This window comes from Sphingobacterium humi (assembly GCF_009768885.1).
GTDB lineage: Bacteria > Bacteroidota > Bacteroidia > Sphingobacteriales > Sphingobacteriaceae > Sphingobacterium > Sphingobacterium humi.
Genome location: NZ_WSQA01000003.1, coordinates 346,027 through 403,697 on the forward strand (window position 1 = coordinate 346,027; position 57,671 = coordinate 403,697).

Genomic DNA, 57,671 nt, shown 5'->3' on the forward strand with positions numbered 1-57,671 from the left:
TTAAAATGTCCGGCTTTAATGGCTTCCCCATAGCTTTGGGTTGCATTTTTTTTGATAGCAAACCAGTCGTTCGCATTATGCAACATCCGATGGACATTGTGCGGGTTGAGGTTTGTCCATTCGCTCAGGACAATCGGAATCTCGGGAATATCGTCGATGCCTTTGCGAATTCCCGGATCCTGTTCCCTTTTTTTCAGGATCATCGCGCCGTACATCCCGATCTGCTCTTGCATGCCCGAGTGGCTATGATACCAATGCGTACCGTGTTGTATAATCGGAAAGCGATAGACATAGGTACTTTTAGGTGCTATAGGCATTTGGGTCAGGAAGGGTACTCCATCCTCCGGGTTAGGGAGAAAGAGGCCATGCCAATGCAGCGAGGTCGATTCATTCAGCTCATTATGCACATGGATTTCCGCTGTATCCCCTTGGGTAAAGGTGAGTGTCGGCATCGGAATCATGCCATTGACCGCGACGGCACGCTTGGCTTTCCCGCCATAATGCACCAGCGTATCCCGAACATAAAGGTCATAACGCTTCACTTCCTGAGCAAGTACAGCTTGCGCTAGCAAGGTCAGGAAACCCAGCAATAGATAGGTTTTTATTTTTTTCATACGTCTCCTTACGATTTAAATAGCTAATCGGCAGGATTAGTTTTGAATTTTTTCCTTTAGTTCGCCACAGTTCATCATCTTCGATCCGAAATACGGATTCTTTATCGCTTCTTCTTTGCTTAACCAATAGGCCCCTGAATTGCCATTCGCCATGGGGCAATGCAACACATATAAAGGCTGTTGGATTTGCGCCGATTTGGCCAAACTGATAAACTGCTTCGACAGTGCGGTAAAGGATTGGCGTTGTTTTTCCAGGTCTTTGCTGTTGGCCATAGCCTTGGCATCCTTTATTAAGCCTTTATATACCTGCATCCAAACCTGATGTTCTTTCTCGCCAAGCTTAGCCATTTCCACCTTTTCCAACTGCTGTTGTAGGGTTTTCGCATGGTTAGCTGCGGCTGTAGCATCGGAGGCAGTCAGGGCATTTTTCACTTGGATATAAGCTTCGAAGCTTGCATCCAATGGCTTGCTTTCACTATTATGGCCACTAGCGGCATGTTTCGCATGGCCCTCGGTAGCTTGACCCTGCGGATGATGCACGGTTTCTTTGCTAGCTGTTTCATGATCGCGATCGTACAGACAGCATTCATGCAGCTTGGTATACACATCATCGGGCGCTCTAAAGCCTTGGTTATCATAGCCGGCCTGGGCTATTTTCTTTAAGATAGCCTCTTCGGAAGTCTTCGTCGGATCATATTGAAAGGTAATCTGCTTGGAATCAGCGTCCCAATTCGCATTGCTCGCCTTAGCAGCAATGGCGGCTTTTTCTATGGTTTTTTTGCACATGCCACAATTACCATTTACGATGGCGCTGCTGTTTTGGATGGTTTTATTTTGCGCCTGACCTGAAAGTGCCAAGCATAGGCTTAGGATACCTAAGCTACTTTTTAGAATATTCATTGCTTAAAATTTTAAAATAATAGATGTATTGGAAAGGGTACTTCCCAACATGAGTTCCATGTTTTGCTGTTCCTGAAGGGATTAGCTTATTTTAGGCGGGATGAATATACTGGAGTAGCCGCTCGGGATAATAAAGGCCGGCATGCTTTGCTCATCTATGTCGATTTGGTAGCTGGGGCTACTGAAATCAAAATAGAAAGTATGTAAAAGCATGGTCGATAGCATCGGCGCAATGCAGCAGCAAGGCCCATGTCCGGCACAGCCAGACTGTTCGGCTTCCTGATGTTGTGGATGTTCCGATTGCGATTGCTGATCCTGACAGCAAGCATGCTGTTCCTGATCTTTCCCTTCGCTATCGGCAAGATGACAATGTGTAGTTTTAGTATCCTCCTTTTCATGCTGACATGCCGAAGCCGCCGATGGAAGCACCATCGTCAATAGCAAGCCGCAGAAAAGGATAAATTGTTTCATTTGTTATAGCTAACAGTTATATCATTAAATAGTTTGGGAAGCTTGCGATTCTTTTTTCGGTGCCATCCGGATAAACAGTTCGGAGCCTGCTCGTGGCGGGATGCTGTTATAGCAAGTTTCCATGCGTAGGATATCGAAGTCTTCTTGAAATAACGCTTGATATTCTGCGGCACTTCCCCCAAACGGCGGGCCGGCTTTTTCAAATTCCACCTGAAACAACAGGCCTGCCAGCACACCTTCCGTACTCAACAGTTCCTTCATTTTCTTTACGTAGGCAGGGCGTAAGGTCGGATCGATGGCACAGAAGAAGGTCTGTTCCAGAATTAGGTCGAAGGTACCTTCTAACTGGAAGAAATCGCCTTGAATAACTTTCACCTGCGGCAACTCCTTAAATTTCTGCTGGGCGCGTTCTACCGCCAAGGGCGCAATATCGATAATGTAAATGTCTTGAAATCCTTTTTCTACCAGGTAGGCCGCCTCATAGGCATTGCCACAGCCCGGAATCAGAATCCGAAGCTGCTTATCTTCGAGGCCATCGATATACTGTGTCAATGCTGGCGAAGCATAGCCGATATCCCATCCGGTTTGATTATTTTCCCAGCGTTCATTCCAAAAGCTTTCCGGTGCTGTTCTTAATGCAGCTAACGATTTATCTTTTTCCATGGTAGATTTTACTGCAGGCAATATAAGATTATAAACGTAAAATTAAGTCTTCGCATTGTCAAGCTAGCGATATAGGCGTGCGTTTGTCTAAGATTCCTCCGTTCCTTTTGCGTCTTCCGGCTGGTTAGGGATATAAATATAGCAGCCGGCTTCGGAGGGATGATCGAGCACCATACTATCTGGATCTTGTTTCCACAGCAATTGGATAATCATAAAATCTCCGGCAGCGGCCATGGTAAAGAAGATAGCGAAAAGTAACATCCCGATGCTACCTGTAGCAATAGCAATAATACCTGGTAATAAACCCAAGAGTAGGGCAGGCATCATGGCCCCAAGTATATAAGCTCTTAACTTTAGGGGTTCTTTGCAATGGCAGTAAGGAGTTAGCATTTTTTTAAGAATACCATATTTAATTGCTTTATGCCCCCCTTTTGCAAAGAATGACCAGGTAATACCATGAATTAATTCATGCAGGACAATACCTCCCACAAAAAGAACAATTGGCAGCAGGCCATAACCGGACACTAAACTCTCAAAAACACTGGTTAAGAATTGCTTAATGCTTGAGCCCGAGAAATCATCTAGCCATAGCAACAGAAAAGGTGCAATATAGAAGAGGGAAACGGGTAAAAACAGGGAGCATCCCAATGAATTTGCTTTTACAAGGTCTATTGTTAGTTTCTTTTTCGTGTAGTTGTTCAATTCCATATTTTAATATACTAAGAATTCTTTGCATTAAGCTATGCCTATTTTTCTTCAAGGTATACCATGTAAACCATATCCAATCCTTCGGCCCAATAATCACGATGAATCTCCCTGATTACAAATCCTTTTTTCTGGTAAAAGTCGCAGGCCACCTGCGAAGTACGGACCACGATTTCGGAAATATCCGGTTTTTGTTGGATGCGAATTAAGCGTTCAGCCAATAGCGCCGAGCCAATACCCTTCCCATGCTGCTCACGGTCCACAAAGTCCCAACTGAGGTATGCCTTTCCCTTTTCCTTGGTATAATTGATGCCCCCCGCAGCTATTAGCTTTCCTTCGCTGATGCAAACCAAGTAATCCTCGCGTTCGTGGCTTAGGTAATGCAATAGATCTTGGGTTTCTTCCGCCGCGAAATACTGCGGAATGTTACTTTTGAAAATGGCTAATACCTCCGCTAGGTCCGTTTCCTGATAACTTCTGATCGTTAGTGTCAAGTTTTTAGACATGGGCTATTCCGCAAATTTCTCAAACGTACGCCAATATTTATCCTTGAAAATATCGTATTCAATTTGAAACTGCTGGGCATATTTCCGGGTTATGGCATCCATCACCCTAGAAGGTTTTCTGAACTCATGGCAGGCAAAGCTCACTTCCCGGAGGCCGTTTCCTGTTTCCCGAACCACCAGGATGTAGCCATCTTCCTCAGGCAGCTTTTCCATCAGGTCGTTCTCCAGTTGTTCCAAGCGTTCGTATTCTTCCTGACTGGGGAAGCCATCTTCCGGGCGGGGTTGGTAATGCACCATGACCAGCAATATCCAGGGGTGAGAGGCTTTATAGTCCCAATGCAATATGCTGTTGTTTACAATGGCATATAGGGGTGTGCCATCGTCTACACTGCCTTCGAAGGAGGCGAAACTATCCTCGGCACTATTGTGTCTCACGTCGTGATAGCGTTCTACGAATTCTTTCTCACGCCAGGTGAGGTAAGCTTCTAATTTATCGATGGAAATCAATTCCGGCAGGTCTGTTGCCGGTCCACACACACTGAGGTTATCAATCATGGTGATGGATTTGTATTCCCCCAGCACATTGTCTAAATAGATGCAAACGCCGTTATAGATTTCATGATGTCGGTTTTCATCGTAATGATCATACACCATCACCAAGTCTATTTGGTCGGGGTAGGCACTATGTTCAATGGGGTAGAAGTTGATGTTTTCTTTGTTATACAGCATATCGCCCATACGAATCTCGAAGGAGTCTATATCGGAGGCTTGCTTTAGGGCTGTAAATTTCCAATTTGGTAAGTTAGGCGCTGCGGCAATTAAATCTTCAATAAAGGCGATATTTTTAACGACGGCATCAGGGGTCAAGATCAATTCGGCGATTTTAGTTTTCTTTTCCATGCCTACGAGAAAGAAAATACGCTCGTTTAGTTTGGCCAGTTTTTCCGATAGGAAAATGAAAAAATCCTCTTCAATACGATCACCCTGTTGAATAGCTTTATAAAACCGCGCTTCCTCCTGTACGAACCATTCCCAAAAATCCTTAATTGTTTTTACGTCTTTCTTAGGGGAGTTGCTGCTTTTAAAAATCTTATTGAATATGCTCATACTGTTGGTTTAATGCCGGAGTTCTCTAAACAAATTTAATAGAATTTTGCGTTCTAAGCCTATAGTTTTGAGGTTATTATCCGTTTTTTATGGGAAAGGAAAGGTTATTGAGGGGCTAACCTTGGGATACGCGCATGAAAAAAGGGCCTTTGCACGCAAAGGCCCTTTCTGTATCGTTTCTTTATGCTAGAGGCGCAGGAGCTTCCTCTTCGAATAAAGGTAATTCTTTAATGATGTTGTACCAGGAAATTACTTTTTTAATATCCGAGGTATATACTCTAGACTCATCGTGTCCAGGTGCTACTTCACGGAAGAAATCACGCAGGGTGTTGCCGTCGGCTTTCACATCAACGGTGTTGCCGCCATTGGCTTTAATTGCTTCGAATACATCCAATAAACGGATTTCTTCTTCTTCACCATAAATGGTAATATCTTCCAATGTTGCCATTTTAGTGGTCGATAAATTAACAACGGTTTTGATTTTCGCTTTATCCAAAGATTCTAGAATAAAGCCACCTTTGTTCTGACCTACTAATTTAAACAATCCTGGTTTTCCTGTTACGGATACTAATCCTCTTAAATTCATATGTTCGTTATGCTTAATCTTCAATAACTTCTATCCCTAAGATGCGGTCGCCTTGGCGGATATCATCTACGATATCTACGTTTTCAATCACTTTCCCGAAGCAAGTGTGGTTTCTGTCTAGGTGTGCGGTATTGTTACGGCTGTGGCAAATAAAGAATTGTGAGCCTCCGGTATTGCGTCCAGCATGCGCCATCGACAATACACCACGGTCATGATGTTGGTTGTTGCCATCCAATTCACAGTCGATTTTATATCCTGGGCCACCTGTACCTGGCATGCCAGATGCGCCTTCGCGTGTATTCGGGCATCCGCCTTGGATTACGAAATCAGGAATAACACGGTGGAACGTTAATCCATCGTAGTATCCAGATTTTGCCAATTTAATAAAGTTTGCTACTGTATTTGGAGCATCTTCTGTGTAGAACTGCACAGTCATGTCACCTTTTTCCGTTTTGATAATTGCTTTACTCATAAATTCTATTTATTAGAAATAAGATACAAAGATAAGGTTTCTCCCTAAAATAGGAAGTTGTCTGGATAAGTTGTTCACATTCAGGCGTTTTTATATGGGCTATATTTTGTATATTTAAGCAGAATCCTTTGTTAATCAAGAAGATACCCTATGCGGGAGAAAATGGTCATTCGGGAATGGTCAGCTGCCGATCGGCCGCGGGAGAAGCTGATGCAGCAAGGCCGCCGCGCGGTAAGCGATGCCGAATTGTTAGCCATTGTCGTCGGATCAGGAAGCAGCCATGAAAGTGCTGTAAGCCTCTGCCAGCGCTTGCTGGCCAGTGTAAAACATAGCCTCTTGGCCCTCTCGCGATTAGAAGTGCAAGATTTATGCAAGTTTAAGGGCATAGGCCCGGCCAAGGCCATCAGCATTATTGCAGCTTTGGAACTTGGCCGTCGTCGGCAGGAGGCGGCAGCCGAAGAAAAACCACAATTGAATTCCAGCAAAAAGGTGTATGAGTATTTCAGGCAGCAATTGCAAGATTTGAGCCATGAAGAGTTCTGGTGTCTTTACCTAAACCCGGCCTGCAAGGTGCTCGATGAGCAGGTTATCGGGCGTGGCGGCAATGATTTTACACCGGTTGATGTGCGCCTGATTCTGCGCCATGCCTTGTTGAACAAAGCAAATTCCATTATCCTCGTCCACAATCACCCTTCCGGCACCCTAAGCCCCAGCCAGGCCGATAAAGTCTTGACCAAGAAAATTGTGCTTGCCGCACAAACCATGGATATCCATATCCACGACCATTTGATATTCACCGATCAATCTTATTTTTCCTTTCGCGATGAAGGACTGCTGTAAGGATACGTTCTTATCCTATATCAATGCAGGAGTAAACAGATTGCCCAATCTTTGTGTTATAAATAAAAGGAAAGAAAGATGGCAAAATATAATTATCACCCGGCAGCTTCGCGAGGCGTAGCAAACCACGGTTGGTTACAATCGAAACATACCTTCAGCTTTGGCGGCTATATGGATGCTGAACGCATGAACTTTGGCGCCCTGCGCGTTCTTAATGATGATCAAGTAGCGCCAGGCATGGGCTTTGGCAAACATCCGCACAGCAATATGGAAATTATCTCCATTCCTTTACAAGGCGAATTGGCGCATAACGATAGCATGGGGAATGGATCGGTTATAAAACAAGGTGATATTCAGGTGATGAGTGCCGGAACCGGCATTGAGCATAGCGAGTTTAACCATTCGGAAACAGAACCGGTAAAGTTCTTACAGATCTGGGTTATCCCCGACAAGCAAAATGTAGAACCCCGCTATGATCAGCAGGCCATAGACATGGATAAGGCGCATAACAACTTCTTGCAGATTCTGTCGCCGGATGCTTCCGATGAAGGTGTTTGGATACATCAGCAGGCTTGGTTTCATTTGGCGAAGTTTGACGCTGATTATACCCGTGAATATGTGTTGAAAAACCCGGAACATGGCTTGTATGTTTTCGTGCTAAGTGGGGATGTGCAGGTGGGCAATCAAACCCTGCATAGCCGTGATGGCTTAGGCATCATGGGCGAAAAGCACCTTGCTATAAAAGCCTTAAGTAAGGCCGAATTCTTATTAATGGAAGTGCCGGTTGTGTTTTCATAACCTGCATCGCAATATAGGCCTTTGGCCAAAAAAAATAGAGACCTGTTTCGGCAGGTCTCTATTTTTATGTTTGTTTTAGTAGGTTAATTCATCAAATTTCCAACCGGCAATTTCGGCTACCGTTCTAGGAATATCGACATTATCCATTTTGTGGCTGAATTTCTCTGCACCAACGCCAATAGCGAAGATAGGAATATAGGCTGCCGAGTGGCTTCCTGATGCCCAGCTTAAAGAAGACGCTTTATTTAACGCATTGATGCTTAAGGAAGCAATTTTATCAATGGTTGCGTATAAGCTTTTGCTGGTTTCGTTCTGATGGTTGATGAAGCTCTTTTCATAAGCGGCTTTAATTTCCGCTTCATCGGCTTTCACCTTAGTCCATAAGCCTGTTTCTGTGCTGATTAAGTTTTTCACGTCTTCCCAAGTCGCATTCGGCGAGTTTTTACGAAGCTCATTAATTTTTGCTGAAAGCTCTTCTTGCGAAATCTTTTGGGAAGCAATTTGTCCCAAGCGTAAAGTCGATCCGCCATTGCCAACGCCTAAACCACCTGTTTCATGGTCTGCCGTCACAATAATCAGGGTTTCTTTCGGGTGTTTTTTATAGAATTCATAGGCTTTTTCTACCGCTTTGTTGAAGTCTAATACCTCGTGGATGGCCGAAGCACCATCATTTGCATGACATGCCCAGTCAATTTTTCCACCCTCCACCATTAAAAAGAAGCCTTGTTTGCCTTGGCTTAAGGTTTTAATAGCGGCCTCTGTAATATTCGCTAAGTTCATATCGCCTTGTTTCTGGTCGATTGCAAATTTTAAAGAGCTTGCTGGCGTGCCTTTATCGTTCATCAGGATTAATTTATTTTGTCCTTTTTTCACCTGATTGAAATCTTTCATGCCGTAAAGTAGGGTATAACCTGCTTTTTCCAATTGTGGATAAAGCGGTGCTACGGTTTCTTTCTTGGCGTTGGTTTCCGGTTTTAAGAAACCTGAACCCCCGAAGAAGTCGAAATTCGATTTAATGATATCCTGACCGATTTCATAATACATGTTGCGGTCTTTTTGGTTGGCATAGAAAGAAGCAGGTGTGGCGTGGTCAATGCTCACACTGGTGGTGATGCCCACTTTCATTCCTTTTTCTTTCGCCATGTAGGCAATACTTTTGTAGGATTTAACACCAGCGCTGTCCATCCCGATCACGCCATTCTTAGTTTTAAAGCCTACAGCTAAGGCTGTACCTCCTGCTCCCGAGTCGGTCACTCCATGAGAAAGGGAATGGGAAGTGGCATGGCTAGCCACCGGAAAGGTGCTGAATACCATAGGTACGGTCGTGTTTTTCTGTTGCTGGCTTGCCAAGAATACTTCGGCAGCATGCACCTGATTTAAACCCATACCATCACCAATTAAGTAAAAAATATACTTTGGGTTATTTTGTCCAAAACTTAATCCGACGCATAATACCAATGCGAGTGCGAAGCTGATACTTCTTTTAATCATGTGTATTGAATTTGGTTAATTACAAAAATACGGTAAGGATGTTAATATAATATTAATTTAAATGAAGAGCGAAAGCAAACAAAAATTTTACATAGCTGTTATTGTGTTATATCAATTTTAAACAATATGGAAAACAGTTTATTGACAACCGCACGGTCGTATTTTAACGATCAGGTTTTTGAGCATATCGCTACGCAGGAGGGTGCATCCTCCGATCAAGTTCGTCAGGGTTTGGATGCCGTTATTCCATCCTTATTCTTAGGGCTACAAGGAAAATCCTCTACGGAGCAGAGCGGTATTTTTGATGTGTTAAAACAACATTTCTCGCAAGTCGACTTTTCAAATATTAGTTCTTTATGGTCTAATGCCAGTATTGAAGGTGGCGAATCGGAAAAAAGCAACCATTTGCTAGGTTCCATTTTTGGGGGCGGTTTAGACCAAGTGATCAGCTCGATCTCCGGATTTCTACATACGAATTCAGGGATGGTGAGCAAGCTTTTTAAATCGGCATTGCCTGCCGTTGTTGGTGCCTTGACTTCCAATGGAACCAACTGGGACCAAAACCGGATTTCCAGCTTACTCGATCAGAATAAATCCGATTTCCTGGCGGCATTGCCATCGGGATTGAATTTAGGAGCCTTGGGCTCGTCGCTATTGGCAGATCCAGATATCGTGACCGGCCGACCTGTACATCCGGTAGAGCCGAGTGAGCCAGTTATCGATCCGGTTAAGGATGTGGTTGTGGACGATCCGATTATTCCTATTCCACCAAGAGCAAGCCATGTAGAGCCGGAACGCCCCGTAGCAACCATACGCGATGAGGAACCAAAACGTGGCGCCGGGTTATGGTGGCTGCTAATTCCAATCCTTTTACTGCTTTTATGGTTCTTGTTCGGGAAAGGCTGTAGCCGCGAAGACAGTACGACCACAACCGATACCATGACTACCAGCGTAGTACCGGTTGATACCATGCAGGATACTACGATTGATACCGCGCCAGTACGTGAGAGTATCATGGTGACTTTGCCTGATAACAGCACCCTAAATGCCTACAAAGGTGGTATTGAAGATCAGTTGGTAACCTTCTTAAACAGCGATTACAAAGCCCTATCGGATGAAGAGCTGAAAAATAGATGGTTTGATTTCGATAATTTGAATTTTGAAACCGGAACAGCAACCATTACGCCGGAAAGTCAGACCCAGTTGAATAATTTAGTTGCGATCTTAAAGGTGTTTCCGGATGTGAAAGTGAAAATTGGTGGTTATACCGATAAAACCGGAAACGAAGACTTGAACAAAAAATTATCAACCGACCGCGCCAATGCGGTGAAAGCGGAACTCGATAAATTAGGCGTAGGCGATCGTGTTGCCGAAACAGAAGGCTATGGTTCTTCTTTAGCAAAATTCGATGCGTCGGCTCCAGAATCTGATCGCATTAAAGATAGAAGAGTATCTATCTCGGTGAGAAAATAATAAAGAATCTATTTCTAATTAAGTTTTTCGGCATGCCAAACGTTTTACGTTATCGCGCATGCCGATTTTTTTTATCCTTGCCTATTTCCTGCTATTGCTTACTTTTGTGGCATGCTGACTGCCGCACAAAAAAATATGATACAAGGGGATTTTGAAAAATTCCTGCAACACCTCAAGCAAAATAAGCTAAGCCTATCTTTCGATAGTTATGGCGATTATGCCGTGTCTGTATTGAACTTTTATGTCGGTAGCTCCTTACTTAAGCCTGCCGATAAACGAGAGGCCGCCCAATTCCTGACCCAGCTGTTTAATGCCGGCTTCCAGAACCGCATTTCCCAAGCCGATATCCAAGAAATCGCCGAAAGCATAGCCCAAGACCCAACCCTGGAATATCAGTTCCTGCAACCTATTTTTTCTTAAGAACATCCCTACGCTATTCTCCCCAGCAACCTAGCCTAAAACCGCTTTGGAAACACCCAATTTTTGCCTTTTTGCAAAAGCCATATTCAACCCATCCACAGCCCAATCACAACCCTTTGCAAAAGGGTTTGAAAGGGGAGTGAAAGGGGAGAGAAAGGCTTTTAGATGGGAGATATGAGATAGGAGAGTACTGTCATCGTTCTGTCATCGTGAGCGGAGTCGAACGACTGGTACGTCAGTGCAATAATTTGTGTGTAAAATGGTTGTTTACAGTTTTTTACATTGTGTCAAAAAAAATACCCCCATATCTTAGCTTCAATAGTTCAGCATCAGATATGAGGGCTAACCACCTTGTAAACTCTTTTTTCTATTCCTGTATCGTCCAAACAAGCTTAGACGTATCATAACCATGCGCCAGTGCATAGGCCACATAAGCTTCTTTTCTTTCTTTCGATAGCGTTTTATTGCGAGAAAGAATCCACATATAATCGAGGTTGTCGCCAAAGATCAAGGCATCCTGGTAGTTTTCATCCAATTGTACAATATTGTATCCGGCGTAAAAAGGCCCAAAGAAGGAAACCAGAAGGGCGCCTTGGTTAGGGCTGTCTGCAAACTTTGCTTTCCCGATAGACTGTTTATGTTTTTCTGTATCTATTTTAACGCCTTGGTTGTTTACTTTTACCATGCCGTCCTCCCGCATGCTGTAGGTTGCTGTTACATTTTTCAGGTTCTTTTCCCAGCGGAAATCAAGGCGTGCAATTTCATACCAGGTGCCCAAATACTGCGCGATGTCAAAGGGTTCAACCACCGCCACCTTCGAGCGTACCGGCCGCAACAGATTATAGGCTACGGAACCCAGGGCAACAACAGATAGTGCAATTAATGATTTCTTTTTATCCATGTTTAAATTTACAAAGAAAACAATCTGTAGACCTAAAAGTTTAAATAGATTCTTAGTTTTGCAAAAAAAGCAGCATTGTACTCGAGGGAAGAAGCAAAAAAAATTAAAGAAACTTTTTGGACCAGCTTTGGCCAATATATGCAACCCGTGCCGGGGGCAGATGGCGGCAAGGTGAATTGGGTGAACTATAAAACCGGCATTCGCTACCTTTATTTCCGCATGGATGCCGACAATAAAAAAGCCAGCGTAGCCATTGAAATCGCCCATCCGGATGCCGGCATTCGGGCTTTGCTATTCGAGCAATTTCAGCAGTATCGCATGTTGTTGGAAAATGAACTGGGGGAGGAATGGATTTGGCATGCCGAAAGCCAGGACGATTATGGCAAGGAAACAGCCCGAATCTATGTAGAGCTTGCTGGCGTTTCTGTTTTTAAACAAAGCGATTGGCCTAGCTTGATTAGCTTCTTTAAACCCAGGATCATGGCTTTGGATAGCTTCTGGTCGGATGCGCAATATGGATTTGAACTCTTTAAATAAAAAAATACACAGATGAAAGCAGTCGTAAAATTTCTGTTGGTCTTAGGCTTAATTGCCAGCAATCAAGCGGTCTTTGCTTGGGGTATGACCGGACACCGGGTTATTTCGGAAATCGCCGAACAGCACCTTTCCAAAAAAGCCAAGCGTGGCATTAAGGCCCTAATTGGCGGTCAGAAAATTGCTTACTGGTCGAATTGGGCCGATTTTATCAAATCCTCTTCAGATCCTGCCCTGCTTGAAACAGGTTCTTGGCACTTCTTGAATACCGCCGGTAACCTAAGTTTTGACGCTTTCAACGAGGCCTTACAGCAATCGCCGGATAAGAATTTATACAAAGCCTATGCGCGTGTAAAAGCACAATTGGCGGATAAGAATTTGCCGGATGAGCAGCGCCGTCAAGCTTTGTACTTTGTGGTGCACCTGTTGGGTGATGCACATCAGCCTATGCACGTGAGTCGTGCGGAAGACTTGGGGGGCAATAAAATTGATGTTACGTTCTTTGGCAGACCAAGCAATATACACCGTGTTTGGGATAGCGACCTCGTGGATAATGAGAAGTATTCCTTTACCGAATATGCAGCGGTATTGGATTATGACCGTTCCTTTTACAAGCAATACACCCAATCGACCTTTGAAGAGTGGTTGTATGAATCGCATGTATTGGCCAATCGCATTTATGACGATGTAGCCAAGCAGAATAAGCTTTCATACGATTATATATTCCGCTACAAAGATCCGATGGAGCAATGTTTGTTGAAAGCCGGTTTACGCCTGGCCAAGGAATTGAATGAAATATTCGGCTAATTTACCGTCCAGTTGAAATAGCTTCCATGCGCTAAGAAGCGATCTTGGCTATAGCTGAACCTAAGGTCTATATAGTCGTTGGCACAGCTGCTGAAATCGCTGCAGCAAAAATGTCGGTCTATTTGGAAGTGCAATCGAAACTTGCCCGTTTCGGTTTGCGGGTCGAATGTAAATTGGCTGATGCGCAAATCTGCCGCTTGTGGGCTGCCATCCTTATCGGTTAATTGCTCGAAAATATAGCCTTTAAAATGTTGTATGGCACTTTCCGGCAACAACTGTATGAGTTGTTGCGGATCGGCCAACACCTGCTGCCAAGCGGCTGCGGAAAGTGGGCTATCCCAATTAAAATCTTGTTTATCCATAGTCAAATTGTTTTAAAAGCTGATCGATGTCCGGGAAATATTCCCCGATTAAGGCGGGCTCATCGGCATCTTCTAGCAGTGGCAGAAGGGCCGAGAACACGAAATAATCAATAGTACGCATCGATAAATCCATTAACTGTTTATTGAAGCAAATGTTTTTTGTATCTGCATTACTCAGGTAAGGACTTGCTTTTAACAGTCGGAAACTGATTTCGTTGGCCAGCACCTGCAATTGCTCTTCCCAATGGCCTACACGCTGGCGGATATGTTGTTCGAACAGCTGTAAACGCAGTTGTTTGGCAAACTTCGCGTCTTGGATATCGGTATTGTTTTTGGCACTGCAATACACCAAATCGCCTTTGATATAAGGGCTGAACGCTTCGTTGCGTGTTATTTTTACGGCATATTTTCGGTCGAAGAGCTCGATGCGAAAAAACTCCAACATCGAACTTGCTTGGGGCTGGAGTTGATGGGGTTGTTGAAACTGACGGATATAGGCGGCAACCTCATCGAGGCTGTTTTGGGCATGGGCATAAACGATTGGAATTTCGTTGGCAGGGTTGGAAAATCGAATACCTTTCTTTTCTGTCGTAATTAATTGATATTCTTTGTCGTCGACTTTTATTAACATATAAGTACAAAATAACGGATTTCCTTTGAATATATGTGCAAACAGCGATTATATAAGAATAGTTACTTTACGTTTATTTTTAGAATAGTTATGTTTGCATAAGAGTTTAGGATATTCCTAGCTCGAGATTAAATGTTGATTATGAAACAATATGTATTAATAGCTGCATTGATGGCTAGTGCGAGTATGGGTATGGCCCAAGAGCACCAAGCGATCAATGTGTCCTACATGGACAAATCCGTTCGTCCGCAAGACGATTTCTACAATTATGTCAATGGGAACTGGATGAAAACAGCCGTGATTCCTTCGGATAAACCAACCTGGGGATCCTTTAACCAATTGGCAGAGAACACCGATGTTAACAGTTTGAAAGTGCTGAAAGAATCCTTAAACCAGCAGTATGCTAAGGGTTCCGATGGACAGAAAATTGCTGATTTATACCGCTCTTATGTTGATTTTGATGCGCGTAATAAACTGGGGTTAGCACCTATTCAACAACGTTTGAAAGATATAGATGCCATTCAGAACCTCAACCAATTGTATGCTTACTTTGTGAAGTATGCTGAAGTTGGTGGTAACCCCTTCTTTGGTGCTTATGTGTCTGCACATATGAAAAACAGCAACATGAACGCCGTTTATTTAGCTGGCGGTGGATTAGGCCTGGGCCGTTCTTACTACCAAAAAGTAGATGAAAAGAATACCGAAACTTTAGGGAACTACCAAAGCTACATCAATACCCTTTACAGCAAGGTAGGGCAGAAAACCAGAGATTTAAAAGGGCCTAAAATTGTGGCCTTCGAAAAGGATATCGCTTCCAAACTGAAGACCGTAGAAGAGTCGAGAGACGCACAAAAGCGCTATAACCCGGTTGCAGTAAAGGACCTTAATAAAATGGTGAAAAACATGGATGTTGCGAAATACATTCGTGGTTTAGGTTTTAAAGCGGATACGGTGATTATTGGTGAGTTGAAATACTTCCAAGGATTAGATCAGTTGGTGAACCAAGAGAATTTGTCGGTTATTAAAGAGTATTTGAAATTCCATGTGATGGACGATGCTACTGGTTACCTGACGTCGGAATTGGACGAGTTATCTTTTGATTTCTACGGCCGTAAATTACGTGGACAGAAAGAGCAACGTGCGTTAGACAAACGTGGTTTAGGCTTTGTAAACGGTAATGTTGGTGAGTTATTGGGTAAATTATATGTGAAAGAATACTTCCCGGAAGAAGCAAAAGCAACCTGTAACGAAATGGTGCAATACCTCATTCGTTCTTTCGATCAGCATATTAAAGACTTAGCATGGATGTCGCCGGCAACCAAGGAGAAAGCCTTAGAGAAGTTGTCGAAATTCAATGTGAAGATTGGTTATCCGGATAAGTGGAGAGATTACTCCAGCTTGGAAATCGGTTCTTCTTTAATTGAAAACATGCAGAACATTCAGCGTTGGAGCTTCCGTGAGAACTTGGCGAAACAAGGAAAACCTGTAGACAAGTCGGAGTGGGGTATGAGCCCGCAAACGGTAAATGCCTACTACAACCCATTATACAATGAGATTGTATTCCCGGCAGCTATCCTTCAACCTCCATTCTACGACTATAAAGCAGATGCTGCTGTAAACTTCGGTGGTATCGGTGCGGTAATCGGGCATGAGCTATCCCATGGTTTTGATGACTCAGGATCGCAATACGATGGTAATGGAAACTTAAACAACTGGTGGACAGATGAGGATCGTGCGAAATTTGAAAAAGCTGCCGATGCCTTAGTTGCGCAGTTTGAATCGTATGAACCAGTACCGGGTGTATTTGTAAACGGTCGTTTTACCTTAGGTGAAAACATTGGTGACTTAGGTGGTTCTTCTGTGGCTTTCGATGCTTTGCAAATGTATTTGAAAGACAAAGGTAATCCTGGATTAATCGATGGATTTACGCAAGAACAACGTTTCTTCTTGTCATGGGCTACCATCTGGCGCACGAAAACAACAGATGAGTATGTGGTGAACCAAGTGAAAACAGATCCACACTCGCCAGGACAATACCGTGCTTTTGGCCCTATTATCAACTTAGATGCCTTCCATAATGCATTTGATACCAAGCCAGGCGATAAGATGTATGTTCCGAAAGAGAAAAGAATTGTGATCTGGTAAGATCATGAATAGCAATAAGAAAAGCCCGGCATGCCGGGCTTTTCTGTTATAGGTTAGGAGGCCAACTTAGGCGGTGGTATCTTCTGTAGAAGCATCTGGTGCATTTTCCTGCACCGATTTAATACCATTTGCTCTGCCGGCTTCACTTGCATACATCTCACTGGTGCCAATAATCTGCCCGTTTCCAGCTTTTAGGTTGAAGTAAAACTTCCCGTTTTTGGCGGTCAATTTATCAAACTTAGCGCTATCGGGGGCATTCTTTTTTACTGAGGCAATCCCGTTTTCACATGCAGCTTTGGTGGTATAACCTTCCGAGGTTAAGATAACCTGACCATTTACTGCTTTTAAATTAAATTGAAATTCTCCGTTTTTTCTAGTAGATATTACAAACTTTCCCATAGTTTAAATTTTTAGAATTGTTACACTAATCTACTAAATTTCAATTAGGAAATCCATAATTCCTAAAAATCTTATCCTTTGATTTCGCCATCTACATAATACCATTGGGAATTTAGCTGTTTAAACGCTGATTTTTCATGATGTACATGCAAATCTCCGCTGCGGTCTATGTAATAGGCTTTAAACTCAACCCGGCTTACACTGGCCTGTATAATCTGCAATTCCTGCCATTGGTTTTCCTTAGCCCAGGCAGCGATGGCTGCTTTCTGCTGATAACGACGGGTTTGCGGATGGAAAGTGTCGTATAGGAAGTCGATGTGTTGCAGGCAAAAGGCCGTATAGCGAGCGCGCATCAGTTGCTCGGCCGATGCTGCAGCCTTCGGATTTTCGTGAATGCGATTGCAACAATCTTGATATGATTCCCCGGAACCACAGGGACACAGTTGTTTCATAAGTTTTTTTATAAGAAATTTAGAAGGATAACCAACATAATGATGAACCTTGCTGTGCAAAGATACTTATCATCCTACTGTCATAGATAGGATAGTATGGTTTTTGTTACAAACTATTCTAACCAAAACATCGTTATACTTGTAATATAGTACGCCTGAAAATGACGACAATAAAAAACGAACTAATAGGAACCTGGACCTTATTATCATATATTGAAATTCCCACGAATGGTGCTGATAGCACATTCCCGATGGGGCAAAATCCAACCGGCTTGTTGATGTATGGCGCTGATGGCCATATGTCGGTACAGATTTCCAATTCCAATCGGCCAAAGTTCAGCTCGAACGATCGTTACTTGGCCGAAGAAGAGGAAATGCTGGCCTGTATTAAAGGATTTATAGCCTTTTCTGCCTCTTACCATATCGACAATAAAAACGCCATTGTAAAGTATCATATCAATACCTCATCCTTTCCGAATTGGGAAGGTGCTATTCAAGAACGTAAGGTAGACTTTGAAGGCGATATTCTCTATTTAAAGTCTGTAGAGCCTATTCTATCCGGCGGCGGTTATGTACATAGCTATATGACCTGGCGTAGGGTGGAGAAGGAGGAGCTGCTATCGCGGCGCGCACGATTCTTGGAACTGCAAAGTAGCAAGCGAAACCTGAGCTCTATGGAGGACTTAGACTAAACTGTCGGATAGGTGCAATTTTTCTGTGACAGGCTGCACTGTTTTTTTTAAAAAAGCGTACCTTTGTGCCATCAATTCAAGCTATGAGTGACGCTATAAAACACGAGTGCGGAATAGCACTTATTCGATTGTTAAAACCCCTTTCTTATTATCAGGAAAAATACGGAACGCCCTACTACGGCATCAACAAGTTGTACCTCCTTATGGAGAAACAACATAACCGTGGTCAGGATGGTGCCGGTATTGCGACGATTAAGTTCGACGTAAAACCAGGCAACCGCTATATTTCCCGCTACAGAGCAATGGGTTCTTCTGCTGTGGCGGAGATTTTTGAATACGTTCAAAAGAAATTCGCTGCAGTACAAAAAGCTTTTCCTGAGGAGGCCAAAGATACCCAATGGCTCAAGGAAAATGTAAGCTTTACAGGCGAGGTACTATTAGGTCACCTTCGTTACGGTACGCATGGTAAAAATTCCATCGAGAGTTGCCACCCTTTTCTGCGCCAGAATAACTGGATGTCGAGAAACTTGGTGGTGGCCGGAAACTTCAACATGACCAACGTAGATGAGCTGTTGCAGCAACTTTACGACCTTGGTCAGCACCCGAAAGAACAAGCCGACACCGTAACAGTATTAGAGAAAATTGGTCACTTCCTGGATGAGGAAAATCAGAAGCTCTTCGATCATTTTAAGAAAGAAGGCTATTCTAATATTGAGATTTCTGCACAGATTGCCAAGAACATCGATGTATCTAAAATCTTGACCCGTTCGGCGAAAACTTGGGATGGTGGTTATACCATCGCTGGTATCTTCGGACATGGAGATGCTTTCGTGATGCGCGACCCTGCAGGTATCCGCCCGGCCTTCTATTACCAAGATGAGGAGGTATTAGTGGTGGCATCAGAACGCCCGGTAATCCAAACAGCGTTTAATATTCCATTACAAGCGGTAAAAGAAATTAAACCTGGCCATGCCCTGATTGCGAAAAAAGACGGTACGGTTTCGGAAGAAATGTTCAGACAACCGGTAGAACAGAAATCCTGTTCTTTCGAGCGTATCTATTTCTCCAGAGGATCGGATGCCGATATCTACCAAGAACGTAAATCATTAGGTCGCTTATTATGCCCTCAGGTATTGAAGAGCATTGATAGCGATATTAAAAATACCGTATTCTCCTTTATTCCGAATACCGCCGAAGTTTCTTACTACGGTATGATGGAAGGGATTAACGAGCATGTGCGTAAGGTGCAGAAAGATTGCTTGTTAAAACGTGCGGATAAGATTTCTGACGAGGAACTGGAAGAGGTGCTGAGCATGTCGCCACGTTTTGAGAAATTAAACGTGAAGGATGCGAAGTTACGTACGTTTATTACGCAGGACGCTGACCGCCAGGATATGGTGCAGCACGTGTATGACACTACCTACGGTATTGTAAATGATCATGAAGATACTATTGTGGCTATCGACGACTCCATTGTTCGCGGTACGACCCTAAAACAAAGTATCCTGACTATTCTGGATCGCTTGCATCCGAAGAAGATCGTGATTGTATCTTCGGCACCGCAGATCCGTTATCCGGATTGTTATGGTATCGATATGTCGCGTATGGGTGAGTTCGTGGCTTTCGAAGCGGCTATCTCCCTATTACGTAAAAAAGGATTAGCGCATATTATCGATGAGGTCTACCAGAAATGTTTAGCCTCAACCACGATGCCTAAAGATAAAATCGAAAACTATGTGAAAGCAATCTATGAGCCGTTTACCGATGAGGAGATCTCTCAGGAAATTGCCCGTATTGTTAAGCCACATAGCTTAAAAGCAGAATTGGAAGTGATATTCCAAACCTTGGACAACTTACATATCGCTTGTCCTAATCATAAAGGCGATTGGTACTTCTCTGGTAACTACCCAACTCCGGGTGGTAACAAAGTTGTAAACCGCGCATTCATGAACTGGATGGAAGGTAAAAACGTGAGAGCTTACTTCAGTAGCTAAGCGTTAAGGATAAAAGAAAAGGCGGTGCAAGATGATTGCACCGCCTTTTTTATGGGCTAGGATTCCGAAAGGAATCCGATTAGTTCAATACGGCTTTCTGCTCTGTTTTCGGAGCTTCCTGATGTTCCGCAATCATGGTTGGATTAGGGAGCATAGGTTTCAATTTAATGACTTTGCTAGACGCTAGGTAATCCTTATTGCCGGCGTAAATAAACATCATCGTACCGTTTTTAATGGTATTGATAATAGGTTTATTAAGCTCTCTTGGCAAGGCAGGGCATCCGTAGCTACGACCTAGACGTCCGGTAGAACGGATGATGTCTTGGCTGCAGTAGTCGGCACCATGCATTACAATGGCACGGGCCAAAGCCTGATCGTTTATTCCTTCTTCCAATCCATTCAGACGTAAGGAATAACCATTACCACCTTGATAGGTTCCAGCCGTGCTGTAAAAGCCTAAGGAACTTTGAAAAGAGCCATGCTTGTTTGAGAAGGCTGTGGCAAATTTCTCGCCGCTATTTCTTCCATGTGAAACAATGGTATGGTATAGCAACTTCTTGTTCTTCAGATCGATAACATACATCCGTTTATCGGTGGATGGAAGCGTAAAATCTATAATGGTGATGATATCCTTGTTCTTGAAGTTTAGCGCGCTATAGCCTTGCATGGCCTGCTCGAAAGCCTCATATTTAAGGATAGTCGATAGGTGAAGTTCTTCGTAAAGACTTCGGGTTGGATCGATATGTTCTTTCTCGATTGTCTTGACTTCTTTGTGGGATAGTTGTGCATTGCTGCTGTTTAGGTCGATAGGTAACACCGAAGTGGCTACCGCCCACAAAGAAAGAAACATTAGTTTATTCATAAGCAATTCCCTCGTTTACAAATACAAAACTAATAAAAATGTGACAATCAAAGTGTTAAAAATCCTTTAATCGATCACCACAACGAGCGAACTCATGGTTTTTGACCAATCATAAACAAATTTAGCATGAGATGACGCGTTCCTGACACACATATGCGAACGTGGAGTAGTGCCTAATGACCAGCTGTATTCAATAATCTTTCCCTTAGGATTGTTCACCGGAACCCCATGAATATAGGCTCCATTGGTAAATCTGCTGGCATATGGGGCATATCCTTCGATGGTTGAAGTGCCATCTTTCACATAGAACATCTTGGCTTTTTTCTCCTGAATGACGAACATCCCGACAGGGGTTTCCATCGCATGCGGAGGCTTATGCTGACCCGATGTAGCCGGGTTCATACTGCGTATTTTCCACTCATTTTCACCGGTACGCTCTACAGTACAAATATTCTGGTTTGTAACATCTACAAACACAACATGGTTAATATTCATGGTATCGCCGATGGTTTTTACATAGCGCTTTGGCACAAACCAAGTCCCATCGAAGGATATTCCAGATACTTCAACCATATCCAAGGTGTCGCTGCTTTTTAAGCGCACTAAAGAGCCATCGCGACCGTAGATGCTAGGTTTCTCGCTATCCTGAGTACGATATAAGGGTGCCGATTGGTACTTCTCGGTACCTAAGCTATCCGATACACGCTTATAGGCATTACGTACGAAGTTCTCTACTACCGGAGCTTCGCGATTACGATTCTTATAGTTCTGCAATACGGCATAGGTGTTGGGCTCGCGCTGAAAGTTCTCGATGTAGGCTAGTTTTTCTTTAATCTTATCGAATTGGAAATGACGGGTGGTATCCTTATAAGGATAGGTTTCCTCCAGGTCGTATTTCTCAAAGCTAATTTCTTTATCCAGTTTGATATCTGCGGCGGTTCGCGGTCTAGCTTTCTCGGCTTCTTCCGCTTTTTTAACCTTTTCCAACGAGTCTAATCGACGTTGTTCAGCAGGATCAATAGTTTTTGGTGATGAATTCTTACAAGCAGCCAGTCCTAAAAAGGCCATAAAGAATAGCAAGAAAAAGTTATTTCTCATTCGGTATTAATAGTTTTTTTGGATTTCAAAAATTGCTCAAAGATATAAAATACTTTGTTTCAATCTTTAAACTACTAAAAATCGTTCCATTATTCAGTTTATCACGAAAAAGTTAATTTTGTGGGTATGATTGAGGATCCTTATTTACCTATTGCGGTTGCTGTGATAATCAGTGCCGACGATCGTTTATTGATTGTTCAGAAACAATCCTCTAGCTATTATCAATTGCCGGGAGGGAAGATGGATGGCGAGGAGCAAGCCATCGAAGCCTTAAAGCGGGAGCTGGCAGAAGAGCTAAATTTAACCATAGCCGATCATCAGATTCACTTTGCGGGTATCCATGAGGCGAAAGCAGTGAACGAGGCGGGTCGGATTGTGCAGGGACATGTCTTCATCGTGACATTGGCTGCATCACAAGAGCAGGTTCAGGCGCATGCAGAACTGCGGGAAGTACATTGGCTGGCCAAAGCGGAAATACAGGATTACAAATTAGCCAACTTATTGCGGGAATTCGCCTTGCCTATCTGGCTAAATAAGTAAGGGCTGCCCGAAGGCAACCCTAAACTTGTTTGATTTACTACTATCTATGATTTACTAACCTGTTATCTTAGAAGTGGAATTGAACACCCAAAGTAGGTGCTAAAGAGTTAACATCTAAACCGTATTGGTTGGTGGTAACTTTATTATCCACTAATTTATCTTCACGAGTGCTGTTGTTGTAATACAAACCTCTTACTTTTAATTCAATACCAATGTTGCTGGTTGGGAAGTAAGCAATACCTGGTGCTAATTCAACGCCGTAGTTTGCGGTGGTACCAGTTTTTGTATCGTCTGTTTTGCTAGTTCCCCATGACATAGGTACAGTTAACTGACCGAAGAATTTTACAGGGCCTTCGTTTTTGCTATACATTCTTCCGTATGGAGCTAATACAAATGCTGAATTTGTAGATTCGGTATTAGAACTATTCTCTTTTTTATCCCACTTGTATCCAACTCCTGTACCTACTGCAATGTTATCTGCTACGAAGTATCCTACTTGAGGAACGATACTGAAGCCGTTTGATTTTACGTCTGAATCTTTAACTGTTTCTCCGGCGAATCCTACTTGACCACCTAAGATGAATTTTCCTTGTTCTGTTTGAGCGTTAGCGGCAAATGAAATAGCTGTAGCAGCTGTTAATGTAAGTAATAATTTTTTCATATCTTAATAATGTTTAAATACTGACTTTCTTGTCATATGTAGTCAGTTGTTCAAACCCTGTGCCAAACCTCCATCCATCTTAGTTTCCAATTGTCAGCGAATTATCAGGTATTCCTAAGGTCTTAAGAATTAGTGGATTAATTTAAACGTTATTTTTATTTCTTCCTTTTTAATGACATTAAATAAACAATAGGGCGAATTATTGAAAACTGCCATTGTCTGACTTTTGTTTAAAATAAGTCAGTGTGTCAGGCTAACTGTACAAGGTGACATGACAGATTGTTCCTTTTCTATGTGGTCGCGTTCTTATTTCTGCTGAAAATCCGTTATTTTCGTTCTACACTTTCGGAATTCCTGCTCCTATGATTCAAGCGCAAGCAAAACTTTCTCCCACAGTACTCTGGTTAATGTCTATAATTTCGGCTGTTGTAGTCGCAAACAATTATTACAACCAGCCTTTACTGGCAGAGATTGCTATGGTCTTTCAGGTATCGGAAGGGGAGGTGAGTCGAATTACGGTATTAACGCAGTTAGGCTATGCATTCGGGTTACTGATGATTATCCCTTTAGGTGATAAGTTTCCCCGAAAGCGCCTTATCTTAATCGATTTGCTCTTTGTGCTGGCCGCTTTAATATGGATGGCCCTTGCTCAATCCTTCTGGATGCTCTTTGTTGCTAGTTTCCTGATCGGTTGCAGCTCCGTGATTCCGCAATTGTTTATCCCCATGGCGGCTGATTTATCCAGTCCGGAGAATCGATCGAAAAACCTAGGCCTTATTATGTCGGGGTTGTTATTAGGCATCTTGCTATCCCGATTTGTTGGGGGCATCGTCGGGGATTTATGGGGCTGGCGAAGCATCTATTGGATTGCCGCTGGACTGATGGTATGCTCCTGGTTGGCGATCTATCGCCTCTTCCCGGAGATAAAACCCAATTTCAAGGGGAATTACCTTTCATTGATGCAGTCTGTTTGGCATCTGGCGAAATCACAGCCTGTCCTTCAACTGGCCGCTTTCCGCGGCGCGATGGGTTTTGCTGCCCTCTGCACGATTTTCACCACGCTAGCCTTTCACCTGGAGCAGCCACCTTTTGAGGTTGGGCCTACGGTGGCAGGAAGTTTTGGCTTGGTCGGTGCTGCCGGCGCGCTGGCCGCCGCATTCGTTGGGCAATTGACACGGCGCTTGTCCGTTCAGCGTATCATCAGCCTTTCCTTGGCCATCATTCTCCTCAGTTGGATCTTTACCTACTTCGGTGGTGAAACCTACCTAGGCCTTATTATAGGGATTATCCTCATCGATTTGGGATTGCAATCATCCCATATTATGAACCAGAGCGATTATTTCTCGATTAAAACGACGGCCACCAGTCGATTGAATACCGTATATATGGTAAGTTATTTTATCGGGGGATCTTTCGGGTCGTGGTCGGCAGCGGAGGCTTGGGAATACGGCGGTTGGCCCGCGGTCTGTGCGGTAGGATTTCTGTATAGCTTGTTAGCGCTGTTAGCTCATTTGCTCTTTGCGAAAAAGCTAGGAACAGCAAAAGAAAAGGCCGCTTCTGGAGCTGCTTAGCCCAAGCCAAGTTCAGAAGCGACCTGCAAGGTCTTCAACGTCCTAATCGAGTTTGGACTGATTTAAGCGCAATGAATTCACAATTACGGATACCGAACTTAAGCTCATGGCTGCCGCGGCAATCATCGGCGACATCAAAATACCAAACATCGGGTAAAGCAATCCGGCAGCAACCGGAATACCAATAACGTTATATAAGAAGGCAAAGGCCAGGTTCTGTTTAATATTGCGCAGCATCATCTTACTTAACTTATAAGCTTTATGCACGCCTTTCAAATCCCCTTTCACCAAGGTTATTTCCGCACTTTGAATGGCCACATCGGTACCTGTGCCCATGGCAATCCCGATATCCGCTTGGGTTAAGGCCGGGGCATCGTTAATACCATCGCCCACCATAATCACCTTTTTCCCGCTTTCTTGCATCTTCTTGATGCCCTTTAATTTATCTTCAGGTAAGAGGGAGGCCTGCACATGGTCAATACCCGCTTCTTTGGCGACAATCTCCGCTGTATTTTTATTATCTCCGGTGAACATATGCACCTCGATTCCTTCTTCTTTGAATTTCTTGATGGCTTCGATGCTGCTTTCTTTCAGGGCATCAAAGGCAGCAACCAAGCCGGCGTACTGTCCATCGATGGCCAATACCGAAACCGAATTCCCTTTTTTCTGTAGGTCTTCAATCTGTTGTTCCGCTGCAGGATCTATCGCAATTTTTTGCTCCTGCATTAAGCGTGGGGTTCCCAGCAATACATGCATGTGGAAAATCTTGCCGCGAACACCTTTTCCGGCGATGTTCTCAAACTGCGTCACATCCAGGAAAGCTTGATCTTCCGCCTTCAGCTTATCGATCATGGCTTGCGCCAGGGGGTGCGTCGAATTTTTATTCACCGATGCTGCAATCTGCAAGATATCATTTTCCTGAAACTTAGGGTTCCCCGATACCACTTCCGAAACACTAGGTTTCCCTGAGGTAATTGTACCTGTTTTATCCACGATTAGCACGTCGGCTTTTTCCAATTTCTCCAACGCCTCCGAGTTCTTTATCAGGATCCCATTTTTCGCACCCTTACCAATCCCCACCATCACCGACATCGGCGTGGCCAAACCCAAAGCACAAGGACAGGCGACAATCAGCACGGCCAGCATACTGGAGAAGGCCATCGCTAAATGGTTAGGAGCGGAGGTAACCGACCAAAGGATAAACGTAATAATCGCGACCACAATAACCGTCGGGACAAATATTTTAGAAATCTTATCGGTCAGTTTTTGAATCGGCGGTTGACTACGGCTGGCATCATTCACCAATTGAATAATCTGCGCCAACAGGGTTTCACTGCCCACCTTATCCGCTTTCATCAGAATCTCATGGTTCCCATTGATGGTTCCACCGATTACCCGATCATCCGGAGCTTTTTCCGCAGGAATTGGCTCTCCGGTAATCATAGACTCATCCACCGAAGTATGACCTTCCTGCACGATACCATCCACCGGGATTTTATCGCCGGCCCGAACGCGTAGGATATTCCCGATTTGCACATCATGAATGGCAATCTTCTTATCTTTGCCGCCTTCAACCAAAATGGCTTCCGCCGGGCTCAGTTTTATCAGTTCCTTAATGGCCGAATTGGTCTTCGAGTGCGCTTTGGCTTCCATCACCTGACCCAATAATACCAAGGTCAAGATCACGGTTACCGATTCAAAATAGAGATGCACCTCCCCATGATGGCCTTTCAGTTCTGCTGGGAACAGCTGCGGGAAAAAGAAAGCCAATAAGCTAAATACGAAGGCAGCGGCGGCACCCAAACCAATTAAGCTGAACATATTTAAGTTCCAGGTTTTAAAGGAGGTCCAGGCGCGCTCAAAAAACATCCAACAGGTATAGAATACCACCGGAAGGGTCAATAACAATTGAATCCAGGCATTCACCTGATAGGGGATCACTTGGCTGACGGGCTGCCCGGGCAGCATATCGCCCATCGACAGGATAAATACCGGAACCGTACAGGCTACTGATATCCAGAACTTCCGCAATAAGGATTTATAATGCTCATCATCTTCCTCGGTCACCTGGTTCGGCACCAAGTCCATCCCACAGATGGGGCAGTTTCCCGGATGGTCTTGCTTAATCTCCGGATGCATCGGACAGGTATACTCCACCTTGATGCTGGTGTCAGGAATTTTTTCCAGGTTCATGCCACAAACAGGGCAGGAGCCAAATTTATCATAAACCTTATCGCCTTCGCACATCATCGGGCAATAGTACTTGCCGGCGTTTTGCGCATTGGCAACCGGTTTAGCATTCGCATGATGATGATGCTCATGCGCCCCTTTTTTTTGTACTTTCTCAACGGGCTGCAAATACATATGACACACCGGACAACGCCCCGGCTCATGGTATATCTTATCTTCGCCTTCGCAGAACATCGGACAGACATACTGCCCACTTGGGGAGATTTCCTGTTCTATAGCCTTTGGTGCGGCTGCCGCTAAGTCATCGGTAATATGGTAATGGTCGCCAAGCTCGGTTAATTTTTCTTGCAAGGTGGTTAGGGGCAATTCTTCCTGCGTATGGAGCTCGGCTTCGCCGGTTTCCAGTTTCACGCTGGCCTGTACCCCCGGAATTTCGTTCAGCTTTTTCTCTACATTGGTTCTGCAACCATTGCAAGTCATGCCGCTAACTTTATATGTTTTTGTGCTGTGCATAGCATTCTCCTTTAATTTATTAACAAAGGTCGCTATAAAAGGATTGCCCGGCTTTACATAATTTCCAGTTAATCTTATATAATTATGAGATTTACGGGGAAAAGGAAGCCAAAGCTTAGATCATCGGGAAGAGGGAAGATTTGCTGCTCGCGTTGGCCTGTAGTTTCAGGTCTTGGAAAAAACGCTGGTTCAATTGGCTTTCTTCCATCAGGAAAGGAATAAAAATAGCGCCTTCGGCCAGGCCCAATTCATAATAGCCATATAGCATGCCTTGGTTCTTTTGCACGGCTTTCACCGCTTTCAAACTCTTCAGGTCGCTATCCAGCTTAAAATGAACCTGATTTCCACTCAACCATTCCACCCATACATCCTTGGATTGTGGGTTGTACCAAATGCGTTGGTTCTTCGCATATTTCATATGGTTGTTCAGTAGGAACAGTTGGCCAATCAGGTAAAAGCTAATCGGAAGTAAGAAGAATAGGATCTTGATTTTTATTGCTAATAATACAGTGATGACGAGTAAAACCGCGCCGATTCCTGCACTATACATGGTCGATTTAATCGCCTTGCCCGCCACCTGTGCCGGCAGGTCTATTAAATAATAACCCTGCTTATTGCTGCGTTGAACGCCGGTAGACGTTTTGCTGCGCATCATAATGCGGCGCGACAAAAAGTAAAGCAACACCGCTAAGAGAATAACAATAAGCAGGATTTTATTCATGATTAATATTGTTCAGATTCGTTCGGATAGGTTCCAGCTTTCACATCAGCCACATAGCTGCTGGCCGCTTTCGTAATCTCCTCGTATAGGTTTAAGTACTGACGTAAAAATTTAGGCTTAAACTCTTTCGTTAATCCTAACATATCGTTCACCACCAATACCTGACCGTCGCAGCCATTTCCGGCACCAATGCCGATGGTTGGGATGTCTAAAGATTTGGAAACCTCGGTTGCCAGATGCGCCGGAATCTTTTCCAACACAATAGCAAAACAACCCGCCTCTTGCAGGGCTAAGGCATCGCTTTTTAATTTTGCTGCTTCAGCATCCTCCTTCGCACGCACACCAAAGTCGCCGAATTTATAAATAGATTGAGGCGTTAAGCCCAAGTGTCCACAAACCGGAATACCCGATTGGACAATTTTTTTGATGTTATCGATAATTTCCTCGCCACCTTCCAACTTCAGGGCATGGGCACCCGATTCTTTCATCATCCGAACGGCCGCTTTATAGGCCTCTTCGGTTGCGCCTTGGTAAGTTCCAAAAGGCAAATCGGCCAATACCATGGCTCTTTTTGCCGCACGGGCTACCGCCGAAGCGTGGTAAATCATGTTGTCCAGCGTAATAGGAAGCGTGGTTTCAAAACCTGCAAATACATTGGCAGCCGAGTCACCCACCAATAATACCTCTACGCCGGCTTCATCCAACACTTTCGCTGTGGAATAGTCATAGGAAGTCAGCATAGAAATTTTTTCCCCACGGGTCTTCATATCACGAAGGGCAGATGTTGTAATACGTTTGATCACTTTATGTACAGACATAGTGTTAAGATTGATTTGCAAAATTAGTTATTTTTAATCGAAATCAACTTGAATCTTAACCACTTGGCTAAAGGAGCCTGTATGCTAGAAAATTAGGCTATAATTTCCTACTTTTGCAGGATGGACAGCAAAGAACAGAGTCAGTTTAAATTCCCGAAATTTCAAGAGTTAATTATTCATGAAGATGACAACCTGATTGTTATCAATAAGCCCCCTTTTATTGCTTCTTTAGATGCACGTGAGGGCGGGGAGGTTAATATCCTTCGCTTGGCGAAGAAATACCACCCGGATGCGCAGGTATGCCATCGCTTGGATAAGGATACCTCCGGGGTATTGCTGATTGCTAAAAACCCGGAAACCTACCGGGCCATGTCCATAGAATTCGAGAAACGCCGGGTTAACAAAATATACCATGCCATCATAGGCGGTACGCATATCTTTGAAAACCTCCTGGTGGATCTGCCTATTTTAAATCAGGGAAATAAGAATGTAACCATCGATCGTTATAATGGTAAACCTTCGGAAACCATCTTCAACAGTATCCGTTATTTTAAAAATTATACCCTGGTGGAATGTAAGCCAATTACCGGTCGGATGCACCAGATCCGCATTCACTTGGCTACGCAGCATGCCGCTATCGTAGGCGATAGTATGTATCGCGGAAAACCCGTGTTTTTATCGCAGATTAAAAAACGCGGCTATACCCTTTCCAAAGATCAGGAAGAACAACCTATTATGAAACGCTTTGCCTTGCATTCGCGTTCGGTAAGCTTCAACCTGAACGGGCAGGAGTTTGCCTTCGAGGCCGAATACCCGAAAGATTTTGCAACCTTATTGAAACAATTGGAAAAATTTGATGCTTAATTCTTTTTTCCAAGTCTAATTCCCTTTTGTCCCATACCACTCAGCAATAATAAGAAATGAATAAACAAACACTTATCGAGCAGATTAAAAGCAAAAAGAGTTTTTTATGTGTAGGCTTAGATACGGATTTAACTAAGATTCCTGAGCACCTCCTTGCCGAGGAAGATCCGATTTTCGCATTCAACAAAGCGATTATTGAAGCAACGGAAGATCTTTGTGTGGCCTACAAACCGAATATTGCTTTTTACGAGTGTTATGGTATTAAAGGTTGGGAAGCCCTGCGCAAAACCAGTGAGATTCTTCCCAAATCTTGTTTCTCCATTGCCGATGCCAAACGTGGCGACATCGGTAATACCTCAAAAATGTATGCCCAGGCTTTCTTTAATCCGGAAGTGTCGGGTCTAGATTTCGACTCCATTACCATTGCCCCATACATGGGCGAAGATTCTGTAACGCCGTTTCTTGACTTCCCCGGCAAATGGGCCATCGTATTAGCCCTAACCTCCAACCAGGGCAGCTTAGATTTTCAAAACTTCAGCAATGCGCAAGGAAAGCAGCTGTTTGAAGAGGTGTTGGATAAGGTGAAAACCTGGGGCAGCGATGAAAACCTGATGTACGTGGTAGGGGCAACCCGTGGGGAGGCCTTCTTAAAAATCCGTGAGCATGCTCCCGACCATTTCTTATTGGTACCGGGGGTAGGTGCGCAAGGAGGTTCTTTAGCCGATGTATGCCAATATGGAATGAATAAAGACTGTGGACTCTTGGTGAATAGTACCCGTGGCATTATCTATGCATCCAAAGGAACCGACTTTGCCGAGCGTGCGCGTGCTGAAGCCTTGAAATTGCAACAGGAGATGCAAGCCCAGCTGGAATTGCACGGAATCATCTAATTCTCGCTTAATTTCTTACTTTTTGTTAAATTATCCTTTTTTGGCATAATAATTTAGGTGCTTGCAGGGACAATGATGACTATGAGAAAAGTACGTAATTTCCTGCGCTTTGCCGCAGTATCCCTAACAGGTCTATGCATGGCCTCCTGTAGTTCCGTTTATTTACCTAATGTACCCGCCACTCCTATGTTTAGCAATGCAGGCGAAGGTTATTTAGGCGCACATGTAAACGTGAAGGGAAACCTGAGCGGAACGGCCGGCATCGCTTTTACCGATAACCTGGCCATCATTGCCAACGGTTCCTACATCAATAGCAAAACCGATAATCAAGATTTTAAACAACAGCTGGTTGAAGGTGGCCTCGGCTATTATACCGTTATGGGCGCGCAGAAACGTAGCGTCTTGGAGTTTTATGCAGGCTACGGAATCGGCTCAACCCTGGATATCGACAAGCGTGCTTCCACCACAGGCAGCGACCCGGTGGAAACCCGCGACTTAGATTTTAACAAAATCTTTGTGCAGGCCAACTTCTCCTCCACACGAAAAAATAAACTACGCCTTTTTGGAAAGCAGCGCACTTTAAACTACGGTACGGCCATTCGCCTGTCGCGCATCAAGATGGATCGCTTTGACCTGAATCATGCCCCGGCCGCCCTGGAAGAAAACCTGTTTATCGAACCGGTATTTTTCACGCGCATGGAGCTTAATAAAGGTCTTCAATTGCAATATACCAATGGTTGGAACATTGGCTTAATGAGTAACGACTACCTAAAGGCCGGCAACGCTGTGTTTACCTTAGGTATTATCTATAACTTTGGAAAAAAGAAATAACAACATGAAAAAAATAGTAGGTGTATTTTGCTTGGTAACGGTATTGTTTTTATCAAGCTGTCAGGTGAATAAAAAGGCACAAATGCAGGCCTTAGCCGATTGTGAATACGACGTAGAGTCGGTAGAACAGGTGAAATTCAATGGAAAGAAATTGGATGCCTATAAAGGCGCCGACGGAAACTACAATATTTCCTCCCTGGCCGGTATCGCTGTAGCCCTATTCAGTAAGGAACTTCCCCTAGAAGGAAAAATAAACCTTAAAATAACCAACCCTGAGGCGAAACGTGCCGCCATCAACTCGTTCAAATACATGATCGAGATTCAAGGCTCGCCGCTATTCGAAGGAACAGTAGATCAAAACGTAGACCTTTCCCAAGGGCAAAGTGCCATCGTGCCTTTAACCTTTAAAGCCAATATTTTCAATAAAGCCAAAGAAAACGGCTTCGACAGATTCTTTGATGAGCTATTCAATAAGAAATCCGAAGGATTTTTAGTGCTGAAGATAAAGCCGTCGTTTAAAATAGCAGGTCAGAATATTTATTATCCGTCTTATATTACGATTGATAAAAACTTTGCTTCGAAGCTTTTTAAGTTGTTTAAGTAAGAGGTTAGTTGGGTTAGATTTTTTTTGTACGTGCTGTCATGGTGAGCGGAGTCGAACCACGAACCACGAACGACTGGTACGTCAATACAATCAATGTGTGTTATTGGTTTGAAAGTCAACTGTTTGCTTCGGAATGTTGTTGATAGTAATGCATGTATTAAATAACAAAACAAAGAACAATAAAAACGGGCAGATGGAAATCACTGCCCGTTTTTTTATTATCGGTTGATACATGCTTCCCAGCTACCCATAATTACCTACCATTCTTTCTTTTTTATCTGCCTTTTCACCTCCCTTTACAAAGGGGGTTGATACGGGTGTGAAAGGGGTGTGAAAGGGGAGTGCAAGGGGAGTAAACAAAAGGAAGGCGACCTGTGTTTTATACTGATGGGCCAGTAGTTTGTCCTTTATTTTCGCGAGGACATATATCAATGTTTTGTTCTTGTAAATTATTGTTAATTAATTTGGTAGGTTTTGCTGATTGCATTGACGTACCAGTCGTTCGTGGTTCGACTCCGCTCACCATGACAAATTGATGACAAAGCGATAGCTACACGGTAATAATACGACAACCAACCCTTACCGATTAAACGTATATCCCACCGTCCATTCGATGAAGTCTGCTTTGCCCATATGCGCTTTAATAGATACTCCAGCGTTGATGTTTTTGTACACATAATACCGGCCGCCTGCGCGAAGGAAAAACTTCTTGATTTCCCCATTGAAGCGTTGGTTATGGATGTAATAGCCGACGTTGCCATTCAACACTAGGCGTTCATTTAAGATATGGGCCAGGTAAAAGGAGGGACCTCCGGATAGCTTGGAAGAAAGCTTTCCTGTTCTGTCGCCGGCAATTTCGCGTTCATTCCCCGAAGCGGAGTAAAATAGGTCGAAGCCACCGCCTAAGCGCCATTTATAGGAAACATGTCGGCTGGCATAGGCCGATATGGTTGTTTTGAAGAAGCGACGATCCCAATCATCACGCAGCTGTTTAAAGCCGACGCCATAATTGATGTGATACAGGATTTTTTTGCTGTATGGCTTCAATACCGAATCGCGGTTGATCTTGATGTCCGGGTTGAACTGGTAGGCCGCAGATAGGGTGACAGGCACCAGGTTTACCCCTTTGTTGGGTAGGGCCAGGGCGCCGTTGGAGAAATGGTGGAAGGCTAGGCCGGCGCCTAATTTCCAATGCGGAGTAAGGCTGTATTGTGCACGGATGCCCAAGTCGATAAATACATTGTTCTTGGAGCCGATAACCAGGTTTAAGGGGTTTTCATGCTCGTTGTAGGGTTTAAAGTTTCCCGATAAGCCCAGGCCGATGCGGTAGTCATAGCTCCATTTAGAGTCCTCTTTTGGGGCGATGGGGGTTTGCACAAAACCGTACACGGCGAAGGGACTGCCAATAATATCCGAGTGAAAGGTGCTGGAATAAATTCCGATACCATAGATTGGGTAGTTATAGATCTGGTAATATTGATCTTTTTTTGCCCGTTGTTTCCAACCGATTTTTAAGTTGATGCCGTTGTAATAGGCGCCGTCGTAGGTGGTTTCTTTCAGGCCTTTTTGTTGCATGATGCCACCATTTTCTGTTTCTATTTCCAGGATTAATGGACTTCTTTTAAACTGTTTGGCTAAGCTGTCGATTTGTGCCGACGCAAGGAAGGGGAGCGCGCTAAGGAAGAGTGTAATTAACGTTTTAGTCACTGTGCAAAAAGATTTGGACTTTTTTATTCGAGCCACAAAAATAGTAATAACTTTGGGGCAACAAGCGTAGCCTTGTCATTTTAACATCATTTGGGTTAAAAAATCGTTACAAGTGTCAAATTTCATCCTCATTATCTTCTGTTTGTTTGCCGGAGTGCTCAGTCGCAAGATGAATTGGGTGGCCAAGGATGGGTACAAGGCCTTAAATGCTTGGGTCTTGTATTTTGGATTACCAGCCATCTCTTTCCGGTACTTACCGAAATTAAGCTGGGATAATAGCCTGCTTTTTACGATGCTATGCCCGATTCTTGTGTTGGGCGGTGCGATGCTCTTTTTCTATTTTTTGGAAAAGAAAATGGGGCTTTCCAAGCGCAGCTCGCATACCTTGATGTTGGTTGCCGGCCTAAGCAATACTTCTTTTGTGGGCTTTCCCTTGATTACCGCTTATTTCGGAAGCCAGGCCTTACCCATTGGGATTGTCAGCGATCAGATGACTTTCTTTCTATTGTCTTCCGTGGGGGTGCTCATTGCGACAAAGGGAAGCCTGAAGAAAAACAAAAACGTCGGGTTTGCTTTTATTGCCAAACGCATATTTACCTTTCCGCCATTAATTGGCTGTTTGCTGGCTTTACTTTCGGCGCCTTTTGTTGATTTGAGCCCGCTGGATGATTTCTTCCACCTGATTGCCAATACCGTTTCACCCATCGCTTTATTTTCTATCGGTTTGCAATTGAACTTTGGCCTGGTGAAAAGTGAAATTCCCAACCTCAGCTATGCCATGATTTATAAGTTAATTCTGGCGCCAGCCTTTGTCTTTCTGCTGGCCTATGCCTTGGGCTACCGCGGTGAAATTATTGAAGTTTCTATTTTTGAAATGGCCATGCCCAGCCTAGTGGCTACCAGTATTGTGATTAACCAATTCAAATTAAACAGCAAGTTAGGAAATAGCGCAATCGGTTTAACTATTCCAATAAGTTTAATTAGCACATTTATTTGGTATCAAATTTTGAATTTTTTCCTAGTGTAACTGAAATGTTATTAATTTAGCTTTGCTTTTGTTTATCTTTATCCAATTTAGTAGAGATACTTTAACAATTTTAAATTATTATAAGCTTAGTATAATCCAGTTATGAGGAAACTATTATTCCTTGCCTTATTAGCGGCTTCACAAAGCACTTATGCACAGCAAGGACATGCACGTTATGTACAGCAAATCAACGGTACCAATTTAGAGTTTAGCATGGAGGCTATTCCAGGAGGGGAGTTTATGATGGGGAGTTCAAAATCAAGCAATGCTGACGAAAAACCTGTTCATAAAGTTAAGATTTCTCCCTTTTGGATGGGAACGTATGAAGTAACCTGGAATTTATTTGAACCTTTTCTATATAAAGATTTTGAAGTAACCAAGTCTACCGATGGCAAAGTGCCTGCAAATGTAGATGCCGTAACACGCCCTACAAAGCCGTATTTAGACATGACTTTTGGTTATGGTAAAGATGGGCAGCCCGCTTTGGCCATGACCCATTATAATGCCATTCAATTCTGTAAATGGTTGTATGTGCGCACAGGCGTATTCTACCGCTTGCCTACCGAGGCCGAGTGGGAGTATGCATGCCGGGCCGGATCAAATACAGAGTATTTCTTCGGAGATGATGCCGCACAACTTGGGGAATATGCTTCCTTTAAAGACAACAGCGGTGGCAAAACCGTGAAAGTAGGCACGAAAAAGCCGAACCCATGGGGCTTGTTTGATATGTTGGGTAACGTGTCGGAATGGACATACGACCAATACAAGGAAGATTTTTATGCCCAATTTGAAGGAAAAACAGCGGACAATCCGGTAAATGTACCGACAACGCTTTACCCACATGTGGTTCGTGGTGGTTCCTTCGAGAGCGAAGCCAAGGATTTGCGCTCTGCGGCACGTGGTGCCTCAGATCCGGTATGGAAACAATTAGACCCACAGATTCCAAAATCAAACTGGTGGTTTCCGGAAGCACCTTTCGTAGGTATGCGTTTAGTACGTCCGGCAGTTCAGCCGAGTCATGATGAAATTATGGCTTACTACGACAAAGCGCCGTTGAAAGACTTTTAAGAGAATCAATTTTAAACTTATCATATTATTCGAAAATGGAAAACTTAAATCGCCGAGGATTTATTAAAACATCTTCCACCGTGATGGGGGCAGCCGCCCTAAGCACCGGTGCGGTAGGTAAAGTGTTCGCTGCGGGCAGCGACGTTATTAAAATTGCATTAATTGGATGTGGTGGTCGTGGAACGGGTGCTGCCTTTGATGCATTTGCCTCGGGGCAGAATATTCAGCTGGTGGCGATGGCGGATGCCTTCAAAGACAACTTGGATAAAACCTATACTAATTTAAAGGAAAAGTTTGGGGATAAGATCAACGTACCGGACAGCCGTAAATACGTTGGTTTTGATGCCTATAAAGCGGCTATTGCGGATGCTGACGTGGTGTTATTGACCACGCCTCCGGGTTTCCGTCCTCTACACTTTGCGGAAGCTATTCGTGCCGGCAAGCACGTATTTATGGAAAAAGCGGTAGCAACCGATATTCCAGGTGTTCGCAGTGTGTTGGAAACCGCCAAAGAAGCGAAACGTAAGAAATTGAATGTGGTGGTAGGCTTGCAACGCCGTTACCAAACCAATTACCGCGAAGCGATTAAGCGCATTCACGATGGTGCCATCGGTGATGTGGTATCCGGACAGGTGTATTGGAACAGTGGCGGGGTATGGGTTCGTCCGCGGAAACCAGGGCAAACAGAAATGGAATACCAAATGCGTAACTGGTATTACTTCAACTGGCTATGTGGTGACCATATTGTAGAGCAACACGTGCATAATATTGATATTGCAAACTGGGTGAAACAAAAATATCCGGTTTCTATTCAAGGTACAGGCTCTCGTGCCCACCGTACCGGAAAAGACTATGGCGAGATCTATGATAACTTTGCCATTGAATTAACTTACGATGATGGTTCGGTTGTATATAGCCAATGTCGTCACTTCGAAGGGATTTCTAACCGTGTAGATGAAACTTTCCAGGCTTCCAAAGGCCGTGCCTACCTATCGGCTAGTAACCAAGCGGTATTATGGGATGCGAATGGCAAGGAAATCTACCGTCACGATCCTAAGGGCAATCCAAACCCTTACCAACAAGAACATAAAGAATTGTTTGAAGCCATCGCCAAAGGCGAATACAAATTTGATAATGCGGAATATGGTGCCTATAGCAGCTTAGCCGGTATTATCGGACGTATTGCCGTGTACACCGGTAAGGTGATTAAATGGGACGAGGCTATGAAATCAAATATCGACTTAATGCCAGAGCGCTACGCTTGGGATGCTATGCCTAAAGTGGTGCCTAATGCCGACGGGACTTATCCTGTGGCTTACCCTGGACATGATGTGGATAAATATATCTAGGCTAGTGCTTAAATGGCTTCATTTAATCGGCCTAATGGGAATTGGTTGTTGTGCTTTTGCGCAACAACCAATTTCTAATTTACAGCGGTACATGATTGAAGGCTATGCGCAGGGGACAACCTATGCCATAACTTACTATGCGGCGCAAGAAATGGTCAGCAAGGCGCAAGCCGATAGCCTGTTCGCCGTGATAGACCAGTCCATGTCGCTGTATAAGCCTGATTCTAAGATCAGCCAGTTTAACGACCCGAATTGCTCGTCTATAGAGATGGATGCGCATATGGCCAAGGTGTTGAAGAAATCGTTTCAAATCAATAAGCAATCCAAAGGTATATTTGATATTACCGTAAAGCCATTGGTATCCCTTTGGGGTTTCGGCCCGGAAAACCTGACAGCGATTCCGGATTCCGCAACCATCAAGGAAACCTTGACCTATGTGGGTATGGATAAGCTGAAGCTGAGGGGCAGGAAACTCGTGAAAAAGGATAATCGCGTATCTATTGACCTGAATGGAATTGCCCAAGGCTATACCGTAGATGTAGTGCACGATTTTTTATTGAAGAGAAAAGTGCCGGCTTTTATTGTGGAAGTAGGTGGGGAGATTAAAACCCACGGCTATAAGCCGAATCAGGAGCTCTTTAAGGTACTGATTCAACGACCTGCCGTAGCGAGGGAGCAACACAATTATATTGTGGCCCTGCATAACAAGGCTGTGACCACTTCGGGGAGCTATGAGAAATTTAGAACGGTAAAGAATTACCGTTTCTCACACCATATGGATGCCAAAACGGGCTATCCATTAAAGTCAAATATCATCTCGGTAACCGTGATTGCAGACCATGCCATGGAAGCCGACGGACTGGATAATGTATTCATGGCTATGCAGCCCGAAGATGCGGTTGCATTTGCGAATACCAAAAATAAAATTGATATTTATTTGTTGTATTTGGATCAAGGGCTGGTAAAAGAAGCCTATTCCGCTGGGTTTGCCAAGTACATCATAACCGATTAGTGTCATTTGTACGCTAAGACTAACAAACTTAATCCTACATGAAAAGATCAGAATTCTTGAAAAACAGTTCTTTATTTGCTGCTGGCAGCTTATTGAGTGGAACAGCGATGGCCGCAAGCGCTGCAGAAAAAGAACAATCTAAAGCTGCAAATCAACCTTTTAAATTAGATTATGCTCCCCATCAAGGGATGTTCAGCGCAACGGCTGGTAAAAACTTCCTGGATGAAATAAAATATATGCATGAGTTAGGCTTCCGTAGTATTGAAGATAACGGCATGCCGAGTCGCTCGGTAGATGAGCAAAAGAAAATTGGCGAGCTACTGGCTAAACTTGGTATGCGCATGGGTGTATTTGTGGTGCCCAAAGGAGGCAACGGCGCGAATAGCCTAGCGGCAGGGAATCCGGATTTCGTGGATATCTTTTTAAAAGGCTGTCGCGACTCGGTAGAAATCGCGAAACGCTGTCATGCAAAATGGGTAACGGTAGTTCCCGGCGATTATGCCCGTAAGTTGCCGATTGGAGTACAAACGGCCAATGTGGTGGAAGCCCTGAAAAGAGGTGCTGAAATTTTTGAACCGCACGGCATTACCATGGTGCTTGAGCCTTTAAGTGATACCCCCGATCTCTTCCTGCGCTTCTCCGACCAAACCTATGAAATCTGTAAAGCTGTAAACAGCCCTTCCTGTAAAATCTTATACGACGCCTACCACCAACAAAAGAACGAAGGAAACTTAATTAACTTAATGAACCTATGTTGGAGTGAAATTGCCTACATCCAAGTGGGGGATAACCCGGGCCGTAAGGAGCCGACAACAGGGGAGGTGAATTACAAAAATGTGTTCAAATGGCTGCATGAAAAGGGATATAAGGGCATTGTAGGGATGGAGCATGGCATGTCGAAATCAGGCAAAGAAGGCGAAGTAACTTTGGTGAAAGCCTATCGTGAAGTAGACTCATTTTAGTGTGCTAAACCATTTTAGTTAATGAAACAAATTTGTGATTGTATTTCATTAACAAGTAATAATTTTTATATTTAAATCCATAAAATCTATATAAGCCTATTCGAATGTCATCATCAATTAAATTTAAATTATCCTTCATGATGTTCCTGGAGTTCTTTATTTGGGGCTCTTGGTTTGTCACCTTAGGTACCTTTTTAGGTAGCACACTAAATTCTACAGGCTTAGAAATTGCCAATGTCTTCTCTACCCAATCTTGGGGCGCTATTGTGGCTCCTTTTATCGTGGGTATGATTGCCGACCGCTATTTTAATGCGGAGCGCATCCTGGGTATCCTGCACCTGATTGGTGCTGTGTTGATGTTCCAGTTGTACAATAGCCATTCCATTGGGGAATTCTTCCCTTATGTATTGGGCTATATGTTGTTGTATATGCCAACCCTGTCTTTGGTGAATTCCGTTTCCTTCCGTCAGTTGAAAAACCCGGAGAAGGAGTTTTCCAATATCCGGATTTGGGGAACCATCGGCTGGATTGTAGCCGGATTATCGATCTCCTACCTTTTCAAATGGGATGCCGAGCAAAGTATTAAAGAGGGCTTGCTACGCAATACCTTCTTAATGGCGGCTATTGGCTCGGTTATATTGGGTCTATTTAGTTTCTTCTTGCCGAAAACGCCTCCTGTGAAAGTGGAAGCCGGCGAAAAGCAAAGCTTCGCGAAAATATTAGGGCTGGATGCCATTAAGTTGCTGAAAGATCGGAACTTCTTGGTTTTCTTTGTGTCTTCCATATTAATCTGTATTCCATTAGCGTTCTATTATCAATACGCGAATCCGTTTCTGGCAGAAGTAGGTTTAAGCAATCCGACTGGGAAGATGACCATTGGTCAAATCTCGGAGGCATTATGTCTGTTATTGTTACCGATATTCTTTACACGCTTCGGCTTTAAGAATACGATCTTGCTAGGGATGTTGGCTTGGGTATTGCGCTATGTGTTTTTTGCCTATGGCAACGCGGGCGAAGCAACGTATATGCTGTTGTTGGGAATTGCCCTACACGGTATCTGTTACGACTTTTTCTTCGTGTCCGGTCAGATTTACACCGACTCGAAAGCAGGTAAAGAGAATAAAAATGCGGCACAGGGCTTGATCACCTTCGCGACCTATGGCGTTGGGCAGCTGATCGGATTCTGGGTGGCCGGATTTGTAAGTGATACATATAACCATATTAAAACGACCGACGTGGCGGCGTTCTGGCACCAGTTGTGGATTGTGCCAGCAATTATCGCTTTAGTCGTGTTCTTTATTTTCCTTTTCTTCTTTAAGAAGGAGAATATCGTCAATCAATCAGAAACTAATTAAATAATAGAGTAATGGTAGAAAATAATATTTATGATGCCATTGTTATCGGATCTGGTATTAGCGGTGGATGGGCTGCTAAAGAACTAACCGAAAAAGGTCTGAAAACAATCATGTTAGAGCGTGGTCGCAATGTCGAGCACGTGAAAGATTACCATGCAAATAAGGATGTTTGGGAATATCCACACCGTGGAGGAAGAACCAAGCAGATGGAAGCTGACTACCCTGTTTTGAAGCGTGATTACCCCCTTAATGAAAAGAACTTAGATTTTTGGGTGAACGAAAAGGAGAGTCCCTATGTGGAGAAAAAAAGATTCGACTGGTTTAGAGGATATCATGTGGGTGGCCGTTCTTTAATGTGGGGCCGCCAGAGTTACCGTTTTGGTGATTTGGACTTTGAAGCTAACGCTAAGGATGGTCATGGTGTAGACTGGCCTATCCGTTATGCCGATATCGCACCTTGGTATTCTTATGCAGAGAAATGGGCTGGAATCTCCGGAAACCGCGATGGACTGGATGTTCTTCCGGATGGTGATTTTATGCCGGCTATGCCTTTCAATATCGTTGAAAAGGATTTGGCCGAGCGTTTGAAAAAACAATTCGGCGGCAGCCGCCATTTTATTATGGGGCGTACCGCAAATATTACCCAACCGCATACCGGCCGTATTAATTGCCAGTATCAAAATCAATGTTGGTTAGGTTGTAACTTCGGGGGCTACTTCAGTACGCAATCCTCGACATTGCCGCCTGCCATGAAAACAGGAAACTTAACCTTGCGTCCGTTTTCTATCGTAACGAAGATTATCTACGATAAGGATACGAAGAAAGCCAAAGGGGTAGAGATTGTTGATGCGGAAACAAACAAGACGTATGAATTCTTCGCGAAAGTGATCTTCGTATGTGCTTCGGCCTTCAACTCGACCTGGGTGTTGATGAACTCAGCAACCGATGTTTGGGAAGGTGGTTTAGGCAGTAGCTCGGGCGAATTAGGCCATAACGCAATGGATCACCACTTCCGTTTGGGAGCAAGTGGTCGCGTAGAAGGCTATGACGATAAGTATGTCTTCGGCCGTAGACCTACAGGCTTGTATGTGCCGCGTTTTGTGAATATCGCTAGTGATACTAAACAACGTGATTATGTGCGTGGCTTCGGCTACCAAGGAGGTGCTTCGCGTGGTCGTTGGTCTGGCGAAATTGCAGAGATGGCCGTAGGGGGCGAATGGAAAGACGCCTTATGTGAACCAGGAAACTGGAGCATCGGCTTTACCGCTTTCGGAGAAATATTACCGTACCATGAGAACCGTATCTTCTTGGACAAAGACGTGAAGGATAAATGGGGATTGCCGGTATTGGCCATGGATATGGAAATTAAAGACAACGAAAACAAAATGCGTAAGGACATGACCGAAGAGATGAAAGCCATGCTGGAATCTATCGGGGTGAAAGATGTAGGTACTTACGATGGTGGTTATAATTTCGGGATGGGTATCCACGAAATGGGAACCGCTCGCATGGGCTTAGATCCGAAAACTTCCGTATTGAACAAACATAACCAGGTGTGGGATGCAACCAACGTTTATGTAACGGATGGCGCATGTATGACTTCCGCGGGTTGTGTGAATCCTTCGTTAACTTACATGGCATTAACAGCGAGAGCCGTAGACCATGCCGTTAGCGAATTGAAAAAAGGAAATATTTAACATTCGACTAAAACCAAACGATTATGAGTGAGCATAATTCGAGGAGAACATTCCTAAAGCATGCAGCCGTAGCTGCTGCCGGCTTTAGCATCGTTCCGCGCCACGTGTTGGGCGGAACGGGATTTGTGGCTCCGAGTGATAAATTACAAGTAGCAGGTATTGGGGTTGGGGGAAAAGGAGAAAGCGATATCAAAGCCTTCCACGATAGTGGAAAAGCGAATATTGCCTTCCTATGTGATGTGGATGATCGCCGTGCTGCCAATTCGGTGAAGCGTTTCCCGAAGGCTAAGTATTATAAGGATTACCGGGAGATGCTCGATAAAGAGCATAAGCATATCGATGCTGTCTCAGTGTCGGGTCCTGACCATAACCATGCCATCCATGCCTTGGCAGCGATGCAGCTTGGCAAGCACGTGTATGTGCAGAAACCGTTGACCCACGATATCTGGGAAGCACGCGTTTTAACGCATGCAGCAAAGAAATATAAGGTGGTTACCCAAATGGGGAACCAAGGTGCCTCCAACGATGGCCCGCGTCAAATCAGAGAATGGTATGAGGCTGGCTTAATCGGCGATGTGCATACCGTATATTGCTGGACAGACCGCCCGGTATGGCCTCAAGGTATTCCTTGGCCTGCACAGAAAGCTGAGGTGCCGAAGGAATTAGATTGGGACCTTTGGTTGGGTACTGCGCCACAAAAGGATTATATCGAGAAACTAGTGCCTTTCAACTGGCGTGGCTGGTGGGATTATGGTACTGGCGCCCTTGGCGATATGGGATGTCACTTATTGGAAGTGCCATTTAGTGTATTAGGCTTGAACTACCTGCAAGATGTGCAAGCATCTGTTGGGTCGGTGTATGTGGATGAGTTTAAACGTGGGTATTTCCCGGAAAGCTGTCCGCCATCAAGTCATGCTACCATGACCTTCCCGAAAGGAAGCCGCACCAGCGGTCCGGTAACTCTGCATTGGATGGACGGTGGTATTCAGCCGGCACGTCCGGAGGAGCTGGAGCCGAATGAAATCTTCGGTGATGGTGGAAACGGTATCCTGATGGTCGGTACGAAAGGTAAAGTACTGGCAGATACCTATGGCGATAGAGCACGCTTGTTGCCAACCACAAGAAAAGAAAACGTAGCGATGAAATACGCACGTGTTCCGGGTGGTGCTTCAGGTCACTATGCGCAATGGGTGGAAGCTTGTATTGCCGGCTATGGTAAAAAAGAAGTCAGTGCACCTTTTGAAATATCAGGACCATTGACGGAGGCTTTATTGATGGCCAACTTGGCAATCCGTGGAGCCGATTTAAAAATCGATGGTAAATATCCAGGACGTAACTTAAAGCTGCTTTGGGATAACGACAATATGAAAGTAACCAACTTTGATATCGTGAACCAATTCGTGAAGCGTCAATACCGTCCGGGATGGGAAATTAATTATTCATTTTAATAAGGTATAAGAAGATGATGAATAGAAGAGAAGCATTAAAACGTGTGGCCTTTATCATGGGTGGTACGGTTATTGGCTCCAGCCTTTTCTTAGAAGGTTGTAAGCGCAAGGCTACCAAAGATGTGGCTGCTTTGTTTGAGGCAGAAACAACAGATTATTTAGGAGAGTTAGCCGAGGCTATCCTTCCAAAAACTTCAACACCAGGCGCAAAAGAAGCAGGTGTTGGTGCGTTTATTCCGGTAATGATCCGCGATTGTTACGACGAGAAAGATCAAAAAGCTTTCGTTGAAGGCTTAATTGGCGTTGAAGATCGCGCGAAAAAAGAATTCAAAAAAGGATTTTTGGAACTAACGCCTGAGGAGAAACTTCAGTTTGTAAACAACTACGATAAGGAAGCTAAAGAATACCAAGGCAATAAAAAAGAAGAGGATGCAAACCACTTCTTCACCATGTTGAAACAATTGACCTTAACTGGCTTCTTTACCTCTGAAGTAGGTATGAAACAAGCATTACGCTATGTGAAAATCCCTGGAAAATTTGATGGAAACTATCCATACAAAAAAGGGGATAAAGCATGGGCTATCTAATAAAAAAGGCTCTCTTGGAAAAGAGAGCCTTTTTTTAAGCTTGTTTATTGGCAACATGCATCAGGAAGTGAATCTTCTCATTCCTACTGATGTTGTAGGTATCACTGCCATGGGCACCAACGCCCTTATGGATACTGACTTGATTGCCGTAGGTGAGCTCCCGGAGGAAGTTCATTTCGATTTCCGTGATCTGTTGACTCAAGACGTATTTCGGATCGAGGGCGTCGAAACACCAGTCCATGTATTTTACATTATTGGCATGTCCGGCGATGTCTAAGTCGGATAATACGACCTGATAATCTTTAAGCTTTTGGAAGTCGCAGAGCCCGTCGATGCGTTGTACGGGTCTGGGTGTGCTATGCATATCCGGAAGGATCACGGCATGTTCGGTACTCACGGCTAGGGCTTCAGCCTTGCGGGCTTCCACGTTAAATACGGCCCATAAGCTACTGGCAGTGGCGACAACATGCTCGCCAAGGATAACTTCGAAATTACGGGTAGAACGGGATCCGCTGAAGTCCTGGATCCAGGTACGGATGGTCAGGGTTTGTTCAAAGCGGGGTAGGCGTTTAATCTGGATTAGCATGCGGCTGAGTACCCAAGACTGTTTATGTTTCAGCATGGTGCGTGCACCGAAGCCTAAGATCACCGCGTGTTCGCTGGCTGTAATCTGTAATATATTGTTAAGTTCGCTGTATTTTAATTGTCCGTTTGCATAACATTGGGTAAAGTTCAATGTCCATTCTTTCTCAAAGTATCCTGCCATGAATTTCAAATTACATGCGAATGTAACTAATTTATTAATGTAAAATAAAATGTTGGCTTTGTATATATAAATAACTAAATTGACGTTAACCTAATAAACCCCGAATTGTATGAGCATGATAGGAACATTAATAGAAAAGGAACAGGTTGCTAATTTGAAGATAATACCGGCTGAGGTCGATAACTCCGCGAAATTTATGTCTATTTTGCAGAGTGCCCTACGCTTAGGCAATGAATTTAAGTCGAAAACAGCCCTCGTTTTTAATACCGATGAAGGCCCCATGCGGATTGAAACTACCGTATGGTCCCTAACGGAAAAGTATATTCAAATCAAACACGGGATCTTAATTCCCTTGCGATCCCTGATCGCAGTAGAATATTAACGAAAGAGGCGCATAGCCTCTTTTTTATTCGTGCAGCTTCTTGGCTGCACATTAAGCTAAGTTTGAAAATAGTTTCTCCGATGAAAGTATGTTTAGTTTTAAAATTTACAGGCAATCTGTAACATTTTAGTTAAACTATAGACTAATAGTCAAACTTAGATATTTTATGAAACATCAACTGCTAACTATGGTGATTGTACTGATGAGCATGCTGACTGCGCAGGCTCAAGTAACAGGTGATTGGAAAGGTAAATTAGAAGTCCAGGGCAATGCTTTGGATATGACTTTCCACATCACGAAAGATGGCGAGAACTACAAATCGACCCTAGATATCCCGGCTCAAGGAGCCAGCGGATTACCCATGACGGAAACCAAATTCGAGAACAACATCCTGACGATTTCTTTTGCGCAAGCAGGCTTTTCTTTTGCTGGCGAGTTGAAAGGCAGCGAGGTAATCGGGAAGTTCAAACAAGGCGGAATGGAATTCCCACTTACCCTATCCAAAGGGAAAGCGAGCAAGCCCGGCGATACGACCTTAGTATCGAGTAAAGCCGATCTGGAGAAATTAATAGCCTTCGATAAGGGAAATTACGCCTACAAGGTGGAAGATTACTTTGCGAAGCCCAACTCTTCTGCCTTCCAACTGTCGCCGAACGGCAAGTACATCTCTTATCGCGAAAAGGATGCCAATAACAAGCGTCATGTCATGATTAAGGAAGTAGCTACCGGCAAGGTTGTACGTGCTATTGAGGAGAAGGATGAGTTAATCCGAGCGATGGGCTGGGTAAATGATGAACGCCTGGTGTATATTATGGACCAAGGTGGCAATGAAAACTACCACCTTTATGCAGTAAATATCGATGGCAAGAACAATATCGACTTAACGCCTTTTGAAGATGTGCAAGCAAATATCCTGAACATGATGAAAGAAGTGAAAGATCATATCATCATTTCTATGAATAAGGATAATAAGCAAGTGTTTGAACCTTACAAGGTAAATATACATACCGGGGAATTGGAAAAACTATTCACCAATACCGACCCGGCCAATGCCATTGTCGATTACGATTTCGATAAGGAAGGCAAGCTACGTGGCTATTCCAAAATGCATAATGGAATCAATACGCAGTATTTCTATAAAGCCAATGGTAAATCGGATTTCGAGCTTTTCGGAACCGGTAAATGGGATGATACCTTCTCGATTCTATCCTTTAACTATGCCTCCAAAAATCCCGATGAAGCTTATGTGCTTACCAACTTAGATTCGGATAAGGCGCGTATTATCCTCTACGATTTCGGGACAAAGAAAATATTAAAGGAAATCTATTCCAATGCAGAATACGATGCTACCATTCTAGGCATCTCACGCAAGCGCAATTGGGAGATTGACTATGTAGGCTTTGAAGGCGCACGCGTGGAGATAAAACCCGTAAGTGCTACCTTCAAAAAACTATATCAAAAGTTCAGTAAAGAATTCCCGGGCTACGAGTATTCCATTGTTGGGAAAACCGACGAGGAAGATCAATACCTAGTGATGGTACAAAGCGATAAGCTATACGGACGCTATTATCACTTAGATGCCAAAAGCGGCAAGACCACCTTGTTATACGATTTAATGCCGCAATTGAAAGAAGGGGATATGGCAGAAATGCGCCCGATAACTTATAAATCCAGAGATGGCTTAACCATCCATGGTTATATCACCTTGCCGAAAGAAGCTTTAGCAGGCAAGAAAGTGCCCTTGATCGTGAATCCGCATGGCGGTCCGCAAGGTGTTCGGGATAGCTGGGGTTTTAATCCAGAAGCCCAACTCTTTGCTAGCCGTGGCTACGCCACTTTGCAAGTCAACTTCCGTGTATCCGGAGGCTATGGTAAGGAATTCCTTCGTGCCGGATTTAAACAGGTTGGCCGTAAAGCCATGGACGATGTGGAAGATGGTGTCCAATACGTAATTGATCAAGGCTGGGCCGATAAGGATAATATCGCGATCTATGGTGCTAGTCACGGTGGTTATGCCGTATTGCGCGGATTGACCAAAACTCCAGACCTCTATAAAGCCGGCGTAGACTATGTAGGCGTATCCAATATCTTCACCCTATTAAACTCCATTCCAGAATACTGGAAGCCTTATAAAGAGATGTTATACCAAATTTGGTACAACCTAGAGGATACAGAAGAGGCGGCCATTGCTAAAGAAGTATCGCCATTGTTCCATGTCGATAAAATCAAAGCGCCTTTATTTGTGGTGCAGGGAGCCAATGATCCACGAGTAAAAATTGCCGAAGCCGATCAAATCGTATCTGCATTACGTGCGAAGGGCGTGGATGTGCCCTACATGGTTAAATACGATGAAGGCCATGGTTTCCATAAAGAAGAAAACCAGATTGAATTCTACAAAGCCATGCTGGGCTTCTTCCGTAAACATTTAAATTAATTATTGTTAAATAGTTGTAAAGCCCCTAAATTTAGGGGCTTTACTTTTTTGTACCTACGTTATGCATATCCTCAATCCGCAACAATTACAAGAAGTCGATGTACTGACCATGCAACGCCAGCAGATCCGTTCTTGGGATTTGATGGAACGCGCCGCAAAAGCCGCCTTAAAACAAATTATTGCCGATCATCCTGCCATGTTAGGAGAGCCGATTACTATACTATGTGGGAAGGGAAATAATGGAGGCGATGGGCTAGTTATGGCCCGCTTGCTGTTGGAAATGGGGCAAAAGCCTAGCGTATGGTTGCAACATGCATCCCAGTACTCGGTCGATAACCAAGAGAACCAAGGATTATTACCCATTGGCTACCTGAAAACCTTTCACCTGCACACGAACTTTGAATTCCCCAAGCAAGGCCTGCTGATCGATTGCTTATTCGGATACGGCTTAAGCAAAGCCCTCACATCCGATTGGCAGCCTATCATCGAGCAGATCAATGCCTTTGAGGGCAGGGTAGTGTCCATCGATATGCCTAGCGGATTAGCCTGCGAGGGCCATCTACCTGCCGGATCACCCATCGTGGAAGCCGACTGCGTGTATACCTTTCAAATGCCCAAGCTGAACCTGGTATTGCCCGATTACGGCTATTATGCCAAGTCTTTTAAAATCATCTCCATCGATCTCGATGAGGCTGCCATCGCGGAAAGCAGCAGTAGCAGCTTCTACAGCGATGCCGATAGCATGGCCACACTCCGAAAGCCACGTTTAAAATACAGCCATAAAGGCACGTTTGGACATGCCTTATTATTAGGCGGAAGCTACGGGAAAATGGGCGCCATGGTATTGGCCAGCAAGGCCGCGATTCGGACAGGCTGCGGTCTGTTAACAGCCGCCGTGCCGATAGCAGGAGTATCCATTCTGCAATGCACGGTTCCTGAAGCCATGGTACTCGCAGATACGAACGAACAAGCTTTGCAGGATTTCAACTTTCCAACTGCTTATTCCGCGATAGGGATAGGCGTAGGCATGGGAACCAGCGTGGAAAGCCAACAAGGATTTTCCATCTTCCTGCGGTCTTTACCTGCCGAAAGCAAATTAGTGCTGGATGCCGATGCCTTAAACTGTTTGGCCAAACACTCACAATTACTCGCGCATTTGCCCAAGGAAAGTATTTTAAGTCCACATCCAAAGGAGTTAAGCCGCCTATTAGGCACCTGGCAGCATGATTACGATAAAATAACCAAGGCCAAAGCTTTCTGCCAGCAATATGAGGTGTATCTCTTAATTAAGGGTGCTAATAGCCTTTTGGTCTGCCCGGATGGCGAATTGCACTTCAATGCTACCGGAAACCCCGGCATGGCCACAGGCGGCGCTGGAGATGTGCTTACCGGCATCTTAACCAGTCTGCGCGCCCAAGGATATCCCGCAAAGGAGGCGGCCCTGTTAGGCATGTACATCCACGGGCTGGCGGCCGATCTAGCGGTTGAAGAGTTAGGCGAAGAAAGCCTCATCGCCAGTGATATCAGCAATTATATAGGGAAGGCCTTTATGCGTTTGACCCAAGGCGGGTTTTAAATATCCATGCCCTTTTGTTCTTCCACCTCAAAAACGCTGTCAATTTTCCAGCAGCTTTTGTCTTTGGAAGCTTTTACGGCCAGCTGATCGCAACGTTCGTTCAGGGGGTGCCCCGCATGTCCTTTTACCCATACCAGTTTCACGCGGTGCAATTTGTAAAGCTGCATCAAACGCATCCATAGGTCTTTGTTCTTTTTGCCTTGAAAGCCTTTTTGAATCCAGCCATATACCCACTTTTTATCAATGGCATCGATGACATATTTGGAGTCGGAGAAGATCGTGACTTGCTGATTGAGGTTCTTTAGCGCTTCCAGGCCTACAATCACCGCCAATAATTCCATGCGGTTATTGGTTGTTTTGCGGAAGCCTCCCGAGAATTCTTTTTCGATTAATTTCCCTTGAAATTCGGGGTTGCTCCCTTGGTATATGGTTCTTAAAATTGTTCCATACCCGCCAGGTCCCGGGTTTCCACTTGATGCGCCGTCCGTATAAAGTTCAATCATATGGGCAAAATTAAACTAATTTCCCGAATTTGAAGCAGGTTGCTCGGCTAAGTATTTTTCCAGCAAATAATGTTTTAAGGCCGAGGTCAAGATAACGATCAGTAAGCCAATGAAACAACCCAAACCTGTAGAGAGGGCTCTATAAATAGGCGTATAGGCTATTTGGGTGTGGTGAGGCTCAATCATAATAATCAATAAAGCCACAATGGCCACACGCGCCATGTTCATGATGTTAAAAAGCCTACAGGTTATAATGGTCAACACAATACCGAAAACTATTGAATAAACCGACTGGGGGAGCAGCCATACGCAAATCATGGCCACACTGGAACCGATAAAGTTAGATTTGAATCGTTCGATGGATAATCGTTTGGAATCTTTTTCTTCCGGCGAGATCACCAGGATAATGGAAAGTAAGGCCCAGAACAGCTCGAGTTCCTTAAATCGGTTGTACAAGAGGAAACCGATCAAAAACCCTAAAAGGCATCGAAATATATAAATGGGCAAAGCAGATGAAAGAACTTTGCGGATAAAGGGCTTGCTCACAGGGAATACTTTCATTGGCGCAAAAATAAGGCTTTCCACAGACATAAAAAAAGCCTTTCGGTAATCCGAAAGGCTTTCTCAAAAGGCTAAAATCCTATCTTTACATCGGCCCGTAAGAGAGTCTTTGCATTCTTCACCTTCGAATCCAAGAGGGCTAATTTAATCACCTCCTTCATGTCGGTTACATAGTGGAAATTTAAATCCTTAATATAATCTTCTTTAATTTCTAATATATCCTTCTGGTTGGCTTTACAAAGAATAATATCTTTAATATTCGCGCGCTTAGCTGCCAATATTTTCTCTTTGATACCACCCACCGGAAGCACCTTGCCACGTAGGGTAATTTCACCGGTCATCGCCAGCTTTTCTCTCACCTTGCGTTGGGTAAATAAGGAAGCTAAAGCCGTAAGCATGGTGATTCCTGCAGAAGGGCCATCTTTCGGTGTAGCACCAGCCGGCACGTGAATATTTACATCCCACTGATCGAAGATGCGGTAATCGATATTGAAATCTTCGGCATGCGAGCGTAGGTAAGCCATGGCAATGGCTGCCGACTCTTTCATCACTTCACCCAAGTTACCGGTCAGGCTTAATTTCCCTTTACCCGGGCTTAAGCTCGACTCAATAAACAAGATATCGCCACCCACTGAGGTCCAGGCCAATCCGGTTACTACGCCGGCAATTTCGTTGTTCTCATACAAGTCCTTATCGAAAATTGGCGCGCCCAGTATTTCCTCAATCGTTGCCGCATTCAGGTTGCTGTCGTAGGCTTTCTCCATCACGATGCGTGTTGCCACACCCCGTACCACAGAACCTATTTTCTTTTCTAAACCACGTACGCCGGATTCACGCGTATATTCCTCGATAATCTTTTCGATCATCTTCGGTTTTAAGCTGATATCTTTTGCCGGTACGCCGTGCATTTCACGTTGCTTTGGCAATAAGTGTTTCTTCGCAATTTCAATCTTCTCTTCAATGGTATAGCCGTTCACCTCAATAATCTCCATCCGGTCTAATAAAGCCGGCTGAATACCGCTTAAGGAGTTTGCTGTCGCAATGAACATCACCTTCGAAAGGTCGTACTCCATTTCTACATAATGATCGTAGAAGTGGGTGTTTTGTTCCGGATCCAAAACCTCCAATAAGGCCGAAGAAGGATCGCCTTTAAAATCAGAACCAATCTTATCGATTTCATCCAATACGAACACCGGATTCGAGGCGCCTGCTTTTTTCAACGACTGGATAATACGGCCCGGCATCGCACCGATGTAAGTTTTACGGTGACCACGGATTTCCGCTTCGTCCCGAATACCGCCCAAGGCCATCCGTGTATACTTGCGTCCTAAAGCCCGAGCGATCGATTTCCCCAAGGAAGTTTTACCAACTCCCGGAGGCCCTACCAAACAGAGGATTGGCGCTTTCATATCGTTCTTAAGCTTCAATACCGCCAAGTATTCTATAATCCGTTGTTTCACCTTTTCCAAGCCATAATGATCTTTGTCCAATACCTTCTCGGCACGCTTCAAATCAAAATTGTCTTTGGTATATTCACCCCACGGTAAATCCAATAACAGCTCCAGGTAATTCAGTTGTACGGAATAATCTGCCGCTGCCGGATTGATACGGGCTAATTTTTCAGTTTCTTTATTAAAGTGCTTGCTTACATCTTCAGGCCATTTCTTCGACTTAGCCCGTTTTTTAAGCTCTTCCAATTCCAGGTCGGGGGTGCTGCCCCCCAATTCTTCCTGAATGGTTTTCAGCTGTTGGCTTAAGAAGTAATCGCGCTGTTGCTTATCTAAATCGACACGAACCTTATTCTGGATCTGGTTTTTCAGCTCCAACATTTGAATTTCTGTCGTTAGGTATTCCAACAATTGTTTTGCACGCTTCACAAAATCGCGGTTTTCCAACAGGTCTTGTTTATCTTCCAATTCCAGGGAAAGATTCGAGGCGATAAAATTCACCAGGAAAGTCGGGCTTTCAATGTTCTTGATCGCAATACCGGCTTCACTTGGTAAGTTCGGCGATAGCTGAATAATCTGTAAGGCCAATTCCTTCACCGAAGAAATCAAGGCTTTAAATTCCTTGCTGTTTGTTTTCGGCTTGTCTTCCGGGTATTTCTCTACCGTTGCGGTCATATAAGGCTCGCTTTGCAGCATTTCTTTTAGCTTAAAGCGTTGTTTTCCTTGAATAATCACCGTGGTATTCCCGTCGGGCATTTGCAAAACTTTGATGATATGGGCCACCGTACCTACTTTATGCAATTGCTCGAAGGTAGGGTCTTCCACGGTCATATCTTTTTGGGATACCACACCAATGGTACGGTCTCCTTTATAGGCGTCTTTTACTAATTTTATAGATTTATCTCGACCTACCGTAATGGGAATCACCACCCCTGGAAAAAGTACCGTATTGCGTAAGGGTAGGATAGGAAGGATCTCCGGAATTTCCGCATCACGCATCTCATCCTCGTCTTGTTGGCTCAATAGGGGGAAGAATTCCGTTTCCTCGTTTATGATAGGTAAAGTTTGGTCAAAATTGAAGGCGTTAAATTTGCTCATAGTCTCCTTTATCGTTTAGCCGACATCTTGTCAGATGATTTGGGCCAAATGTTGTTGTATTTGTTTGTACCCGTATAGTGCAAGCGCAATGCCAATATGAATTTTTGGTATTATTTATGCTTATGAAGAGGTAATCCTGTTAAAACGTCAGTGTTTAGGGTCTTGACGCCGACCGTAATAGGGGCAAAGGTAAGTCAATTATTTAGTGAAATGTGGAAATGTTTATAAATATTGATTGCGCCCTTAAACTATTTAACAGATTTTTACTCTATGCAGTAGGATACTGCAATTTATCGAACGAAAAACAATTGGAAATGAATAGTTATAAAATGAATACACAAATGAAGTCTTTAAAAATCGGATTAGCGACAGTAGCATTAGCACTTTGTACAGTAGCTGTACAAGCGCAGGAAAAACAACATAGTGACCCGAATGTACGTGCAGGAGAGAAAGCACTATTGGATGGAGATTTTAAAACTGCTGCAACGCAATTTGAAAAAGCACTTCCAACCTCTGGCTCCGATCCTGATGTCGTGTATTTATTGGGATATTCGCAGTTTCAAAACGGCGAATACAAAAAAGCAATCGCTTCTTTCAATAAAGTAATTAGCTTAGATGCCAAAAATGTGCATGCCTATTACTACAAAGCAAAAGCAAATAACAACATTGCGGTTGACCGTAAATTAAAATTGAAAGAAACAGATCGTGAAGCTTTATTAAAATCAGCCGTAGCTGACTATACCAAAGCTATCGCCATCAATGCTAACGATGCTAAATTATACCAAAACCGCGCTATTGCTTACCGCGATTTAGGAATCTTAACAGGAACGTCTTCCTCTTCAAATTACAACAAAGCAACAGCAACGGATGCTTATAACAAAGCCGTAACTGATTATGAGAAAGTATTAAGCTATGATGCTTCCCGTAAGGATATTCAAACGGAAGTGAAAAAAGCGAAAGTATACCGCGATAATTTGAAATAACAATTAGCGCATGAAAGATAAAAGCCCCCGGGAGATTGATTTCTTCACGGGGGCTTCTTTTTTTCCTATAGCGGATGCTTGCTTTCTATTATTTTCTTGTACTCACTGGGCGAGTAGCCTGTTAGTTTCTTGAACTGCGTGCTGAGGTGCGCCGTACTGCTATATTGCAGCTTGTAGGCAATCTCGCTAAGCGATAAATCGTAATGTAGCAGTTCCTTCACCTTTTCCACCCGTAAATGGATGAGGTATTTTTCTATGGGCTCGCCTTGAACTTCCGAAAACATATTGCTGAGGTAGGCATAATCCAGGTTGAACCGATCCATCAAAAATTGTGAGGTTTTCAAGGGATTTTCTTCCTCCCGGCTCAGCAAGTCCATTAAAGCCAGTTTAATGTCTTCCACGAGTTGCGTCTTGCGGTCTATCAAAATCTCGAAACCAATATCCTGCAATTCTTGGTCTAAAGCCTTTGTTTGCTGTTCATCCAGTTCTGCCTGCGTTTCCAATAAGCCGATGCTTACTTGCTGATAGGCAATATCCAGCCGTTGCAGAATCTGCTCAACAGCCATCACACAACGTGGGCATACCATATTTTTTATGCGGATACTGGCCATATTAATCGATCAGCCCTGCACGTTTTAATAAAGGTTCCACCTGCGGCTCTTGTCCTCTAAATTGCTTATAGAGCTTCATGGGGTGTGCAGTGCCGCCTTTTGCCAAGATGTTTTCTTTAAATTTGGTCGCCACTTCCTTGTTGAAGATGCCCTTTTCCTGGAAATAGGAGAAGGCGTCGGCATCCAACACCTCGGCCCATTTATAGCTGTAATAGCCGGAGGAGTAGCCCCCATTGAAAATATGCGAGAAGGACGGGCTCATGGCATTGTCGGCCACGTCCGGATACATGCTGGTGCTGGCGAATTGCGCCAATTCAAACTTCTTCAGCTCTTGAATGTGACTTGGGTCTTGTCCATGCCAGCCCATATCCAATAAGCCGAAGCTCAGTTGGCGAACCGTGGCCAGACCTTCCAAGAAGGCGGCGCTTTCTTTAATTTTTTCTACATATTCCATCGGGATGTTCTCGCCACTTTGATAATGCTTCGCAAAAAGAGCCAAGGCTTCTTCTTCGTAACACCAGTTTTCCATAATCTGGCTTGGCAATTCTACGAAATCCCAAAATACCGAGGTGCCCGATAGGTTCGGGTAGGTGGTATCGGCCAACATGCCGTGCAAGGCATGCCCAAACTCATGGAATAAGGTCAGCACCTCATTAAACGTCAATAAAGAGGGTTTGCTGGCAGTAGGTTTGGTAAAGTTGCAAACGATGGACACATGCGGACGCTCGTCTTGTCCATCTTTTCGGTATTGCGATTTAAAGGAAGTCATCCATGCGCCGTTTCTCTTTCCCTTGCGCGGGAAAAAGTCCGCATAGAATATGGCAACCAATCCACCATGATTATCGCGCACCTCAAAGGTTTGCACGTCTTCATGGTATTTATCGATGGTACCCACCTCTTTAAAGTTTAGGTCATATAATTTATGAGCAATGTCAAATGCCCCTTGCAATACATTTTCCAGTTGAAAATAAGGTTTTAGCTTTTCGTCGTCCAGGTTGAATTTTAGTTGCTTCAGCTTTTCGCTGTAATAGCTGCCGTCCCATTTTTCGAGCTGCTCAATCTGATCCAGTTCCTTGGCGTAGGCGGCTAATTCTGCAAATTCTTTATCAGCAGCCGGTTTAGCTTTGGCCAATAGATCGTTGAGGAATTTGAGCACGGTCTGCGGATCTTGCGCCATGCGTTCTTCCAACACAAAATGGGCATGACTGGCATAGCCCAAGAGGTTGGCCCGTTGATGCCGCAGGTTCACGATTTTAAGCACCAGGCTTTCGTTGTTGTTTTCATTTGCTTGGTAGGCCTTTTTTCCGGCAGCAATGGCCAACTCTTTGCGTCGCTCCCTGCTTTTGGCATAGGTCATAAATGGAATATAGCTGGGATAGTCTAGGGTGAAAATCCAGCCTTCTTTTTCTTCCTCCTGAGCCAATTCCTTGGCAGCTTCAATAGCCCCTTCTGGTAAGCCTTCCAAGTCTTGCGGATCCATGATGTGCATTTGGTAAGCATTGCTATCTGCCAATACATGCTCGCCATAGCTCAACTTCAATAAGGAAAGCTGCTCATCAATTTCGCGCAAGGTTTGTTTTTTATCCTCAGGCAGCAAAGCACCATTGCGCACAAAATCTTTATAGGTTTTTGCCAACAGGGTTTGCTGTTCCTCGCTTAAGCCTAAGCTGTCCTTTTGGTCGTACACTGCTTTTACCCGTTCGAAGAGGGCAAAGTTTAAGGTGATATCGTTGCTGAGTTTGGATAATTTCGGCGCCACTTCTTGCGCAATTTTATCCAGTTCATCATTGGTTTCTGCTGAATGTAGGTTGAAGAATAAATTTGAAATTCGATCTAAACGCATACCAGCAAAGGCCATCGCGGCCAGGGTATTGTCGAAGCTGGCTGCTTCTTGCTGATTGACGATCTGATCGATTTCTGCGCGGGTTTCCGCAATAGCCGCCTCAAATGCCGGAACATAATCGGCATTTGTGATTTTCGAGAAAGGTGCGGCATCATGGGGCGTGTTAAACGCTTTTAATAGCATATTCATAGCATAAAGTTACAACAAAATAGCATAGCTATTGACGTAAAAACAGGGAAAATCAGTAGTTTTGACTGTAACATTACGCACATTAAACCGTTCTATTAATAAAAGTGGCTGCATGAAATTAAAATTTAAAGCTTGCTTGATGATTCCGGGTGTATTATTGGCGATGCAAGCTTGTCAATCAGGAAATACAACCCAAAGCACGAAGGCCGTGCCGGCTGAAGAGCTGCAGAAGGAGAGCTTGCCAGGTACTTACGAATATGTAGGAAATGGCGATACCATTCGCCTAGATTTGCAGACCCAGCAGGATTCCGTATATGGTAAATTATTGTATGCCCTAGGCGAAAAGGACCGTAATGATGGCGACTTTAAAGGAACCATAAAAGGAAACCAATTGGTTGGGGAATATTATTTTATGTCGGAAGGGGTAGGCTCTGTGCGCGATATGATTTTTAATGTAACCAAAGATGGCCTTTTGGAAGGCTATGGCGAGGTGGAAGAGAAAAACGGTGGATTCCGTTTTATCGATACCAGCAAATTAAAATTCGACCATGGCATGGTCTTGTTAAAGAAATAAAACGGCTTTACGTAGGTTAGCCAATAAAAAAAGGAAGCTTGTCTATAGCTTCCTTTTTTTGTTGGCTTTGCTGTTCGTTACAGCACCAAGCATATTCCTATAACTTTTCCTTTTTCCTTTTCTTTTTTAACGCCTTTTCACCGCCTTTGCATCGCCCTTTGCAAAGGGGCTTGAAAGGGGTTTGAAAGGGGTTTGAAAGGGGTTTGAAAGGGGAGAGTAAGGGGTTTAAAAAGAGGCTGCCCCGAAGAAGCTGTGGCCTATTCTAGGCCTTCCCACCAAGCTTTCGTATCGTTGTCTTGATTTAAGTAAATGATTTGTCCCATTTGTGGCGTCCAAATCGGCATGCCCTGTTTGTTGGCTTCCTT

General features: G+C 44.1%; 58 protein-coding genes (2 of these 58 only partly in view). 29 read left to right on the forward strand and 29 right to left on the reverse strand.

Translation table 11 applies throughout. The features are described from left to right. From GQF63_RS05635 to GQF63_RS05675, 9 genes are all read right to left on the reverse strand, one after another. Positions 1-614: the 5' end (the start) of a multicopper oxidase domain-containing protein gene (locus GQF63_RS05635; RefSeq protein ID WP_160368151.1), read on the reverse strand. The gene continues 1,702 nt to the left of window position 1, outside the view; only the first 614 of its 2,316 coding nucleotides appear in the window; the start codon lies at positions 612-614; its stop codon lies beyond the left edge, outside the window. Between the two features lie 36 nt (positions 615-650). Continuing rightward, positions 651-1,514 carry a DUF3347 domain-containing protein gene (locus tag GQF63_RS05640; RefSeq protein WP_160368152.1) on the reverse strand — a complete coding sequence of 288 codons (864 nt, stop codon included), beginning with the start codon at positions 1,512-1,514 and terminating at the stop codon, positions 651-653. 81 nt (positions 1,515-1,595) lie between these two features. Further along, a complete protein-coding gene (locus GQF63_RS05645) occupies positions 1,596-1,985 on the reverse strand; it encodes a hypothetical protein (RefSeq protein ID WP_160368153.1) in 390 nt (129 codons plus the stop codon). A 24-nt stretch (positions 1,986-2,009) separates the two neighbouring features. Further along, complete coding sequence (locus GQF63_RS05650) at positions 2,010-2,648, reverse strand: methyltransferase domain-containing protein (RefSeq protein WP_160368154.1); 639 nt, start codon at positions 2,646-2,648, stop codon at positions 2,010-2,012. 87 nt (positions 2,649-2,735) lie between these two features. After that, entirely contained in the window at positions 2,736-3,356 is a 621-nt protein-coding gene (locus GQF63_RS05655) for a DUF3267 domain-containing protein (protein WP_160368156.1), read from the reverse strand. A gap of 38 nt (positions 3,357-3,394) precedes the next feature. Then, positions 3,395-3,859, reverse strand: coding sequence for a GNAT family N-acetyltransferase (locus GQF63_RS05660; protein WP_160368158.1), 465 nt, complete (start codon positions 3,857-3,859; stop codon positions 3,395-3,397). A gap of 3 nt (positions 3,860-3,862) precedes the next feature. After that, a complete protein-coding gene (locus GQF63_RS05665; RefSeq protein ID WP_160368159.1) occupies positions 3,863-4,966 on the reverse strand; it encodes a DUF695 domain-containing protein in 1,104 nt (367 codons plus the stop codon). 181 nt (positions 4,967-5,147) lie between these two features. Beyond that, positions 5,148-5,552 carry a DUF5606 family protein gene (locus GQF63_RS05670; protein ID WP_160368161.1) on the reverse strand — a complete coding sequence of 135 codons (405 nt, stop codon included), beginning with the start codon at positions 5,550-5,552 and terminating at the stop codon, positions 5,148-5,150. A 13-nt stretch (positions 5,553-5,565) separates the two neighbouring features. Continuing rightward, positions 5,566-6,024, reverse strand: a complete 459-nt coding sequence (locus GQF63_RS05675) for a peptidylprolyl isomerase (RefSeq protein WP_160368163.1) — start codon at positions 6,022-6,024, stop codon at positions 5,566-5,568. A 150-nt stretch (positions 6,025-6,174) separates the two neighbouring features. Here GQF63_RS05675 and radC point away from each other — a divergent pair, with 150 nt between their 5' ends. Together radC and GQF63_RS05685 are read left to right on the forward strand one after the other, a co-directional pair. Further along, positions 6,175-6,864 (forward strand): RadC family protein, encoded by a 690-nt coding sequence (gene radC / locus GQF63_RS05680; protein WP_160368165.1) that lies wholly within the window; start codon positions 6,175-6,177, stop codon positions 6,862-6,864. A 78-nt stretch (positions 6,865-6,942) separates the two neighbouring features. After that, positions 6,943-7,662, forward strand: coding sequence for a pirin family protein (locus GQF63_RS05685; protein ID WP_160368166.1), 720 nt, complete (start codon positions 6,943-6,945; stop codon positions 7,660-7,662). A 75-nt stretch (positions 7,663-7,737) separates the two neighbouring features. On the opposite strand, the gene GQF63_RS05690 is transcribed toward GQF63_RS05685, so the two are convergent. Then, on the reverse strand, positions 7,738-9,153 hold the full coding sequence (locus GQF63_RS05690) for an alkaline phosphatase (protein WP_160368167.1): 1,416 nt from the start codon (positions 9,151-9,153) through the stop codon (positions 7,738-7,740). Positions 9,154-9,279: 126 nt separating this feature from the next. Here GQF63_RS05690 and GQF63_RS05695 point away from each other — a divergent pair, with 126 nt between their 5' ends. Next, positions 9,280-10,626 (forward strand): OmpA family protein, encoded by a 1,347-nt coding sequence (locus GQF63_RS05695; protein WP_160368169.1) that lies wholly within the window; start codon positions 9,280-9,282, stop codon positions 10,624-10,626. A gap of 135 nt (positions 10,627-10,761) precedes the next feature. Further along, positions 10,762-11,046, forward strand: a complete 285-nt coding sequence (locus tag GQF63_RS05700; protein WP_160368170.1) for a hypothetical protein — start codon at positions 10,762-10,764, stop codon at positions 11,044-11,046. A 367-nt stretch (positions 11,047-11,413) separates the two neighbouring features. On the opposite strand, the gene GQF63_RS05705 is transcribed toward GQF63_RS05700, so the two are convergent. Beyond that, complete coding sequence (locus GQF63_RS05705) at positions 11,414-11,947, reverse strand: lipocalin family protein (RefSeq protein ID WP_160368171.1); 534 nt, start codon at positions 11,945-11,947, stop codon at positions 11,414-11,416. A 75-nt stretch (positions 11,948-12,022) separates the two neighbouring features. On the opposite strand from GQF63_RS05705, the gene GQF63_RS05710 reads away from it, so the two are divergent. Next, complete coding sequence (locus tag GQF63_RS05710) at positions 12,023-12,484, forward strand: DUF4268 domain-containing protein (protein ID WP_160368173.1); 462 nt, start codon at positions 12,023-12,025, stop codon at positions 12,482-12,484. Positions 12,485-12,496: 12 nt separating this feature from the next. Further along, the gene (locus GQF63_RS05715) at positions 12,497-13,288 is read left to right on the forward strand and encodes a S1/P1 nuclease (RefSeq protein ID WP_160368174.1); all 792 of its coding nucleotides are present in this window, start codon (positions 12,497-12,499) and stop codon (positions 13,286-13,288) included. On the opposite strand, the gene GQF63_RS05720 is transcribed toward GQF63_RS05715, so the two are convergent. After that, complete coding sequence (locus GQF63_RS05720) at positions 13,285-13,650, reverse strand: hypothetical protein (RefSeq protein WP_160368176.1); 366 nt, start codon at positions 13,648-13,650, stop codon at positions 13,285-13,287. The genes GQF63_RS05715 and GQF63_RS05720 overlap by 4 nt on opposite strands. Next, complete coding sequence (locus tag GQF63_RS05725) at positions 13,643-14,281, reverse strand: YgjP-like metallopeptidase domain-containing protein (protein WP_160368178.1); 639 nt, start codon at positions 14,279-14,281, stop codon at positions 13,643-13,645. Before GQF63_RS05725 ends, GQF63_RS05720 begins: the two co-directional genes overlap by 8 nt. A 141-nt stretch (positions 14,282-14,422) precedes the next feature. On the opposite strand from GQF63_RS05725, the gene GQF63_RS05730 reads away from it, so the two are divergent. Next, the gene (locus GQF63_RS05730) at positions 14,423-16,426 is read left to right on the forward strand and encodes a M13 family metallopeptidase (protein ID WP_160368179.1); all 2,004 of its coding nucleotides are present in this window, start codon (positions 14,423-14,425) and stop codon (positions 16,424-16,426) included. A 66-nt stretch (positions 16,427-16,492) separates the two neighbouring features. On the opposite strand, the gene GQF63_RS05735 is transcribed toward GQF63_RS05730, so the two are convergent. Beyond that, entirely contained in the window at positions 16,493-16,825 is a 333-nt protein-coding gene (locus GQF63_RS05735; protein WP_160368181.1) for a YegP family protein, read from the reverse strand. A 71-nt stretch (positions 16,826-16,896) separates the two neighbouring features. Further along, positions 16,897-17,277: a YchJ family protein gene (locus GQF63_RS05740; protein WP_160368182.1), complete on the reverse strand. Its 381-nt coding sequence runs from the start codon at positions 17,275-17,277 to the stop codon at positions 16,897-16,899. A gap of 161 nt (positions 17,278-17,438) precedes the next feature. Between GQF63_RS05740 and GQF63_RS05745 the strand changes: the two genes are divergently transcribed. Both GQF63_RS05745 and GQF63_RS05750 read left to right on the forward strand, forming a co-directional pair. After that, entirely contained in the window at positions 17,439-17,969 is a 531-nt protein-coding gene (locus GQF63_RS05745) for a lipocalin-like domain-containing protein (protein WP_160368183.1), read from the forward strand. Between the two features lie 83 nt (positions 17,970-18,052). Then, a complete protein-coding gene (locus tag GQF63_RS05750) occupies positions 18,053-19,963 on the forward strand; it encodes an amidophosphoribosyltransferase (RefSeq protein ID WP_160368184.1) in 1,911 nt (636 codons plus the stop codon). A 79-nt stretch (positions 19,964-20,042) separates the two neighbouring features. On the opposite strand, the gene GQF63_RS05755 is transcribed toward GQF63_RS05750, so the two are convergent. Then, complete coding sequence (locus GQF63_RS05755) at positions 20,043-20,825, reverse strand: murein L,D-transpeptidase catalytic domain family protein (protein WP_246163334.1); 783 nt, start codon at positions 20,823-20,825, stop codon at positions 20,043-20,045. Positions 20,826-20,891: 66 nt separating this feature from the next. Beyond that, positions 20,892-21,923 (reverse strand): L,D-transpeptidase, encoded by a 1,032-nt coding sequence (locus GQF63_RS05760; RefSeq protein WP_160368185.1) that lies wholly within the window; start codon positions 21,921-21,923, stop codon positions 20,892-20,894. A gap of 126 nt (positions 21,924-22,049) precedes the next feature. On the opposite strand from GQF63_RS05760, the gene GQF63_RS05765 reads away from it, so the two are divergent. Beyond that, the gene (locus GQF63_RS05765) at positions 22,050-22,463 is read left to right on the forward strand and encodes an NUDIX hydrolase (RefSeq protein WP_160368186.1); all 414 of its coding nucleotides are present in this window, start codon (positions 22,050-22,052) and stop codon (positions 22,461-22,463) included. A 67-nt stretch (positions 22,464-22,530) separates the two neighbouring features. On the opposite strand, the gene GQF63_RS05770 is transcribed toward GQF63_RS05765, so the two are convergent. Beyond that, positions 22,531-23,124, reverse strand: coding sequence for an outer membrane beta-barrel protein (locus tag GQF63_RS05770; protein WP_160368187.1), 594 nt, complete (start codon positions 23,122-23,124; stop codon positions 22,531-22,533). A 407-nt stretch (positions 23,125-23,531) separates the two neighbouring features. On the opposite strand from GQF63_RS05770, the gene GQF63_RS05775 reads away from it, so the two are divergent. Then, complete coding sequence (locus tag GQF63_RS05775) at positions 23,532-24,695, forward strand: MFS transporter (RefSeq protein ID WP_246163336.1); 1,164 nt, start codon at positions 23,532-23,534, stop codon at positions 24,693-24,695. A 42-nt stretch (positions 24,696-24,737) separates the two neighbouring features. Here the strand turns inward: GQF63_RS05775 and GQF63_RS05780 are convergent, their stop codons facing one another. The 3 genes from GQF63_RS05780 to panB all read right to left on the reverse strand — a co-directional run bounded on the left by GQF63_RS05780 (position 24,738) and on the right by panB (position 28,937). Further along, a complete protein-coding gene (locus GQF63_RS05780; protein ID WP_160368191.1) occupies positions 24,738-27,398 on the reverse strand; it encodes a heavy metal translocating P-type ATPase in 2,661 nt (886 codons plus the stop codon). A 115-nt stretch (positions 27,399-27,513) separates the two neighbouring features. Continuing rightward, positions 27,514-28,119: a hypothetical protein gene (locus GQF63_RS05785; RefSeq protein ID WP_160368193.1), complete on the reverse strand. Its 606-nt coding sequence runs from the start codon at positions 28,117-28,119 to the stop codon at positions 27,514-27,516. A 2-nt stretch (positions 28,120-28,121) separates the two neighbouring features. Further along, on the reverse strand, positions 28,122-28,937 hold the full coding sequence (gene panB, locus GQF63_RS05790; protein ID WP_160368194.1) for a 3-methyl-2-oxobutanoate hydroxymethyltransferase: 816 nt from the start codon (positions 28,935-28,937) through the stop codon (positions 28,122-28,124). A 120-nt stretch (positions 28,938-29,057) separates the two neighbouring features. On the opposite strand from panB, the gene GQF63_RS05795 reads away from it, so the two are divergent. From GQF63_RS05795 to GQF63_RS05810, 4 genes are all read left to right on the forward strand, one after another. Next, complete coding sequence (locus tag GQF63_RS05795) at positions 29,058-29,801, forward strand: RluA family pseudouridine synthase (protein WP_160368195.1); 744 nt, start codon at positions 29,058-29,060, stop codon at positions 29,799-29,801. A gap of 56 nt (positions 29,802-29,857) precedes the next feature. After that, positions 29,858-30,691: an orotidine-5'-phosphate decarboxylase gene (gene pyrF, locus GQF63_RS05800; RefSeq protein ID WP_160368196.1), complete on the forward strand. Its 834-nt coding sequence runs from the start codon at positions 29,858-29,860 to the stop codon at positions 30,689-30,691. 81 nt (positions 30,692-30,772) lie between these two features. Next, positions 30,773-31,522: a hypothetical protein gene (locus GQF63_RS05805; RefSeq protein WP_160368198.1), complete on the forward strand. Its 750-nt coding sequence runs from the start codon at positions 30,773-30,775 to the stop codon at positions 31,520-31,522. A 4-nt stretch (positions 31,523-31,526) separates the two neighbouring features. Further along, complete coding sequence (locus GQF63_RS05810) at positions 31,527-32,126, forward strand: hypothetical protein (protein WP_160368226.1); 600 nt, start codon at positions 31,527-31,529, stop codon at positions 32,124-32,126. A gap of 579 nt (positions 32,127-32,705) precedes the next feature. On the opposite strand, the gene GQF63_RS05815 is transcribed toward GQF63_RS05810, so the two are convergent. After that, entirely contained in the window at positions 32,706-33,833 is a 1,128-nt protein-coding gene (locus tag GQF63_RS05815; protein WP_343031032.1) for an acyloxyacyl hydrolase, read from the reverse strand. A gap of 112 nt (positions 33,834-33,945) precedes the next feature. On the opposite strand from GQF63_RS05815, the gene GQF63_RS05820 reads away from it, so the two are divergent. The 9 genes from GQF63_RS05820 to GQF63_RS05860 all read left to right on the forward strand — a co-directional run bounded on the left by GQF63_RS05820 (position 33,946) and on the right by GQF63_RS05860 (position 44,338). Continuing rightward, positions 33,946-34,860, forward strand: coding sequence for an AEC family transporter (locus GQF63_RS05820; RefSeq protein ID WP_160368227.1), 915 nt, complete (start codon positions 33,946-33,948; stop codon positions 34,858-34,860). A gap of 102 nt (positions 34,861-34,962) precedes the next feature. Continuing rightward, entirely contained in the window at positions 34,963-35,928 is a 966-nt protein-coding gene (locus tag GQF63_RS05825; protein ID WP_160368229.1) for a formylglycine-generating enzyme family protein, read from the forward strand. 35 nt (positions 35,929-35,963) lie between these two features. Next, complete coding sequence (locus GQF63_RS05830) at positions 35,964-37,277, forward strand: Gfo/Idh/MocA family protein (RefSeq protein ID WP_160368230.1); 1,314 nt, start codon at positions 35,964-35,966, stop codon at positions 37,275-37,277. A gap of 34 nt (positions 37,278-37,311) precedes the next feature. Beyond that, complete coding sequence (locus GQF63_RS05835) at positions 37,312-38,289, forward strand: FAD:protein FMN transferase (protein WP_160368232.1); 978 nt, start codon at positions 37,312-37,314, stop codon at positions 38,287-38,289. Positions 38,290-38,327: 38 nt separating this feature from the next. Then, the gene (locus GQF63_RS05840) at positions 38,328-39,251 is read left to right on the forward strand and encodes a hydroxypyruvate isomerase family protein (protein WP_160368234.1); all 924 of its coding nucleotides are present in this window, start codon (positions 38,328-38,330) and stop codon (positions 39,249-39,251) included. Between the two features lie 104 nt (positions 39,252-39,355). Next, entirely contained in the window at positions 39,356-40,606 is a 1,251-nt protein-coding gene (locus GQF63_RS05845; RefSeq protein WP_160368235.1) for a nucleoside permease, read from the forward strand. A gap of 11 nt (positions 40,607-40,617) precedes the next feature. Further along, positions 40,618-42,303, forward strand: a complete 1,686-nt coding sequence (locus GQF63_RS05850; protein ID WP_160368237.1) for a GMC oxidoreductase — start codon at positions 40,618-40,620, stop codon at positions 42,301-42,303. 23 nt (positions 42,304-42,326) lie between these two features. Beyond that, positions 42,327-43,751, forward strand: coding sequence for a Gfo/Idh/MocA family protein (locus tag GQF63_RS05855; protein WP_160368238.1), 1,425 nt, complete (start codon positions 42,327-42,329; stop codon positions 43,749-43,751). Between the two features lie 14 nt (positions 43,752-43,765). Next, complete coding sequence (locus GQF63_RS05860) at positions 43,766-44,338, forward strand: gluconate 2-dehydrogenase subunit 3 family protein (protein WP_246163338.1); 573 nt, start codon at positions 43,766-43,768, stop codon at positions 44,336-44,338. A gap of 34 nt (positions 44,339-44,372) precedes the next feature. Here GQF63_RS05860 and GQF63_RS05865 read toward each other — a convergent pair whose 3' ends face one another. Next, positions 44,373-45,104: an acyl-[acyl-carrier-protein] thioesterase gene (locus GQF63_RS05865; protein ID WP_160368240.1), complete on the reverse strand. Its 732-nt coding sequence runs from the start codon at positions 45,102-45,104 to the stop codon at positions 44,373-44,375. Between the two features lie 109 nt (positions 45,105-45,213). Here GQF63_RS05865 and GQF63_RS05870 point away from each other — a divergent pair, with 109 nt between their 5' ends. The 3 genes from GQF63_RS05870 to GQF63_RS05880 all read left to right on the forward strand — a co-directional run bounded on the left by GQF63_RS05870 (position 45,214) and on the right by GQF63_RS05880 (position 49,496). Further along, entirely contained in the window at positions 45,214-45,486 is a 273-nt protein-coding gene (locus GQF63_RS05870; RefSeq protein WP_246163340.1) for a hypothetical protein, read from the forward strand. A gap of 166 nt (positions 45,487-45,652) precedes the next feature. Beyond that, positions 45,653-47,920 (forward strand): alpha/beta hydrolase family protein, encoded by a 2,268-nt coding sequence (locus GQF63_RS05875; RefSeq protein ID WP_160368243.1) that lies wholly within the window; start codon positions 45,653-45,655, stop codon positions 47,918-47,920. 61 nt (positions 47,921-47,981) lie between these two features. Then, positions 47,982-49,496 carry an NAD(P)H-hydrate dehydratase gene (locus tag GQF63_RS05880; RefSeq protein WP_160368245.1) on the forward strand — a complete coding sequence of 505 codons (1,515 nt, stop codon included), beginning with the start codon at positions 47,982-47,984 and terminating at the stop codon, positions 49,494-49,496. On the opposite strand, the gene rnhA is transcribed toward GQF63_RS05880, so the two are convergent. Genes rnhA through lon form a run of 3 tightly spaced genes read right to left on the reverse strand, consistent with a single transcriptional unit; the run spans position 49,493 to position 53,106 of the window. Then, on the reverse strand, positions 49,493-49,999 hold the full coding sequence (gene rnhA / locus GQF63_RS05885; RefSeq protein WP_160368247.1) for a ribonuclease HI: 507 nt from the start codon (positions 49,997-49,999) through the stop codon (positions 49,493-49,495). The genes GQF63_RS05880 and rnhA overlap by 4 nt on opposite strands. Before the next feature lie 15 nt (positions 50,000-50,014). Next, positions 50,015-50,590 (reverse strand): FUSC family protein, encoded by a 576-nt coding sequence (locus GQF63_RS05890; protein WP_212592474.1) that lies wholly within the window; start codon positions 50,588-50,590, stop codon positions 50,015-50,017. A gap of 41 nt (positions 50,591-50,631) precedes the next feature. Further along, positions 50,632-53,106 (reverse strand): endopeptidase La, encoded by a 2,475-nt coding sequence (lon, locus tag GQF63_RS05895; RefSeq protein ID WP_160368249.1) that lies wholly within the window; start codon positions 53,104-53,106, stop codon positions 50,632-50,634. Positions 53,107-53,447: 341 nt separating this feature from the next. Between lon and GQF63_RS05900 the strand changes: the two genes are divergently transcribed. Then, the gene (locus GQF63_RS05900; RefSeq protein WP_246163341.1) at positions 53,448-54,089 is read left to right on the forward strand and encodes a tetratricopeptide repeat protein; all 642 of its coding nucleotides are present in this window, start codon (positions 53,448-53,450) and stop codon (positions 54,087-54,089) included. 65 nt (positions 54,090-54,154) lie between these two features. On the opposite strand, the gene GQF63_RS05905 is transcribed toward GQF63_RS05900, so the two are convergent. After that, positions 54,155-54,700 (reverse strand): helix-turn-helix domain-containing protein, encoded by a 546-nt coding sequence (locus tag GQF63_RS05905; RefSeq protein WP_160368253.1) that lies wholly within the window; start codon positions 54,698-54,700, stop codon positions 54,155-54,157. 1 nt (position 54,701) lies between these two features. Beyond that, positions 54,702-56,732, reverse strand: coding sequence for a M3 family metallopeptidase (locus GQF63_RS05910; RefSeq protein WP_160368254.1), 2,031 nt, complete (start codon positions 56,730-56,732; stop codon positions 54,702-54,704). A 112-nt stretch (positions 56,733-56,844) separates the two neighbouring features. Here GQF63_RS05910 and GQF63_RS05915 point away from each other — a divergent pair, with 112 nt between their 5' ends. Next, positions 56,845-57,306, forward strand: coding sequence for a hypothetical protein (locus GQF63_RS05915; RefSeq protein ID WP_160368256.1), 462 nt, complete (start codon positions 56,845-56,847; stop codon positions 57,304-57,306). Positions 57,307-57,563: 257 nt separating this feature from the next. On the opposite strand, the gene GQF63_RS05920 is transcribed toward GQF63_RS05915, so the two are convergent. Then, positions 57,564-57,671 carry the end of an MBL fold metallo-hydrolase gene (locus GQF63_RS05920; RefSeq protein ID WP_246163342.1) on the reverse strand. 1,008 nt of this gene lie beyond the right edge of the window, so only the last 108 of its 1,116 coding nucleotides appear in the window; its start codon lies beyond the right edge, outside the window; its stop codon occupies positions 57,564-57,566.

Coding starts and splice junctions, on each gene's coding strand:
- lon (WP_160368249.1), bottom strand. CDS start 53,106: ATGAGCAAATTTAACGCCTTCAATTTTGACCAAACTTTACCTATCATA.
- GQF63_RS05650 (WP_160368154.1), bottom strand. CDS start 2,648: ATGGAAAAAGATAAATCGTTAGCTGCATTAAGAACAGCACCGGAAAGC.
- GQF63_RS05770 (WP_160368187.1), bottom strand. CDS start 23,124: ATGAAAAAATTATTACTTACATTAACAGCTGCTACAGCTATTTCATTT.
- GQF63_RS05750 (WP_160368184.1), top strand. CDS start 18,053: ATGAGTGACGCTATAAAACACGAGTGCGGAATAGCACTTATTCGATTG.
- GQF63_RS05670 (WP_160368161.1), bottom strand. CDS start 5,552: ATGAATTTAAGAGGATTAGTATCCGTAACAGGAAAACCAGGATTGTTT.
- GQF63_RS05705 (WP_160368171.1), bottom strand. CDS start 11,947: ATGGATAAAAAGAAATCATTAATTGCACTATCTGTTGTTGCCCTGGGT.
- GQF63_RS05660 (WP_160368158.1), bottom strand. CDS start 3,859: ATGTCTAAAAACTTGACACTAACGATCAGAAGTTATCAGGAAACGGAC.
- GQF63_RS05860 (WP_246163338.1), top strand. CDS start 43,766: ATGATGAATAGAAGAGAAGCATTAAAACGTGTGGCCTTTATCATGGGT.
- GQF63_RS05775 (WP_246163336.1), top strand. CDS start 23,532: ATGTCTATAATTTCGGCTGTTGTAGTCGCAAACAATTATTACAACCAG.
- panB (WP_160368194.1), bottom strand. CDS start 28,937: ATGTCTGTACATAAAGTGATCAAACGTATTACAACATCTGCCCTTCGT.
- GQF63_RS05760 (WP_160368185.1), bottom strand. CDS start 21,923: ATGAGAAATAACTTTTTCTTGCTATTCTTTATGGCCTTTTTAGGACTG.
- GQF63_RS05725 (WP_160368178.1), bottom strand. CDS start 14,281: ATGTTAATAAAAGTCGACGACAAAGAATATCAATTAATTACGACAGAA.
- GQF63_RS05905 (WP_160368253.1), bottom strand. CDS start 54,700: ATGGCCAGTATCCGCATAAAAAATATGGTATGCCCACGTTGTGTGATG.
- GQF63_RS05880 (WP_160368245.1), top strand. CDS start 47,982: ATGCATATCCTCAATCCGCAACAATTACAAGAAGTCGATGTACTGACC.
- GQF63_RS05765 (WP_160368186.1), top strand. CDS start 22,050: ATGATTGAGGATCCTTATTTACCTATTGCGGTTGCTGTGATAATCAGT.
- GQF63_RS05735 (WP_160368181.1), bottom strand. CDS start 16,825: ATGGGAAAGTTTGTAATATCTACTAGAAAAAACGGAGAATTTCAATTT.
- GQF63_RS05840 (WP_160368234.1), top strand. CDS start 38,328: ATGAAAAGATCAGAATTCTTGAAAAACAGTTCTTTATTTGCTGCTGGC.
- GQF63_RS05640 (WP_160368152.1), bottom strand. CDS start 1,514: ATGAATATTCTAAAAAGTAGCTTAGGTATCCTAAGCCTATGCTTGGCA.
- GQF63_RS05730 (WP_160368179.1), top strand. CDS start 14,423: ATGAAACAATATGTATTAATAGCTGCATTGATGGCTAGTGCGAGTATG.
- GQF63_RS05780 (WP_160368191.1), bottom strand. CDS start 27,398: ATGCACAGCACAAAAACATATAAAGTTAGCGGCATGACTTGCAATGGT.
- rnhA (WP_160368247.1), bottom strand. CDS start 49,999: ATGATTGAACTTTATACGGACGGCGCATCAAGTGGAAACCCGGGACCT.
- GQF63_RS05855 (WP_160368238.1), top strand. CDS start 42,327: ATGAGTGAGCATAATTCGAGGAGAACATTCCTAAAGCATGCAGCCGTA.
- GQF63_RS05665 (WP_160368159.1), bottom strand. CDS start 4,966: ATGAGCATATTCAATAAGATTTTTAAAAGCAGCAACTCCCCTAAGAAA.
- GQF63_RS05810 (WP_160368226.1), top strand. CDS start 31,527: ATGAAAAAAATAGTAGGTGTATTTTGCTTGGTAACGGTATTGTTTTTA.
- pyrF (WP_160368196.1), top strand. CDS start 29,858: ATGAATAAACAAACACTTATCGAGCAGATTAAAAGCAAAAAGAGTTTT.
- GQF63_RS05785 (WP_160368193.1), bottom strand. CDS start 28,119: ATGAATAAAATCCTGCTTATTGTTATTCTCTTAGCGGTGTTGCTTTAC.
- GQF63_RS05720 (WP_160368176.1), bottom strand. CDS start 13,650: ATGGATAAACAAGATTTTAATTGGGATAGCCCACTTTCCGCAGCCGCT.
- GQF63_RS05755 (WP_246163334.1), bottom strand. CDS start 20,825: ATGAATAAACTAATGTTTCTTTCTTTGTGGGCGGTAGCCACTTCGGTG.
- GQF63_RS05655 (WP_160368156.1), bottom strand. CDS start 3,356: ATGGAATTGAACAACTACACGAAAAAGAAACTAACAATAGACCTTGTA.
- GQF63_RS05865 (WP_160368240.1), bottom strand. CDS start 45,104: ATGGCAGGATACTTTGAGAAAGAATGGACATTGAACTTTACCCAATGT.
- GQF63_RS05740 (WP_160368182.1), bottom strand. CDS start 17,277: ATGAAACAACTGTGTCCCTGTGGTTCCGGGGAATCATATCAAGATTGT.
- GQF63_RS05850 (WP_160368237.1), top strand. CDS start 40,618: ATGGTAGAAAATAATATTTATGATGCCATTGTTATCGGATCTGGTATT.
- GQF63_RS05690 (WP_160368167.1), bottom strand. CDS start 9,153: ATGATTAAAAGAAGTATCAGCTTCGCACTCGCATTGGTATTATGCGTC.
- GQF63_RS05700 (WP_160368170.1), top strand. CDS start 10,762: ATGATACAAGGGGATTTTGAAAAATTCCTGCAACACCTCAAGCAAAAT.
- GQF63_RS05675 (WP_160368163.1), bottom strand. CDS start 6,024: ATGAGTAAAGCAATTATCAAAACGGAAAAAGGTGACATGACTGTGCAG.
- GQF63_RS05845 (WP_160368235.1), top strand. CDS start 39,356: ATGTCATCATCAATTAAATTTAAATTATCCTTCATGATGTTCCTGGAG.
- GQF63_RS05695 (WP_160368169.1), top strand. CDS start 9,280: ATGGAAAACAGTTTATTGACAACCGCACGGTCGTATTTTAACGATCAG.
- GQF63_RS05910 (WP_160368254.1), bottom strand. CDS start 56,732: ATGAATATGCTATTAAAAGCGTTTAACACGCCCCATGATGCCGCACCT.
- GQF63_RS05875 (WP_160368243.1), top strand. CDS start 45,653: ATGAAACATCAACTGCTAACTATGGTGATTGTACTGATGAGCATGCTG.
- GQF63_RS05870 (WP_246163340.1), top strand. CDS start 45,214: ATGAGCATGATAGGAACATTAATAGAAAAGGAACAGGTTGCTAATTTG.
- GQF63_RS05915 (WP_160368256.1), top strand. CDS start 56,845: ATGAAATTAAAATTTAAAGCTTGCTTGATGATTCCGGGTGTATTATTG.
- GQF63_RS05825 (WP_160368229.1), top strand. CDS start 34,963: ATGAGGAAACTATTATTCCTTGCCTTATTAGCGGCTTCACAAAGCACT.
- GQF63_RS05830 (WP_160368230.1), top strand. CDS start 35,964: ATGGAAAACTTAAATCGCCGAGGATTTATTAAAACATCTTCCACCGTG.
- radC (WP_160368165.1), top strand. CDS start 6,175: ATGCGGGAGAAAATGGTCATTCGGGAATGGTCAGCTGCCGATCGGCCG.
- GQF63_RS05890 (WP_212592474.1), bottom strand. CDS start 50,590: ATGTCTGTGGAAAGCCTTATTTTTGCGCCAATGAAAGTATTCCCTGTG.
- GQF63_RS05745 (WP_160368183.1), top strand. CDS start 17,439: ATGACGACAATAAAAAACGAACTAATAGGAACCTGGACCTTATTATCA.
- GQF63_RS05805 (WP_160368198.1), top strand. CDS start 30,773: ATGAGAAAAGTACGTAATTTCCTGCGCTTTGCCGCAGTATCCCTAACA.
- GQF63_RS05795 (WP_160368195.1), top strand. CDS start 29,058: ATGGACAGCAAAGAACAGAGTCAGTTTAAATTCCCGAAATTTCAAGAG.
- GQF63_RS05685 (WP_160368166.1), top strand. CDS start 6,943: ATGGCAAAATATAATTATCACCCGGCAGCTTCGCGAGGCGTAGCAAAC.
- GQF63_RS05835 (WP_160368232.1), top strand. CDS start 37,312: ATGGGAATTGGTTGTTGTGCTTTTGCGCAACAACCAATTTCTAATTTA.
- GQF63_RS05645 (WP_160368153.1), bottom strand. CDS start 1,985: ATGAAACAATTTATCCTTTTCTGCGGCTTGCTATTGACGATGGTGCTT.
- GQF63_RS05715 (WP_160368174.1), top strand. CDS start 12,497: ATGAAAGCAGTCGTAAAATTTCTGTTGGTCTTAGGCTTAATTGCCAGC.
- GQF63_RS05900 (WP_246163341.1), top strand. CDS start 53,448: ATGAAGTCTTTAAAAATCGGATTAGCGACAGTAGCATTAGCACTTTGT.